The 54,576-nt window shown below is 65.0% G+C and carries 56 protein-coding genes (1 of these 56 only partly in view); 19 read left to right on the top strand and 37 right to left on the bottom strand.

Features of this window, described 5'->3' with window-relative positions; translation table 11 throughout:
• A protein-coding gene (locus G3574_RS22265) for a DUF1304 domain-containing protein (protein ID WP_163967745.1) crosses the window boundary here: on the bottom strand, positions 1-300 show its 5' portion. 63 nt of this gene lie to the left of the window's left edge; only the first 300 of its 363 coding nucleotides appear in the window; its start codon is at positions 298-300; the stop codon falls past the left edge of the window.
• 170 nt (positions 301-470) lie between these two features.
• Here G3574_RS22265 and G3574_RS22260 point away from each other — a divergent pair, with 170 nt between their 5' ends.
• Genes G3574_RS22260 through G3574_RS22255 form a run of 3 tightly spaced genes read left to right on the top strand, consistent with a single transcriptional unit; the run spans position 471 to position 3,011 of the window.
• Positions 471-1,688 (top strand): MFS transporter, encoded by a 1,218-nt coding sequence (locus G3574_RS22260; RefSeq protein WP_163967744.1) that lies wholly within the window; start codon positions 471-473, stop codon positions 1,686-1,688.
• A 22-nt stretch (positions 1,689-1,710) separates the two neighbouring features.
• Positions 1,711-1,836, top strand: a complete 126-nt coding sequence (locus G3574_RS28715) for a hypothetical protein (RefSeq protein WP_268958904.1) — start codon at positions 1,711-1,713, stop codon at positions 1,834-1,836.
• Positions 1,827-3,011 (top strand): pyridoxal phosphate-dependent aminotransferase, encoded by a 1,185-nt coding sequence (locus G3574_RS22255; RefSeq protein WP_163967743.1) that lies wholly within the window; start codon positions 1,827-1,829, stop codon positions 3,009-3,011. Before G3574_RS28715 ends, G3574_RS22255 begins: the two co-directional genes overlap by 10 nt.
• 20 nt (positions 3,012-3,031) lie before the next feature.
• Here G3574_RS22255 and G3574_RS22250 read toward each other — a convergent pair whose 3' ends face one another.
• The gene (locus G3574_RS22250; protein WP_163967742.1) at positions 3,032-3,730 is read right to left on the bottom strand and encodes an SDR family oxidoreductase; all 699 of its coding nucleotides are present in this window, start codon (positions 3,728-3,730) and stop codon (positions 3,032-3,034) included.
• Complete coding sequence (locus G3574_RS22245; RefSeq protein ID WP_235953564.1) at positions 3,727-4,431, bottom strand: alpha/beta fold hydrolase; 705 nt, start codon at positions 4,429-4,431, stop codon at positions 3,727-3,729. The genes G3574_RS22250 and G3574_RS22245 overlap by 4 nt, the downstream gene beginning before the upstream one ends.
• 136 nt (positions 4,432-4,567) lie before the next feature.
• Between G3574_RS22245 and G3574_RS22240 the strand changes: the two genes are divergently transcribed.
• Positions 4,568-4,783 carry a DUF3717 domain-containing protein gene (locus G3574_RS22240; protein ID WP_163967740.1) on the top strand — a complete coding sequence of 72 codons (216 nt, stop codon included), beginning with the start codon at positions 4,568-4,570 and terminating at the stop codon, positions 4,781-4,783.
• A 23-nt stretch (positions 4,784-4,806) separates the two neighbouring features.
• Here the strand turns inward: G3574_RS22240 and G3574_RS22235 are convergent, their stop codons facing one another.
• Complete coding sequence (locus G3574_RS22235) at positions 4,807-6,291, bottom strand: B12-binding domain-containing radical SAM protein (RefSeq protein WP_163967739.1); 1,485 nt, start codon at positions 6,289-6,291, stop codon at positions 4,807-4,809.
• 267 nt (positions 6,292-6,558) lie between these two features.
• Between G3574_RS22235 and G3574_RS22230 the strand changes: the two genes are divergently transcribed.
• Complete coding sequence (locus G3574_RS22230; protein ID WP_163967738.1) at positions 6,559-7,158, top strand: regulator of G-protein signaling domain-containing protein; 600 nt, start codon at positions 6,559-6,561, stop codon at positions 7,156-7,158.
• A 79-nt stretch (positions 7,159-7,237) separates the two neighbouring features.
• Here G3574_RS22230 and G3574_RS22225 read toward each other — a convergent pair whose 3' ends face one another.
• Positions 7,238-8,905, bottom strand: a complete 1,668-nt coding sequence (locus G3574_RS22225) for a long-chain fatty acid--CoA ligase (RefSeq protein WP_163967737.1) — start codon at positions 8,903-8,905, stop codon at positions 7,238-7,240.
• A 183-nt stretch (positions 8,906-9,088) separates the two neighbouring features.
• Here G3574_RS22225 and gstA point away from each other — a divergent pair, with 183 nt between their 5' ends.
• Positions 9,089-9,700, top strand: coding sequence for a glutathione transferase GstA (gene gstA, locus G3574_RS22220; protein ID WP_163967736.1), 612 nt, complete (start codon positions 9,089-9,091; stop codon positions 9,698-9,700).
• A gap of 18 nt (positions 9,701-9,718) precedes the next feature.
• Here the strand turns inward: gstA and G3574_RS22215 are convergent, their stop codons facing one another.
• On the bottom strand, positions 9,719-10,438 hold the full coding sequence (locus G3574_RS22215; RefSeq protein WP_163967735.1) for a TolB-like translocation protein: 720 nt from the start codon (positions 10,436-10,438) through the stop codon (positions 9,719-9,721).
• A 345-nt stretch (positions 10,439-10,783) separates the two neighbouring features.
• Here G3574_RS22215 and G3574_RS22210 point away from each other — a divergent pair, with 345 nt between their 5' ends.
• Positions 10,784-11,488, top strand: coding sequence for a hypothetical protein (locus G3574_RS22210; protein WP_163967734.1), 705 nt, complete (start codon positions 10,784-10,786; stop codon positions 11,486-11,488).
• A 68-nt stretch (positions 11,489-11,556) separates the two neighbouring features.
• Entirely contained in the window at positions 11,557-12,021 is a 465-nt protein-coding gene (locus tag G3574_RS22205) for a CHRD domain-containing protein (RefSeq protein WP_163967733.1), read from the top strand.
• A gap of 22 nt (positions 12,022-12,043) precedes the next feature.
• Here G3574_RS22205 and cysE read toward each other — a convergent pair whose 3' ends face one another.
• Positions 12,044-12,913 (bottom strand): serine O-acetyltransferase, encoded by an 870-nt coding sequence (gene cysE / locus G3574_RS22200; RefSeq protein WP_205609882.1) that lies wholly within the window; start codon positions 12,911-12,913, stop codon positions 12,044-12,046.
• A gap of 254 nt (positions 12,914-13,167) precedes the next feature.
• Between cysE and G3574_RS22195 the strand changes: the two genes are divergently transcribed.
• Positions 13,168-13,632, top strand: coding sequence for a metallophosphoesterase family protein (locus G3574_RS22195; RefSeq protein ID WP_163967732.1), 465 nt, complete (start codon positions 13,168-13,170; stop codon positions 13,630-13,632).
• 39 nt (positions 13,633-13,671) lie between these two features.
• On the opposite strand, the gene G3574_RS22190 is transcribed toward G3574_RS22195, so the two are convergent.
• The 9 genes from G3574_RS22190 to mnmC all read right to left on the bottom strand — a co-directional run bounded on the left by G3574_RS22190 (position 13,672) and on the right by mnmC (position 27,300).
• Positions 13,672-15,318, bottom strand: coding sequence for an NAD(P)/FAD-dependent oxidoreductase (locus G3574_RS22190; protein WP_163967731.1), 1,647 nt, complete (start codon positions 15,316-15,318; stop codon positions 13,672-13,674).
• Between the two features lie 93 nt (positions 15,319-15,411).
• Positions 15,412-15,861 (bottom strand): ferritin-like domain-containing protein, encoded by a 450-nt coding sequence (locus G3574_RS22185; protein WP_163967730.1) that lies wholly within the window; start codon positions 15,859-15,861, stop codon positions 15,412-15,414.
• 155 nt (positions 15,862-16,016) lie between these two features.
• Positions 16,017-16,949 carry a DUF4142 domain-containing protein gene (locus G3574_RS22180; protein ID WP_235953563.1) on the bottom strand — a complete coding sequence of 311 codons (933 nt, stop codon included), beginning with the start codon at positions 16,947-16,949 and terminating at the stop codon, positions 16,017-16,019.
• Between the two features lie 275 nt (positions 16,950-17,224).
• Positions 17,225-18,808 (bottom strand): SpoVR family protein, encoded by a 1,584-nt coding sequence (locus G3574_RS22175; protein WP_163967729.1) that lies wholly within the window; start codon positions 18,806-18,808, stop codon positions 17,225-17,227.
• Entirely contained in the window at positions 18,805-20,070 is a 1,266-nt protein-coding gene (locus tag G3574_RS22170; protein ID WP_163967728.1) for a YeaH/YhbH family protein, read from the bottom strand. The genes G3574_RS22175 and G3574_RS22170 overlap by 4 nt, the downstream gene beginning before the upstream one ends.
• A 273-nt stretch (positions 20,071-20,343) precedes the next feature.
• On the bottom strand, positions 20,344-22,266 hold the full coding sequence (locus G3574_RS22165) for a PrkA family serine protein kinase (RefSeq protein WP_163967727.1): 1,923 nt from the start codon (positions 22,264-22,266) through the stop codon (positions 20,344-20,346).
• 150 nt (positions 22,267-22,416) lie between these two features.
• Complete coding sequence (locus G3574_RS22160) at positions 22,417-22,605, bottom strand: hypothetical protein (RefSeq protein ID WP_163967726.1); 189 nt, start codon at positions 22,603-22,605, stop codon at positions 22,417-22,419.
• 258 nt (positions 22,606-22,863) lie between these two features.
• Positions 22,864-25,245: an AsmA family protein gene (locus tag G3574_RS22155; RefSeq protein ID WP_163967725.1), complete on the bottom strand. Its 2,382-nt coding sequence runs from the start codon at positions 25,243-25,245 to the stop codon at positions 22,864-22,866.
• Positions 25,246-25,392: 147 nt separating this feature from the next.
• Positions 25,393-27,300, bottom strand: coding sequence for a bifunctional tRNA (5-methylaminomethyl-2-thiouridine)(34)-methyltransferase MnmD/FAD-dependent 5-carboxymethylaminomethyl-2-thiouridine(34) oxidoreductase MnmC (mnmC, locus tag G3574_RS22150; protein ID WP_163967724.1), 1,908 nt, complete (start codon positions 27,298-27,300; stop codon positions 25,393-25,395).
• A gap of 143 nt (positions 27,301-27,443) precedes the next feature.
• Between mnmC and G3574_RS22145 the strand changes: the two genes are divergently transcribed.
• The gene (locus G3574_RS22145) at positions 27,444-27,935 is read left to right on the top strand and encodes an SET domain-containing protein (RefSeq protein WP_163967723.1); all 492 of its coding nucleotides are present in this window, start codon (positions 27,444-27,446) and stop codon (positions 27,933-27,935) included.
• 62 nt (positions 27,936-27,997) lie between these two features.
• Here the strand turns inward: G3574_RS22145 and sugE are convergent, their stop codons facing one another.
• The 8 genes from sugE to G3574_RS22105 all read right to left on the bottom strand — a co-directional run bounded on the left by sugE (position 27,998) and on the right by G3574_RS22105 (position 34,029).
• On the bottom strand, positions 27,998-28,312 hold the full coding sequence (gene sugE, locus G3574_RS22140; protein WP_163967722.1) for a quaternary ammonium compound efflux SMR transporter SugE: 315 nt from the start codon (positions 28,310-28,312) through the stop codon (positions 27,998-28,000).
• A 72-nt stretch (positions 28,313-28,384) separates the two neighbouring features.
• A complete protein-coding gene (gene siaD / locus G3574_RS22135; protein ID WP_163967721.1) occupies positions 28,385-29,188 on the bottom strand; it encodes a biofilm regulation diguanylate cyclase SiaD in 804 nt (267 codons plus the stop codon).
• A complete protein-coding gene (gene siaC, locus G3574_RS22130) occupies positions 29,185-29,565 on the bottom strand; it encodes a biofilm regulation phosphoprotein SiaC (RefSeq protein WP_163967720.1) in 381 nt (126 codons plus the stop codon). Before siaC ends, siaD begins: the two co-directional genes overlap by 4 nt.
• A gap of 32 nt (positions 29,566-29,597) precedes the next feature.
• Positions 29,598-30,140, bottom strand: a complete 543-nt coding sequence (siaB, locus tag G3574_RS22125) for a biofilm regulation protein kinase SiaB (RefSeq protein WP_163967719.1) — start codon at positions 30,138-30,140, stop codon at positions 29,598-29,600.
• The gene (gene siaA / locus G3574_RS22120; RefSeq protein ID WP_235953562.1) at positions 30,131-32,179 is read right to left on the bottom strand and encodes a biofilm regulation protein phosphatase SiaA; all 2,049 of its coding nucleotides are present in this window, start codon (positions 32,177-32,179) and stop codon (positions 30,131-30,133) included. Before siaA ends, siaB begins: the two co-directional genes overlap by 10 nt.
• 154 nt (positions 32,180-32,333) lie before the next feature.
• On the bottom strand, positions 32,334-32,666 hold the full coding sequence (locus G3574_RS22115; RefSeq protein ID WP_163967718.1) for an AzlD domain-containing protein: 333 nt from the start codon (positions 32,664-32,666) through the stop codon (positions 32,334-32,336).
• Complete coding sequence (locus G3574_RS22110) at positions 32,663-33,382, bottom strand: AzlC family ABC transporter permease (protein ID WP_163967717.1); 720 nt, start codon at positions 33,380-33,382, stop codon at positions 32,663-32,665. Before G3574_RS22110 ends, G3574_RS22115 begins: the two co-directional genes overlap by 4 nt.
• 17 nt (positions 33,383-33,399) lie before the next feature.
• Positions 33,400-34,029: a pyridoxamine 5'-phosphate oxidase family protein gene (locus G3574_RS22105; RefSeq protein WP_163967716.1), complete on the bottom strand. Its 630-nt coding sequence runs from the start codon at positions 34,027-34,029 to the stop codon at positions 33,400-33,402.
• Positions 34,030-34,276: 247 nt separating this feature from the next.
• Between G3574_RS22105 and G3574_RS22100 the strand changes: the two genes are divergently transcribed.
• Positions 34,277-35,182 carry a DMT family transporter gene (locus tag G3574_RS22100; protein ID WP_163967715.1) on the top strand — a complete coding sequence of 302 codons (906 nt, stop codon included), beginning with the start codon at positions 34,277-34,279 and terminating at the stop codon, positions 35,180-35,182.
• A 275-nt stretch (positions 35,183-35,457) separates the two neighbouring features.
• Here the strand turns inward: G3574_RS22100 and G3574_RS22095 are convergent, their stop codons facing one another.
• The 5 genes from G3574_RS22095 to G3574_RS22075 form a co-directional block, all read right to left on the bottom strand.
• Positions 35,458-36,021: a DNA-3-methyladenine glycosylase I gene (locus G3574_RS22095; RefSeq protein WP_163967714.1), complete on the bottom strand. Its 564-nt coding sequence runs from the start codon at positions 36,019-36,021 to the stop codon at positions 35,458-35,460.
• A 69-nt stretch (positions 36,022-36,090) separates the two neighbouring features.
• Entirely contained in the window at positions 36,091-37,029 is a 939-nt protein-coding gene (locus tag G3574_RS22090; RefSeq protein WP_163967713.1) for an NAD(P)H-hydrate dehydratase, read from the bottom strand.
• Entirely contained in the window at positions 37,026-37,796 is a 771-nt protein-coding gene (locus tag G3574_RS22085; RefSeq protein WP_163967712.1) for a histidine phosphatase family protein, read from the bottom strand. Before G3574_RS22085 ends, G3574_RS22090 begins: the two co-directional genes overlap by 4 nt.
• 48 nt (positions 37,797-37,844) lie before the next feature.
• A complete protein-coding gene (locus G3574_RS22080; protein ID WP_163967711.1) occupies positions 37,845-38,096 on the bottom strand; it encodes a hypothetical protein in 252 nt (83 codons plus the stop codon).
• Positions 38,096-39,274, bottom strand: coding sequence for a dienelactone hydrolase family protein (locus tag G3574_RS22075; RefSeq protein ID WP_163967710.1), 1,179 nt, complete (start codon positions 39,272-39,274; stop codon positions 38,096-38,098). Before G3574_RS22075 ends, G3574_RS22080 begins: the two co-directional genes overlap by 1 nt.
• A 503-nt stretch (positions 39,275-39,777) precedes the next feature.
• Between G3574_RS22075 and G3574_RS22070 the strand changes: the two genes are divergently transcribed.
• Positions 39,778-40,029 (top strand): DUF6139 family protein, encoded by a 252-nt coding sequence (locus G3574_RS22070; RefSeq protein WP_163967709.1) that lies wholly within the window; start codon positions 39,778-39,780, stop codon positions 40,027-40,029.
• Positions 40,030-40,107: 78 nt separating this feature from the next.
• Here the strand turns inward: G3574_RS22070 and G3574_RS22065 are convergent, their stop codons facing one another.
• Positions 40,108-40,920, bottom strand: a complete 813-nt coding sequence (locus tag G3574_RS22065; protein ID WP_163967708.1) for a DUF429 domain-containing protein — start codon at positions 40,918-40,920, stop codon at positions 40,108-40,110.
• Between the two features lie 105 nt (positions 40,921-41,025).
• On the opposite strand from G3574_RS22065, the gene G3574_RS22060 reads away from it, so the two are divergent.
• Positions 41,026-42,423: a phospholipase D-like domain-containing protein gene (locus G3574_RS22060; protein ID WP_163967707.1), complete on the top strand. Its 1,398-nt coding sequence runs from the start codon at positions 41,026-41,028 to the stop codon at positions 42,421-42,423.
• A 148-nt stretch (positions 42,424-42,571) separates the two neighbouring features.
• Positions 42,572-42,979 carry a cupin domain-containing protein gene (locus G3574_RS22055; protein WP_163967706.1) on the top strand — a complete coding sequence of 136 codons (408 nt, stop codon included), beginning with the start codon at positions 42,572-42,574 and terminating at the stop codon, positions 42,977-42,979.
• Between the two features lie 58 nt (positions 42,980-43,037).
• Here G3574_RS22055 and G3574_RS22050 read toward each other — a convergent pair whose 3' ends face one another.
• From G3574_RS22050 to G3574_RS22035, 4 genes are read right to left on the bottom strand one after another with little or no spacing between them, the layout of a single operon-like run.
• Positions 43,038-43,634, bottom strand: a complete 597-nt coding sequence (locus G3574_RS22050) for a CHRD domain-containing protein (protein ID WP_163967705.1) — start codon at positions 43,632-43,634, stop codon at positions 43,038-43,040.
• Between the two features lie 55 nt (positions 43,635-43,689).
• Complete coding sequence (locus tag G3574_RS22045; protein WP_163967704.1) at positions 43,690-44,106, bottom strand: carboxymuconolactone decarboxylase family protein; 417 nt, start codon at positions 44,104-44,106, stop codon at positions 43,690-43,692.
• A 38-nt stretch (positions 44,107-44,144) separates the two neighbouring features.
• The gene (locus G3574_RS22040; protein WP_163967703.1) at positions 44,145-45,449 is read right to left on the bottom strand and encodes a family 1 glycosylhydrolase; all 1,305 of its coding nucleotides are present in this window, start codon (positions 45,447-45,449) and stop codon (positions 44,145-44,147) included.
• A 50-nt stretch (positions 45,450-45,499) separates the two neighbouring features.
• Positions 45,500-46,774, bottom strand: coding sequence for an MFS transporter (locus G3574_RS22035; protein WP_235953561.1), 1,275 nt, complete (start codon positions 46,772-46,774; stop codon positions 45,500-45,502).
• Between the two features lie 60 nt (positions 46,775-46,834).
• Here G3574_RS22035 and G3574_RS22030 point away from each other — a divergent pair, with 60 nt between their 5' ends.
• A complete protein-coding gene (locus G3574_RS22030) occupies positions 46,835-47,434 on the top strand; it encodes a LysE/ArgO family amino acid transporter (RefSeq protein ID WP_163967702.1) in 600 nt (199 codons plus the stop codon).
• Here G3574_RS22030 and nhaR read toward each other — a convergent pair.
• Positions 47,415-48,338, bottom strand: a complete 924-nt coding sequence (gene nhaR, locus G3574_RS22025) for a transcriptional activator NhaR (protein WP_163967701.1) — start codon at positions 48,336-48,338, stop codon at positions 47,415-47,417. The two genes, G3574_RS22030 and nhaR, sit on opposite strands and share 20 nt — an antisense overlap.
• A 140-nt stretch (positions 48,339-48,478) precedes the next feature.
• On the opposite strand from nhaR, the gene G3574_RS22020 reads away from it, so the two are divergent.
• The 4 genes from G3574_RS22020 to G3574_RS22005 all read left to right on the top strand — a co-directional run bounded on the left by G3574_RS22020 (position 48,479) and on the right by G3574_RS22005 (position 52,181).
• Positions 48,479-49,168: a Bax inhibitor-1/YccA family protein gene (locus tag G3574_RS22020; RefSeq protein ID WP_163967700.1), complete on the top strand. Its 690-nt coding sequence runs from the start codon at positions 48,479-48,481 to the stop codon at positions 49,166-49,168.
• A gap of 80 nt (positions 49,169-49,248) precedes the next feature.
• Positions 49,249-49,998 (top strand): TerC family protein, encoded by a 750-nt coding sequence (locus G3574_RS22015; protein WP_163967699.1) that lies wholly within the window; start codon positions 49,249-49,251, stop codon positions 49,996-49,998.
• A gap of 62 nt (positions 49,999-50,060) precedes the next feature.
• Positions 50,061-51,287 (top strand): MFS transporter, encoded by a 1,227-nt coding sequence (locus G3574_RS22010; RefSeq protein WP_163967698.1) that lies wholly within the window; start codon positions 50,061-50,063, stop codon positions 51,285-51,287.
• 63 nt (positions 51,288-51,350) lie between these two features.
• Positions 51,351-52,181, top strand: coding sequence for a helix-turn-helix domain-containing protein (locus G3574_RS22005; protein WP_163967697.1), 831 nt, complete (start codon positions 51,351-51,353; stop codon positions 52,179-52,181).
• A gap of 2 nt (positions 52,182-52,183) precedes the next feature.
• Here the strand turns inward: G3574_RS22005 and G3574_RS22000 are convergent, their stop codons facing one another.
• Together G3574_RS22000 and G3574_RS21995 are read right to left on the bottom strand one after the other, a co-directional pair.
• Positions 52,184-52,387 (bottom strand): hypothetical protein, encoded by a 204-nt coding sequence (locus G3574_RS22000; protein WP_163967696.1) that lies wholly within the window; start codon positions 52,385-52,387, stop codon positions 52,184-52,186.
• A gap of 111 nt (positions 52,388-52,498) precedes the next feature.
• Positions 52,499-54,576 (bottom strand): putative bifunctional diguanylate cyclase/phosphodiesterase (locus tag G3574_RS21995; RefSeq protein ID WP_205609881.1); only part of this gene is annotated, 2,078 nt, incomplete at its 5' end.

Here is a 54,576-nt window from a genome sequence, read left to right as displayed (position 1 = left end):
CCGCTTCTGGACGGTGACCGCGCCCCACACGCCGGCGATCGCCACGCAGGCGAGCCCGAACACCATGAACGCCGTACCGGTGGCCGGCACCGGATGCAGGAAGCCCACCGCCAGCGCCGCCGCGAGGAAACCGTTGTAGCACCCCTGGTTGGACATGGCCGGCGCGAGCACCTCGACCTGCTCGGCGGACAGGCCGAAGACCCGGGCGCCCCGGCTGCGGAACAGCACCGTTTCCAGCAGCACGATGTACACGTGGATCAGCAGGACGGCCGCGGCCAGGATGGTAGCGATGAGCTGCATGGCGTTTCTCCCTTGTTATGCGTTTCGCCACGATAGCGCATCGCATGACGCCTGGAAAGCCTTTGCCGGATGCGCCCGCGTGACTGGCCCGGTTAATCAGGCGGTCCACATGCTTTTTTAACTTCGGCTACACTCGACCTTCCCCCAATGGCACCACTGGAGAAGCCGCCATGCTGACCGCGACCCGCGCCCCTCAACTCAAGACCGTCCTGATCGCCAGCGGCATGGTGCTCACGCTCGCCATGGGCGTGCGCCACGGCTTCGGTTTCTGGCTGCAGCCCATCTCGCAGGCGCATGGCTGGACGCGGGAAACCTATTCGCTGGCCATGGCCCTGCAGAACCTGCTGTGGGGCGTCTTCGGACCCTTCGCCGGCATGGCGGCGGACCGCTACGGCACGGCGCGGGTGGTGATCGTCGGCGCGCTGTTCTACGTTGCCGGCCTGCTGTGGATGGCGCTTGTGAACCAGGCCGGATTGTTCGTGGTCGGTTCGGGCATCCTGATCGGCGCGGCGCTTGCCTGCACGGCCTTCGGCGCCGTCAGCGGCATCATCGGCCGCACCGCGCCGGAGTCCCGGCGTTCCTGGGCCTTCGGCATTTCCTCGGCGGCGAGCTCGCTGGGACAGTTCATGATGATGCCGGTCGAGCAGCAACTCATTTCCGCCGCCGGCTGGCAGCAGGCGCTCTACGTGCTGGCCGCGCTGGTGGGGCTGGTGATGCTGCCGATGGCATTCAACCTGCGCGAGCTTCCCGCCGAAAAGGCAGGCGGACCTCAGCAAAGCATCCTCGAGGCCACGCGCGAGGCCTTCGCCTACCGGCCCTTCCTGCTGCTGGTCGCCGGCTACTTCGTGTGCGGCTTCCAGCTTGTCTTCATCGGTGTGCACATGCCCTCCTACCTGAGGGACAAAGGCATCATGGAGCCGAATGTCGCGGTCATGGCGCTGGCGCTGATCGGCCTCTTCAACATCTTCGGTTCGTACTACGCCGGCAAGCTGGGCGGCTTCCTGCCCAAGCGCTACTTGCTGTCCTCCATCTACCTCGCGCGCACCCTGGTGATCGCGCTGTTCCTGCTGGCGCCGCTGTCGCCCTGGTCGGTCTACTTGTTCTCGGCGGCGATGGGCCTGCTGTGGCTGTCGACGGTGCCCCTGACCAATGGCGTGATCGCCGGCATCTTCGGCGTGAAGTATCTCTCGATGCTGTCGGGCTTCGTGTTTTTCTCGCACCAGGTGGGCAGCTTCATCGGCGTCTGGCTGGGCGGCTACGTCTTCACCCGCCAGGGTAGCTACGATACGGTATGGGGCATCACGCTGGCGCTGGGCATCTTCGCCGCGCTGATCAACCTGCCGATCAATGAAAAGGCGATCGTGCGGGCGCAGCCTGCCGCCGCCTGATCGCCTCCTGGCGCACATGGCCATGGCTCTGTTGAAGCGACTGCTGGCGGCCGCCATCGTGGCGGCGGTGCTCGGCCTGTCCTTCCTGGCTTACCTGCGCCCTTCCTTCGTCGTCGACCTCGCCAACCGCATCATCCTATGCCTTTGAACATATCGTTTCCGGCGTCCGCTCCCGCGGCGCGTCCCGTCGTCCAGCAACTCATCGCCTCGCGCATCCGCGAAGTCGCCAACGCCGGCCTGGGGCTGGAAGGCGTGCTGCCCTTCTGGTTCGGCGAGCCGGACGAGGAAACGCCGTCCTTCATCCGCGACGCTGCCAAGCAGGCGCTCGATGCGGGAGATACCTTCTATACGCACAATTTCGGCATCGCGCCGTTGCGCGAGGCGATCGCCGCCTATGTGTCGCGGCTGCACCGTCCGGTGAGCGTCAACCGGGTGGCGGTCACGTCCTCCGGCGTGTCGGCGCTGATGCTGCTGTCGCAGGTCATCATCAGCCCCGGCGACCGGGTGGTGGCGGTCACGCCCTTGTGGCCGAACCTGCAGGAAATCCCGAAGATCCTGGGCGCGGACGTGGTCACGGTACCGCTGCGCTTCGGCGAGACCTGGGAGCTCGACGTGCAGCAACTGCTGGATGCGCTGACCCCGGGCACCAAGGCGGTGCTGCTGAATTCGCCGAACAACCCGACCGGATGGGTGATCACCCGTGCCCAGCAGGAAATCATTCTCGCGCATTGCCGCCGGCATGGCATCTGGATCCTGTCGGACGACGTGTACGAGCGCCTCGTGTACGAAGGCGAGGACTGCGCGCCGTCCTTCCTCGACCTCGCCGAGCCGGACGACCTGCTGGTCTCTGCCAACAGTTTCTCGAAGTCCTGGCTGATGACCGGCTGGCGCCTCGGCTGGGTGGTCGCCCCGGAGGCCGTGATGGCCGACCTGGGCAAGCTGATCGAATACAACACCTCATGCGCGCCCGGCTTCGTGCAGCGCGCCGGCATCGTTGCGGTCGAACGCGGCGACGAGGTGATCCGCCACACCATCGCTCGTTACCGCGCGGCGCGCGATTTCCTGCACGAGCGGCTCAATTCCCTGCCCGGCGTCACCGCGCCGCGCTCCAAGGGGGCGATGTATCTGTTCTTCCGCGTCGACGGCGCGCAGGACACCCTGGCGCTGTGCAAGCGGCTGGTGACGGAAGCGCGGCTGGGCCTGGCCCCGGGGAGCGCCTTCGGTCCCGAGGGCGAAGGCTACGTGCGCTGGTGCTTCGCCAGTTCGGTGGCACGCCTGGAAGAAGGCGCGTCACGCCTGGAAGCCTTCCTGCGCAAGGGCTAGGGCGGATCTGTCTTTCCAGCTCACACCGAGCGGGTGATGCCGCCATCCACCCGCAGGTTCTGGCCGGTGACGTAGCCCGCGTCCGCCGACAGCAGGAAAGCCACGGTCTTGGCGATCTCGCCGACCGTGGCCTGCCGGCCCATGGGAATCTGCGCCAGCGTCGCCTCGTTCTGGGGAATCGAATCCACGTAGCCCGGCAGCACGTTGTTGATGCGGATGCCGTGCTTTGCAACCTCATCGGCATAGATCTTGGTATAGCTGCCGAGCGCGGCGCGCAGCGTCGCGGAAATCGGGAAGCGCGCCGACGGCTCGAACGCGGCGAAGGTAGAGATGTTCACGATGGCGCCGCCGCCCTGGCCTTGCATGATGGGCGTGACGAGGCGCGTCATGCGCACCACGTTGAGCAACAGCAGGTCGAGCCCGGCGTGCCAGTCGGCATCGCTCAATTCCAGCAGCGGCCCCTTCTTCGGATGCCCGGTATTGTTGACGACGGCATCGATCCGTCCATGCGTGGTCATGGCGAGCTCGACCAGCTTGCGCAGGTCGTCGGCATTGTCGCTGCTGCCTTGCAGGGCGGTAGCGTTCAGCTCGCCGGCAAGGGCGTGGATGTCTTCGGAACGCGACATGAGCACGAGGACGTAACCGCGCGCGGCGAGTTCGCGGGCGCAGCCGGCGCCCATGCCGCGCGAGGCGGCGGTGATGATGGCAACAGGTTTCATGATGCAATGTCCAGGAGCAGTTGGGTCAATGATTCGGGCGAGGTCACCATGGCATCGTGGCCGGCGGCGATTTCGCGCCATTGCCAGCCGGGTTGCCGCCTGGCCCAGTCGCGCACGCCCGCCAGCGGCGGATACCAGGGATCGGTGACGGCAACGTAGGTGCAGGGCAAGCCATTGCCCACCGGATGAACGAGGTCGAGGGTGTCGGTGTAGCCCTTCAGGGGATGCGGTGTGAGACGGCGCGACAGCCATGCCGCCTGCACCGGATCGGTCACGCCGAAGCGGTCGGGCGAGGGAATCGCCATGCGCAGGCCTTCGGCATCGATGGTGCGGCTGCGTTCCCGGCGCACTTCCGGCGACAGGATGCTCATGCCAGACTGACCGGCCGGCACGATCAGCGCATCGAGGTAGACCAGCTGCTTCAGCCGCGCGGCCATGCGGTCGGCCACCAAGGTGGCGACCAGCCCGCCGAAGCTGTGCCCGACCAGCACCACCTCATCCAGTTCCTCGCACTCGATCACGGCGCAGATGTCGTCGGCGAAGGTTTGCAGGCCGGTGCTGGCGTCGAGCAGGTGGGCGCGCTCGCCCAGGCCGGTCAGGGTGGGGGTCCATGCCGCGTGTCCGGCCTGCCTGAGCCGTCCGGCGACGTCACGCCAGCACCAGCCGCCGTGCCAGGCGCCATGCACGAGTAGGAAATTCATGGGCTTGCTCCTTGGAGGGGTAGCCGGCATGATAACAAGCACAGGCACCGCAGGCAGCGCGGTCGCCGTTCCTGGAACAAAGGGTCACGCCGACACCGACTTGGGATCATTTCCCGCCAGCCCTTACAATAGCGCCATGGACATTACTCTCGCCGACCTCGAACAAGCCATCAACTACTGGCGCGCCGCCCGCCCTTCGCAGGGAGAGGAGCGCGCGCTGTCGCCCGAGGTGAACACGCTGGCGACGGTTTACGCCATGATGATCTACCACCAGAGCAAGGCCTTGCCCATCGAGGCGCTGGAGCCGGCGGCGCGCCAGCTGATCGACACCTGGCGCGGCCGGCAACCCTGAAGCGGCCGGCAATCCTCCCGCTTTCATCGCCGTCCGTGCTGCGCCTGCCGCCGGATGGCGCCATCCGATGCCTTCTGCCGCACGTGCAGGCGCGGCGCCTGCGTCGCGTAGTCGCCGTCCAGCGCCGCGTTCACCGCTTCCTCGTCGTGCGTCTGGCGCAGCCATTCGCCGACCAGGGCCGCCAGCTTGTCGAGCGCGATGCGGTGGGTCGCGTCGGTGCGGCGGTATAGCCAGTCGGACAGCGCCATGAAGTTGGCGAAGGGCGCGTCGCCGAGAATGAGCGGCAGCGTGTTGGCGAAGCGGCCGGAGTTGGCCACTAGGTCCCAGTAGCGGGCGAAGCGCACCAGGCGCTGCATGGTGCCGAAGTCGATGCGGTCGGTCGCGAGGATCGCATAGGGCGGGGCGGGATCGAAGACCATGCCGCAGGCCTCGGTATGGCGGATGATCGGCGTGCCGCGCAGGCGCTTGAGGATGCCGAACTGGATTTCATGCGGCCCGAGGCCTACCAGCTTGTCGAAGCCGCGCGCGAAGCTGTCGAGGTCCTCGCCGGGCAAGCCGGCGATCAGGTCGACGTGGAGATGGGCGCGGGAATGCTGGTGCAGCCAGCGGATGTTGTCGGCGGCTTTCTCGTTGTCCTGGCGGCGGCTGACCATGGCCTGGACCTCCGGGTTGAAGCTCTGGATGCCGATCTCGAACTGCAGCGTTCCCTGCGGAAAGCGCATGATCGCCGCCTTCAGCGCCTCGGGCAGGTGGTCGGGCACGACTTCGAAATGGGCATGGACCGGATCGTCGGGATGCGCCTCCAGCTTGTCGAGGAAGAACTGCATGATGCGCAGGCTGGCCTTGACGTTCAGGTTGAAGGTGCGGTCGACGAACTTGAACAGCCGCGCGCCGCGCGCATGCAGGCTTTCCAGCGCGCCGAGGAAGGCGTCGAGGTCGAACGGCCAGGCGGTCTTGTCCAGCGCCGACAGGCAGAACTCGCACTTGAACGGGCAGCCGCGCGAGGCTTCGACATACAGCGTGCGGTGGGCGATGTCGTCGTCGTCGTAGAGGTGATAGGGCAGGACAATGTCCTGCAGCGGCGGCTGCACGCCGGCATGCACCTTCATCAGCGGCTTGGGGCCATGCAGGATCTGGCGGCAAAGCGCGGGAAAGGTGACGTCGCCCCAGCCTGTCACCACGTAATCGGCCAGCCGGGTGATGTCCTGCTCTCCGGTCTCATGCGAGACCTCGGGTCCGCCGAGCACGATCACCACCTCCGGCGCGACGCGCTTGAGCAGGGCCACCAGCCTGGTGGTTTCCTCGACGTTCCAGATATAGACGCCGAAGCCGATGATGCGCGGCTCGTGCGCCAGCAGGCGTTCGGCGAGATCGGCGGGCTTCGCGCCGATGACGAACTCCATCAGCCGGGTGGCCGGCTGCAGGTCGCCCATGTTAGCAAGGAGATAGCGCAGGCCCAGTGAGGCATGGGTGTAGCGGGCATTGAGGGTGGAGAGGAGGATGGTCATGGCGTGGCGCGGGCAAGGCCGCTATTTTACGCTCGTCGCCGCCTTGATCCTGCTCAAGCAGGCGGGACGGCGGCGAAACTCAATGTTTCCATTCGTCACCCAGATTGGTTTCCACCACTCAAGGCAACCAGTTCCACGATGAAGATCTTCAGTTCCGCGCGACACGCGGGTCCCGCCGACATCCCTTCCCTTTCTTCTTGCCAGCCCATCCCGCTCACCGATGACAGTCCCGTGCGGATAGCCATGGCCCCACCGGGCAGCAAATGGATGACGTTCAAGTCCAGGTGCAAGGCGCTGCTGAAGCGCCCAGCGATGCCCGCGCCGGGCGAGCGGGTCGACGCCGGGTCCCGCGAACCGTTCAGCCGCTCGGCCGCCTCGCACCCCTCGCCGCTTTCGCCCGTCACGCCCATTTCGCCCATTTCGCCCAGGGAGCTTTTCACGCCCTCGAGCCGGGAGGAAAGCCGCCAGCTGCTGAAGTTCCTGTCCAAGGACAGCGAATCGGGAATGCACGAATCCGCGCGCTTCCTGCGTGCCGCGTACAAGTACGAAAAAACCCTCACCACCAACGGCGCCAGCGGTGTGCTGCGGTCCTGGGCGGCCAGGAAGGAAGCGAAACGGATCGTCAAGGAATTTATCGAGCCGCGTTCGCCGCATGAAATCAATATCGACGGACCCACCCGGCAAGCCATCATGGATCGCGTGGCGTCCGCTTCGGAAAGCGGCGCGGCCTTGAGCGGCGATGAGTTCGACGGCGCGCGGGACACCGTCGAACGCATGCTGCGCCAGAACCTGCACCAGAGCCCGGAGCGCGTCGCGCGCGTGCTGCAGGGCAGGCAGCTTCAGGTGCCTGCCTCGCCGGTCCGCTGACGGCACGTTGGCGTAACGGGCTATCGCGTCGCGCTTGCGCTCGGCCTTCCGGACGCAAGCGTGCAGGCCGCCTTCAGGATCAGGCGGCAGCCTTTGCCATTTCCTGTTCCTGCAAGGCACGCCACATGACCTTGCCGGTCGCGGACTTGGGCAGGGTATCGACGAACTCGATCACCTTCGGCACCTTGTAGGCTGCCATCTTCTGCTGGGCCCATTGCACGATCTCGTCCGGGGTCGGGTCGGTGCCCGGCCGCTTGACGATGACCGCCTTCACGGTCTCGCCGCGGTAAGGGTCCTTGGCCGCGATGACACAGCATTCCTGCACCGCGGGATGCTGGTACATCATCGACTCCACTTCCGCCGGCCAGACCTTGAAGCCGCTGGCGTTGATCATGCGCTTCAGTCGGTCGGTAAAGAAGAAGAAGCCTTCCTCGTCCACGTAGCCGAGGTCGCCGGAGCGGAAGAAGCGCTTGCCGTCGAGTTCGGCGAAGGATTCCTCGGTCTTCTTCGGATCCTTCCAGTAGCCTTGGAACACCTGCGGGCCATTGATCCAGATCTCGCCGGTTTCGCCGGGCGGCATTTCCTGGAAAGTGACCGGATCGACGACGCGCGAATCGACGTTCAGGTAAGGCATGCCGAGGCATTGCTGCTTCATGCGATTGGGCGGGTTGACGTGCGAGGCCGCCATGGTTTCGGACAAGCCGTAGCCTTCCATGTACTGCTGGCCGGTGAGGTCGAGCAGCTTCTGGGCGATCGCCGCCGGCATGGCCGCGCCCCCGCCCGACACGCGCTTGAGGCCGGAGATGTCGTACTCGGCCAGGCGCGGGTTGGACAGGAAATCGATCATCATGGTCGGGATCAGGGTCCAGGTCGTGACCTTGTAGCGGGTGATGAGCTGGCCGGCCGCGTCGCGGTCCCAGCGCGGCAGGACCACGATCGCGCCGCCGGTGTAGATCATGGCGTTCATCACCGATTGCATGCCGGTGACGTGGAAAAAAGGCAGCACAGCGAGGGTCACGTGGTCGGGCGCCATCGGTCCCGACCAGGTCGGGCTGGCGACCGCGTTGAACATCACCGAACGATGGGTATGGATGCAGCCCTTGGGCTTGCCGGTGGTGCCGGAGGTATAGGGCATGCAGGCCAGGTCGTCGGGGCCGGCCTCGTGAACGCGCGGCGCGTGGCGCTGCGCGATCGCTTCCTTCCAGGGAACGACGCCGTCCTGGGGCGGCACGCCGTACGGCGCGCGCACGAAGTCGGGCACGTTGAGGTCGGTGGCCGCGGTGGCGTAGTCGGAGTAGGCGGCGACGATCGCATGCTTGAGGCCGGTGGTGCCGACCAGCGGCGCCGTGCGGGCGAAGATTTCCTGGGAAACGATGGCAACCGCGGCATCGCTGTCTTCGATGTAATGGCGCAGCTCGTCGGTCATCAGCATCGGGTTGACAGGAACCACCATGGCATCGGCGCGCATGATGGCGTAGTAGGCGATGATGAATTGCGGGCTGTTCTGCATGTTCAGCAGGACCCGGTCGCCGCGCTTGACGCCGCACGCCTGCTGCAGGTAGCCGGCCAGTGCCAGCACCTCCGCATGCAGCTCGGCGTAGGTCAGGACGGTATCGTAGAAAATGATGGCCGGCCGGTTGGGATAACGCAGGGCGGACACCTCGAGATTCACGTAGACGCTGGTATCGGGGGTGCTGATGGCGTAGGGCATGCCCGCCGGCCAGTGGGCGTAATGCAAGGGTTTCATAAGTCTCCTGTGTGGATGCCGTACTGTTCTCTTTGTTATGCCGGTTCATTATAGGCGCGGCCGGTGAATCATGCTTTGCGCGAGTCCCGCATCGCGCGCGAGCGGACGTCGGTGCGCTGCGCTACCATCGCCATCACGGACGCGTCGTCCGTTCATCCCGACCAACAAGAAGGAAGGTGTTGCATGAAGCTGTATTTCTCTCCGGGCGCCTGTTCCCTGTCCGCGCACATCGTGCTGCGCGAAGCCGGCTTCGATTTCGATACAGAGAAAGTCAACCTTGCCGACAAGAAAACCGCCAGCGGCGGCGACTACCGCGCCATCAATCCGAAAGGCTACGTGCCCGCGCTGCAGCTCGACGATGGCCAAATCCTGACCGAGGCCGCGGTCGTCTTGCAGTACCTCGCCGACCGGAAGCCGGAAACCGGACTCGCGCCCGCCGCCGGCACCATGGAACGCTACCGGCTGATGGAAATGCTGAATTTCATTTCCTCGGAATTCCACAAGACCTTCGGCCCGCTGTTCCACTCCAGCTCTCCCCAGGAAACCAAGCAGGGCGCGCGCGACACGCTGACGAACCGGCTGAAGATCGTCGAGCCGATTTTGCAGAAGCAGGAATTCCTGATGGGCAGCCGGTTCACCGTTGCCGATGCTTATCTCTTCACGGTCCTGAGCTGGACGCGGCTGGTGAAGTTCGACCTGGGCCCCTGGCCGGCGGTGCAAGCCTATCTCGGGCGTGTCGCCGAGCGGCCCGCGGTGCAGGCCGCCATGCGCGAGGAAGGACTGATCAAGTCCTGATCCCTGCCCCGGGGCCGATCAGCGGCTGGCCTGGTACTTGACCTTCTTCGCCACGGCGAGGAATTCGCCGTTGGCGCGGTCGATGCGCTCGGGAGTGAGTTTGTTGTCGTCGGTCCAGTGGTAGACCGACCTCCAGGTGTGGGTCGAGGGATTCATCACCTGGAGGATGTACTGTTCGTCCTGCTGCCGCACCCGGGCGCCGATGGTGCCGTCGACATCGGCGATCCATTGGACCACGTCGCCGGGATTGCGGAACACGAGTTCGGCGGCGCCGCTCGCGATGTCGCCGGCATACAGGTCGAACACCGCGTCGTCGCGCCTGTTGCTGGCGAAATAAACCTTGTCGGCCGACAGGGCGCCGGGCACCACCACAGAGCGCGCCCCGCTCCAGGGCGTCAGGTTCAGCGGCTCCTGCTGCGGGCGCTCGCTGTCGAACACCAGGATGTCGGACTGCTTGCCCGACCGTTCGGCCTGCACCACCACGTGCCGGCTGTCCCTGGCCCAATAGGCCGGGCCGTGGACCGCCATCAGTTGCCGCGGCGGCTCGTTGCCCGCCACACGCCCGACGTACAGCGGGCTGCGCACCTCGACCACCCGCCAGATCGCCTTCGACCCGTCCGGCGAGATCATCCGGCTGTCCGGATCGACCTGCTTGCCGAACAACAGCGCGCATCCCGTCAGTAAGCAAGCCAGGCTGGCCAAGCCGGCCAGGGCAAAACGCGAGACGGTACGGTCCATGGTCATCCTTTCCTATCAGGGCGGGCCGGCAAGGCGGCGCGGCGTGCAGCCGCAAGTATAAGACATGCGTGGCGGCAAAAACCATCCATTGCCATGCGCCTTGACCAGATCGTGACCGGAAACGCCGGCGTGCCGCCCGGGGATCCCTTTGATATTTTGCAAAACTCGATGCGGAGCGGGTGGGCATGCGCGCCGCCAGGCCCGACACTGCAAGTTGCGCGCGTCCGAGCGGCGATCCTGCACGATTCCGTGGAAGGCGGAAGCAGGGGCGGACCGGTCGGAAACCCACGGCGCGCCGCATGATTCGACGTTGGCTGCAAACGAAAACGAATAACAGGAGACGACATGAACGGATTGACGCGGAGCGTGGCGGCGCTGGCGGGCGCGATGGCGGGCTTGGCGGGATGCGCCGGCACCGGCGGAGGGCCGGGCGGATTGCCGGCGGGCGCCGCCAACATGAGCTTTTTCGTGACCAGCGCGGGAATCGGCAAGGGCGGCGACCTCGGCGGACTGGAAGGCGCCGACCAGCATTGCCAGTCGCTGGCGCAAGCGGCGGGCGCGGGGCAGCAGACCTGGCACGCCTACCTGAGCACCCAGGGCAAGTCGCTCGACGATCCGAATTTCGTGAACGCGCGCGACCGCATCGGGACGGGCCCCTGGCAGAACGCCAAGGGAGCCGTCATCGCGAAGACCGTCGACGACCTGCACTCCCCGTCCAACAACCTGACGAAGGAAACCGCGCTCGACGAGAAGGGCCAGCCGGTGAACGGCCGCGCCGACAGCCCCAACAAGCATGACATGCTGACCGGCTCGCGTCCGGACGGCACCGCTTTTCCGGGCGCGCCATTCGCCGACATGACCTGCGGCAACTGGACCAAGGGCGGAACCGAAGGCTCGGCCATGACCGGCCACCATGACCGCTCCGGGCCCATCAACGCCCCTTGGGCCACCTCCTGGAATTCCTCGCATCCGACGCGCGGATGCGATCCCGCGGGCGTGCGCAGCACCGGCGGCGACGCCCTGCTGTACTGCTTCGCGGTGAAACGCTGAGCCAGCGTCCCGCTACCGGAAACGCGACCGGAACCCGATTGCTTCATCGACCCCGAAGGAGAACGAACATGCCTGCACATCATGAAAAACACCCGCTCGCATTTGCCGCCGTGGCGGTGCTCACGGCCCTTGCCCTCGGCGGGCTCGGCGGCTGCGGCGCCATGCAAAAGATGGGACTGGGCGGCGACAAGCCGGCCAGCGTGGAACTGACGGGGGCGCAGGAAGTGCCGCCGAATCCCACCAAGGCCAGCGGCCGCAGCACGATCGCCGTTGCCGCCGACCGCACGGTGAGCGGCTCGGTCATCGTGGAAGACATGAACGCGATGGCGGCACACATCCACCAGGGCGCGGCGGGCGCCAACGGCCCGGTGATCGTGCCGCTGACCAAGACCTCCGAAAAGGTGTTCAGCGTGCCCGCCGGCGCGCGCCTGACGGAGTCGCAATACGCCGCCTACAAGGAGGGCAACCTCTACGTCAACGTCCACAGCGCCACCTATCCGGGAGGCGAGGTCCGGGTTCAGATGAAACCCTGAGGCGGCCGGATCGGCCTCGAAGTCAGATGGTCTGATCCATTTCCTGCGACGGACAGCTATCCTCGCGATGGCGGCGGACCACGCGCGCGGGTACGCCGGCCACGGTGCAATGCGGAGGCACCGGCCTGAGCACCACGCTGCCCGCCGCCACCTTGCTCATGGTGCCGACCTCGATGTTGCCGAGGATCTTCGCGCCGGCGCCGATCATCACGCCGCTCCTGATCTTGGGATGGCGGTCGCCGTGCTCCTTGCCGGTGCCGCCCAGGGTCACGTTCTGCAGGAGCGAGACATTGTCTTCGATCACCGTGGTTTCGCCGATCACGATCCCGGTGCCATGGTCGAGCATCACTCCTTCGCCGATGCGGGCAGCCGGGTGGATGTCGACCGCGAAGGCCGCCGAGGCCTGGTTGGCGAGGGCGAAGGCGAGTTCGGTGCGGCTTTCCCGCCATAGCGCGTGGGCCACGCGGTGCACCTGCAAGGCCTGGTAGCCCTTGAGGTTAAGGATGACGTGCAGGTGGTCGGGGCAGGCGGGATCGCGGTCCTTCACCGCGGCCAGGTCGGCGGTTGCACGATGCAGGGCGGTCGCGTCTTCCTCGAGCACGGACTGCATCAGGTCGCGCAGCGCCGGTTCCGGCAGGTCGTCACTGGCCAGGCGGCGCGCCAGCACGGCGGCGAGCATCGCGGCCGGTTCGGCATGCGGAAGGATGAGTTGCTGCAGGCGCCGGGCCAGCATGGGTTCGCGGCGCGCCACGGCAAGCGCCGTCTCGCGCATGCGCTCCCAGATGCTATCCTCGAGCAGGCTTTCCATGACCGGCTCCGCGTGCCGCGCCGCATCCAGGGCGGCGGAATGGCGGGTCATGGACGCCGCGAGATGATGATCGATGCTGCTCATGTTTTCTCCCTCGGGCAAGGGCCCAAAGCAAAATGGCCGCAGGCATGTGCGCTGCGGCCATCGGAATTTGTCGAATGCGTGCTGCTACCCGGCAAGCCCCACAGGCCGCCAGCGGCAACAAATGCGTTTTACGGAAACAACAGCGCGCGTCATGGGTCCAATCTCGCCGGGTCTGATTCACGAAGGAACCGGAATAAGCTTATGCGTTTTTCACGGTTGATTCATTTAACCACATTTCAGGAAGGCCGGCAGGCATGACCTTGATCGGATTGATTTCGGATACGCACGGGCTGGTGCGGCCGGAAGCCAGGGTGGCATTGACGGGCGTGGACCGCATCATCCATGCCGGGGACATCTGCAACGAGGAAGTCCTGGAAGAACTGGAAAGGATCGCCCCGGTGCTCGCGGTGCGCGGCAACAACGACCGGGGCACATGGACCGAGATCCTGCAGGAAACCGAAACCGTGGACATCGACGGCGTGCGCATCCACGTCGTGCACGATCTGGCGCAGATGGAAATCGATCCGCGCGCCGAGCGCGTGGACGTGGTGATCTCGGGACATTCCCACCGCCCGCTGATGAAGATGGAGGGGACGGTGCTCTACGTGAATCCCGGCAGCGCCGGCCCGCGCCGCTTCAAGCTGCCGATTTCCGTGGCTTACCTTGAAGTGGACGAGGGCAGGGCGAAGGCGCGCCTGAAGACGCTGGAAGTCGACTGATCCCCCGGGCGGATCAGGCGGGGGTCATGGCGCGGCCGGTCAGTAATCCTGGGGCAGCGACACCCCGCCGCCTTTCGCATCGTTGTCCCGTCCGACCATGGACAAGGCCACGGCCTCGGCCACGCGGATGCCGTCCACCGCCGCCGACAGGATGCCGCCGGCATACCCCGCGCCCTCGCCCGCCGGGAACAGTCCCTTGACGTTCATGCTCTGGTAGTTGTCCTGGCGCTTGATGCGTATCGGGGACGAGGTGCGGGTCTCCACGCCGGTGAGCACCGCATCGTGCATGGCGAAGCCCTTGATCTGCTTGTCGAAGGCGGGCAGCGCCTCGCGGATCGCCTCGATGGCGTAGTCCGGCAAGGCGGTGGCCAGGTCGGTCAGGTGCACGCCCGGCTTGTACGAAGGCTGCACCGCGCCCAGTTCCGTCGACGGCCGGCCGGCGATGAAATCGCCCACCAGCTGGCCGGGCGCGTCATAGGTGCTTCCGCCCAGCACGTAGGCGCGCGATTCCAGTTCGCGCTGGAAATCGATGCCGGCCAGCGGATGGCCGGGATAGTCCGCCGGCGAGATGCCCACCACGATGCCGCTGTTGGCATTGCGCTCGTTGCGCGAGTACTGGCTCATGCCGTTGGTGACCACGCGGCCCGCTTCGGAAGTGGCGGCCACCACCGTGCCGCCGGGGCACATGCAGAAGCTGTAGACCGTGCGGCCATTGCGGCAATGGTGCACCAGCTTGTAGTCGGCCGCGCCGAGCAGCGGATGGCCGGCGAACCTGCCGAAGCGGGCCCGGTCGACCATGGACTGCGGATGTTCCGCGCGGAAACCGATCGAGAAGGGCTTGGCCTCGACGTAGACGCCGCGGTCGTAGAGCATCTGGAAGGTGTCGCGCGCGCTGTGTCCGACCGCCAGCACCACGTGGTCGGTGGCGATGCGTTCGCCGTTTTCGAGCATCACGCCGCGTACCTGCCCGCCGTCGATCTCGAGGTCCGTCACCTTGCTCTTGAAGCGGAATTCGCCGCCGAGCGATTCGATGGTGTCGCGCATGGCTTCCACCATCTTCACCAGGCGGAAGGTGCCGATGTGCGGCTTGCTGACGTAGAGGATTTCCTCGGGCGCATGCGCCTTGACGAATTCGGTGAGCACCTTGCGGCCGTAGTGCTTCGGGTCCTTGATGCCGCTGTGCAGCTTGCCGTCGGAGAAGGTGCCGGCGCCGCCTTCGCCGAACTGCACGTTGGATTCCGGATCGAGCTCGCCCTTGCGCCACAAGTCCCAGGTGTCCTTGGTGCGTTCGCGCACGACCTTGCCGCGTTCGAGGATGATGGGGCGGAATCCGCTCTGGGCCAGGATCAGGGCGGCGAAGATCCCGCAGGGGCCGAGGCCGATCACAACCGGCCGCGTGGGCTGGGCGGGCTGCGCCTGGGCGACGAACTTGTAGCTGGTGTCCGGCGACGGGCCGACATGGGGCTGGCCTTGCATGCGCATCAGCACTTCCGCCTCGTTGCGGACCTGCGCGTCGATGGTATAGACCAGCGTGATGGCGCTGCGCCGGCGCGCATCGTAGCCGCGCCGGAAAATGGTGAAGGAAAGCAGGTCCTCGGGCGCGATCTTGAGCCGGGAAAGGATGGCGCCCGTCAGGTCGGCTTCGGGATGATCGAGCGGGAGGATGATATTCGTGAGTCGCAACATCAGCGTGGCGGAAGAAACTGGCAATGACGCGGGAAAGCGCAGGAAGACCGCTATTCTACCCGACTCGCCCGCGCCGCTCCGCCGCGCCGGGGCTCATGATATGCGTGACTGGTCGAGCAGGCTGCGGACGTGGTCGTGGTTCTGGAGCACGCCCTGATACTGTTTTTCGACGACACCGCGCACATCGACCGGAAGATTCCTTTCCAGCGCCCGGCGATAGCTGGCGACGGCGACGGTCTCTCCCCGCGCGCACTCCTTCAGGATCGATGCATCGCTGCCGCCCAGGAGGGTCGCCTTGATGTCCACCCAGCGCCGGTGGATGGCGCCGCCCAGGCCGCTGCCCTTTTCCGGGTCGCCGCCATAGTTGCGCACGAGGTTCTGCAATTCCGCCGCCGCCGCCGCGCAGCTTTGCGCCCGGTTGGAAAAGAAGGACTTGAGGGACGTGTCGCCGATGTTTTCCGCGCAGGTGCGGAATCCCTCTTCGCCGTCCTTGGTGGTTTCGATCAGGTCGTTCAAGGTGTGGATGACTTCATCGTGATCCATGGCTGCTCCTGTGCATGTCTGCTGTCGTCAGAGACGCAAATCCCCGCTGCAGCCGGCGGGCTGCCGCGGGGAATCGGTCGTTCGCCGTCCGTCGGCCGGTCATGCTGGCCGTACCGAGCGTACCGTGCGTGCTCCGGGGCGCAAGCCCCGAGGCCTTACTTGCTGGTGCTGCTGGACGAACCGGTGCCGGTGGTGTTGGTGCCGGTATCGGTTGCGGTGCCTGGCTTGTCGCCGGTGCCGGTGGACGGTGCGCGGCTTGCCGCGGCGCTGCCGGAGGTGGCGCTATTGCCGGACGTGTCGGAAGGGCCGGCGCCCACCGCCGGCGTCTTGCCCGTCGTGCCGCCGGTGCCCGAGGCCGAGCTGCCCGAGGTCGAGCCGCTGGAGCCGGACATGCTGCCGGTCGACTTGCCGCTGGTCACGTCCTGGGCGAGCTGGAGGTGCTGGTCGACCACCGGCATGGTCTTGGTGGCCAATGCCTTCAGGTCGGGATCGCTCGCGCGGCTTTCGATGCGCGCCAGCAGCTGGTGGGTATTCTTGTGGTCGCGCAGGCCGCCCTGGGCGAGGTATTTCTGGTCGAATTTTTCCGCGGAGAGGGCCGACATCATCTTCACCGCCGCCTTGTGCTTGGTGTCCGGCGTGGTCGGCAGCTTCACGCCCTTGGCGTCTGCCAGGGCCTGCAGGTCCTGGCTTGCCTTGGTATGGTCATCGATCATCTTCTGCGCGAACTGCTTGACCTGGTCGTTGCTCGACTTGCTCTGCGCCAGCTTGGCGGCCTCGATCTCGGAAATGTTGGCATAGGCGAGGTCGCGCATCATCTTGGCGTCGGCACGGCTGACCTTGCCGGATGCGCTCTTGCCCGCGGCCTTTCCTGCGGACTTGCCTTGGGCGCCGCTGGGCGTGGCGACGCTGCTGGTTTCGTTCTGGCCGGTGGGGCTCATTTCGCCGGACTTGTTCGCCGGAGTCATGCCCGCAGCATCCTTCGAGGTGCTGCCGGCCTGGGTGGATTGAGCATAAACGCCGGTGGCGCCGAACATTGCGGCAATGACTGCAACACCAAGCATGCGTTGCAACATGGAAGCTTTGGACATGAACGTTCTCCTTGTTAGTCAATATCGGGTCCCGCCCGGCCACTTGGCCAAGGCACGTAACATAAGTGCAACGCAATGCCCGTGCCAGAGCGCCGGAACGCGGCGCCCCCGGGGAGAACGGTGAAGGAAAAGCTTGATGGCGGCGGATCGCCTTGGAAGAGACTACAGGCCAGCGGAAAAAATTACAGGCAAGCCTTGCCGGAGCGGAAGCATGAAAAAAACGGCGCCGCGGCCTGGGCCGGGGTGCCGTTCTGGCGGGCTCGTTCAGCGTCGCGTCATTGCGCGCGCTTCTCGCACTTGCACTCCGTCTTGTGCAGCACGTTGCCCTGGGGATCGACCGTTTCCATCAGCACGTCGAAGCCCCAGAGGCGCGCCACGTGCCTGAGGACCTCGTCGGTCTGGTTGCTCAGCGGACGGCGCAGGTACTGCGTATGGCGCAGCGTCAGCGAACGATGGCCATGGGTGTCAACGGACCAGACCTGGATGTTCGGTTCGCGGTTGCCGAGGTTGTACTGTCCGGCCAGCTGCTCGCGGATGTAGCGGTAACCCGCTTCGTCATGGATGGCCGAAATCTCCAGCTTGTCTTTCTTGTCGTCATCCAGCACGGAGAAGAAGTGGAAGTCCCGGATCAGCTTGGGCGACAGGTACTGCGAGATGAAGCTTTCATCCTTGAAGTTGCGCATCGCGAAGTCGAGCGTCTTCTTCCAGTCGCTGCCGGCCATGTCCGGGAACCAGTGGCGGTCTTCCTCGGTGGGGTTTTCGCAGATGCGGCGGATGTCGCGCATCATCGCGAAGCCCAGGGCATACGGATTGATGCCGTTGAAATACTTGCTCGTCACCGGCGGCTGGTACACCACGTTGGTATGGCTCTGCAGAAATTCCATCATGAAGCCATTGCCCACCACGCCCTCGTCATACAGCTGGTTGAGGATGGTGTAGTGCCAGAACGTCGCCCAGCCTTCGTTCATGACCTGGGTCTGGCGCTGCGGATAGAAGTACTGCGAGATCTTGCGCACGATGCGGACGATCTCGCGCTCCCAGGGCTGCAGCAGCGGTGCGTACTTCTCGATGAAGTAGAGCAGGTTTTCCTGCGGCTCCGCCGGAAAGCGCCTGGGCGCCTGCTCGGCCACCACCTCGGCCTTGCGCGGCAGGGTGCGCCACAGGTCGTTGACCTGGGACTGCAGGTAGCGCTCGCGCTCCTCCTGGCGTTCACGCTCTTCCGCCATCGACAGCCTGGCGGGACGCTTGTAGCGGTCCACGCCATAGTTCTGCAGCGCATGGCAAGAGTCGAGCAGCAGTTCCACCGCCTCGATGCCATAGCGCTGTTCGCATTCCGCGATGTAGTTCTTGGCGAACACCATGTAGTCGATGATTGCCTCGGCATCGGTCCAGGTGCGGAACAGGTAATTGCCCTTGAAGAAGGAGTTGTGGCCATAGGAAGCGTGCGCGATCACCAGCGCCTGCATCGTCAGGCTGTTTTCTTCCATCAGGTAGGCGATGCAGGGATCGGAGTTGATCACGATCTCGTAGGCCAGGCCCATGTGGCCGCGCTTGTAGCTCTTCTCGGTGGCGAGGAAGTGCTTGCCGAAGGACCAGTGCGCATACGACACCGGCATGCCGACGGAAGCGTAGGCGTCCATCATCTGCTCGGCGGTGATGACCTCGAGCTGGTTCGGGTAGGTGTCCAGCCCGAAGCCCTCGGCCACGCGGCGGATTTCCTCGTGGATCTGCTCGATCAGCTCGAAGGTCCATTCCGACTGGTCGGGCAGGCGGAATGGCTTGGCGGCCTTCTTGCGCGAACCGCCGCTCTTGCGCGGCGCCTTTTCTTTCTTCGGAACGATGTCGGTGATGGTCGTCATTTCGTTTGCTTCTTGAACAGTTCGCGGAACACCGGATAAATGTCGGCCGGCGACTCGATCTTCTGCATCGCAAAGTGCGGATGGACGGCGGGAATCTGTGTGTACTCGTACCACAGGTTCTGCGGCTCGCCGTCGGTGATTTCCACGTAGGAGTAGTACTGCACCAGCGGCATGATCTTGTTGATCAGCAGCTCGCGGCAGGTGACAGAATCGTTGTCCCAGTTGTCGCCGTCGGACGCCTGCGCCACATACACGTTCCAGTCGCTGCTCGCATAGCGTTCGGCGATGATCTTGTGCAGCAGATGCAGTGCCGAAGACACCACCGTGCCGCCCGACTCCCGCGAGTTGAAGAAATCGTTTTCCTCGACTTCGGTGGCCTGCGTATGGTGGCGGATGAACACGACCGAAATCTTTTCGTAGGCGCGCTCGAGGAACAGGTAGAGCAGGATGAAGAAGCGCTTGGCGGCATCCTTCTTCGCCTGGTCCATGGAACCGGACACGTCCATCACGCAGAACATCACCGCCTGGCTGGACGGCTTCGGCACCTTGATGCGGTTGGCGTAGCGCAGGTCGATCGGATCGAGGAAGGGAATCGCGTGGATGCGCGTGCGCAGGTGATGGATCTCCTTGCGCAGCGCGAGCAGGCGGTGGTCATCCTCGAACGCGGTCTTCTGCAGTTCTTCCAGCTCGGCCTCGGCCTCGCGCAGGCGTTTGCGCGACTTGGCACCCACCGCGATGCGGCGGCCGATGGCGCCGCGCATGGAACGCAGGACGTGGATGTTGGTCGGCGTGCCGGAGATGGTGTAGCCGGCGCGCTGCTGCTTGAACTCGACCAGGGATGTCAGTTGCGTCTTGACCAGGTTGGGCAGCTCGAGGTCCTCGAAGAAGTAGTTCATGAACTCTTCGCGCGTCAGCTCGAAGGCGAAGTCGTCCTCGCTGGTCTCCTCGCTGTTGCTGGCCTTGCCCTTGCCCTGACCCTGCCCGCCCTTCGGCCGCTGGATCTGGTCGCCCTTCTGGTATTCGCGGTTGCCCGGACGGACCACTTCCCACACGCCGCCTTGTGCATGGCCGAACGTGGGTTCGTTGATGTCCTTCACGGGGATGGATACTTTTTCGCCTTTCTCGATGTCGGTGATCGAGCGGCCCTTGATGGCGCGTGCCACCGCTTCCTTGATCTGCCCTTTGTAGCGGCGCAGAAAGCGTTCGCGGTTGCCAGCAGACTTGTTCTTGCCTTGCAGGCGCCGGTCGATGAGGTGAGCCAAAATGCCTCCTGCTGGATTTTCAGATAAGTCCCCTCCCGGTGAGTGGGAGGGTTCTACCTTGCTCCCCCCTGACAGGGGGAGCGTTTCGAACTTGGTCCCCTCCCCTTCAAGGGGAGGGTCAGGGTGGGGCTGGGTTTCCGGCGCGTTCAAAGAACAGCATGCAGGTCGCTGGTGAAAGCAATGGCGTTCTTTGCTCGCGACCGAAACCCATCCCCACTCCCCGCCCTTCCCTTGAAGGGGAGGGGGCATGATGAGCGCTTGCGCGCTGGCGCTTTAGGAGGACTTCCTCACGCGCAGGTACCACTCGCAGAGCAAACGCACCTGCTTGGCGGTGTATCCCTTCGCCACCATGCGCGACACGAACTCCTGGTGCTTGTTCGCATCGTCGGCGCTTGCCTTGGCGTTGAAGGAAATCACTGGCAGCAGTTCCTCGGTGTTCGAGAACATCTTTTTCTCGATCACCGTGCGCAGCTTCTCGTAGCTGGTCCACACCGGATTCTTGCCATTGTTCTGCGCGCGGGCGCGCAGCACGAAGTTGACGATCTCGTTGCGGAAGTCCTTCGGATTCGAGATGCCTGCCGGCTTCTCGATCTTTTCCAGCTCGGCGTTAAGCGATTCGCGGTCGAAGCTCTCGCCTGTGTCCGGATCGCGGAATTCCTGGTCCTGGATCCAGAAGTCGGCGAAGGTCACGTAGCGGTCGAAGATGTTCTGGCCATACTCGGAATAGCTCTCGAGGTAAGCCGTCTGGATCTCCTTGCCGATGAACTCCACGTAGCGCTGGGCCAGATATTCCTTGATGAAGGACATGTACTTCTGTTCGGTCTCCGGCGGGAACTGCTCGCGCTCGATCTGCTGCTCGAGCACGTAGAGCAGGTGCACCGGATTGGCCGCCACCTCGGTGGTGTCGAAGTTGAACACGCGGGAAAGGATCTTGTACGCGAAGCGGGTCGACAGGCCGTTCATGCCTTCGTCCACGCCGGCGTAGTCCGTGTACTCCTGGCGCGACTTGGCCTTGGGGTCGGTGTCCTTCAGGTTCTCGCCGTCATACACCTGCATCTTGGAGAAGACGCTGGAGTTCTCCGGTTCCTTCAGGCGCGACAGCACCGCGAACTGCGCCATCATCTTCAACGTTCCTGGGGCGCAGGGCGCGTTGCCCAGCGACGAGGAGCGGATGAGCTTGTCGTAGATCTTGGTTTCTTCGGATACGCGCAGGCAGTAAGGCACCTTCACGATGTAGATACGGTCGAGGAATGCCTCGTTGTTCTTGTTGTTGCGGAAGGCTTTCCACTCCGATTCGTTGGAGTGCGCCAGGACGACGCCGTCGAAGGGAATCGCGCCGAAGCCTTCGGTGCCCTTGTAGTTGCCTTCCTGCGTTGCGGTCAGCAGCGGATGCAGCACCTTGATCGGCGCCTTGAACATCTCGACGAATTCCATCAGGCCCTGGTTGGACAGGCACAGGCCGCCGGAATAGCTGTAGGCGTCCGGATCGTCCTGGGAAAAGTCTTCCAGCTTACGGATGTCGACCTTGCCGACCAGGGAAGAAATGTCCTGGTTGTTTTCGTCGCCCGGCTCGGTCTTGGAAATCGCAACCTGCTTGAGCACGGAGGGATAGCGCTTGACCACGCGGAACTGGTTGATGTCGCCGTTGAATTCCTGCAGGCGCTTCACCGCCCACGGGCTGGGGATGGTCTTGAGGTAACGGCGGGGAATGCCGAAGTCCTCTTCGAGGATGGCGCCGTCTTCATCCGCGTCGAACAGGCCGAGCGGCGATTCATTCACCGGCGAGCCTTTGATGCAGTAGAAGGGAACGCGCTCCATCAGGGCCTTGAGCTTCTCGGCGATGGAGGACTTGCCGCCGCCGACGGGGCCGAGGAGATAAAGAACCTGCTTGCGTTCTTCGAGGCCTTGGGCAGCGTGACGGAAATAGGAAACAACCTGCTCGATGACTTCCTCCATTCCGTAGAACTCGCGGAACGCAGGATAAATTTTGATAACCTTGTTGGCGAAGATACGCGAGAGCCGCGGATCGTGACGCGTGTCCACCAGCTCAGGCTCGCCGATCGCTTCCAGCATGCGTTCGGCGGCGCTCGCATAGGCGAGTCGGTCGCGCTTGCACAATTCCAGATATTCTTGCAGGGAGTATTCCTCTTCCCGAGTCCGCTCATACCGTGATGCGTAGTTGTCAAAGATCTTCATGGGGTTTCCTTTGTAAATCTACCGGTCATTTGGGTGTCGGATACAGATTGAATTTCCACTCCGCAATTTCATAATACGCGCACTTTTCTGGAGTCGATAGGAAATTCTTCGCTTTTTTTTGTAAGCGGAACGAGTTAGGAAAAACGCTTTTCAAGTGGTCTTTTCAAAGCGATATTTCGGGGCTGTTTTTTTGCGTGGCGCGATCGATTGCGCAAAACTTTTTTGCGTCATCGTGGTCAGTACCGCTCCGAAAACGTGCAGTAAGGACAAGGGTGTTTTGCGAAAACGCGACATGGGCGCGCGAGCTGAAGCGAGAATCGCCGGCGTGAATTTCTGCATGCGAGATGTTCGCTGCGCGACACGCTCAAACGGAAGAAATGAATAACAAAATTAGCGCTGTTTTAATGATTGCGAGGTCAACGTGACAACGCGTTCAGGCGATATGCAGTGATGGGGAAAATCTTGATGCGGATGGGGATGGTTTGCGTCGTTGGATGAGGATGCGCAAGCGTGCAATGCTGTCATTCCCGTGTGGGCAAGAATGACAGGCGGCAGGAATGACGACGGTAACCGCTCACGCCAACGAAACCTCCCCGCTTACCTCCCAAACAATCCCTTCAACTTGTCCTGAATCTGTTCCTGCACCTTGCCCTTCTGCTCATCGATGGCCTTCTGCGCCCTGGAGCGGACCTCTTCCTTTTTCTCATCCACCTTCTGCCGCGCGAGCTCGCTTGCCAAGCCGGCAAAGTCGATGTGCCACTGGATGGAGGAAAACGGCCCCGACAGTTTCACCGGCACCGTCAGCCCCTTGAGCGCCTCGAGCTCTGGGCCGCCCTGCCCCTGCAGCGAACTCACCACCGTCGCCTTGACCAGGTAGTCCAGCTTGTCGGCGCCAAGGTCGATGTCTCCCGCGCCGCCGATCCGCAGCAAGGGAGACTTCACCGACAGGTCGTCGTTATGCGCAATACCGTTCGCGATGCGGACGCTGGCCGACAGATCGCTGAAGTCGGTTTTCTCGTTTTCGGAAGAGACTCCGCTCTGCGGCGCCTCGCCGCCGCGGATGACGCCGATCTTTGCCTTGGCGTCGCGGATCACCTTCGCGAGGTTGATGCCGCGCACCGCGCCATCCTTGAGCTCGACGCGGGCGGAGCCATCCAGCGCGCGCTTGATCTGGGCCGTGGTGGCGCCGCTTCCGCGCACGTCGAGCTGGACGTTGCCCCTGCCATCAAGCATGTTCTTGCCGGTGAAATCCTTCAGAAGCGGGCCGACGTCGATGCCGGACAATGCCTGCCGCATGCTGACCCGCGCGGGCGTCGTCGCGGCGACCGATGCCTCGCCGGCCAGCCGCCCGCCATACAGTTCGGCGGCGATCGGGCCGAGCCGGGCTTCGCCGCCGGCAGAATGCAGTTGCGCGCTCAGGTTGGTGCCGCGCAGGTTGCGCACCTTGAATGCGCCCACGCGCAGGCTGCCTTCCGCATGCAGGGACTTCAATGCCGAGACATCGATCGGCTTGTCGGCGGCCGCATCGGCCTGCGGCTTGGCGGGCTGCGGCGCATCGGCCGGCGGGCGCGACTGGTAGCGGTCGAGGTCGAGCTTGTCGATGCCGATGTCGAAGCGGAACGCCGGCGGCGAAAACGCCGTCATGCCGATCTTTGCGTCGAAGGCGCTGTCGTCGAGCGTGCCGGTGAACGCCGAGGCAAGGCTGTGCTTGTCCAGGTTTAAGTTCATGCTGCCCTTGCTTTTCAGGGACAGGCTGCCGCCGTCGGTCGGCAAGGCAAGCTGCAGTGACATCGCGGGCAGGTCGATGACTTGCCGGCCGAGGTCGGCGGCCAGCGAGGTCGTGATGTTGCCCTCCACCGCCTTGCCCGCGTTCTTGCCGGACAGCCTCATCGCAAGCTGCGGTGACGATAACGACAACTTTTCGATGTCGCCTGCCAGCGCGCCGCTGATCTTGGCGCTGACGTCGGTGCCGGCGTCGCGAAGAAACGCATCGAGGGAGAGGGCGGGAATGCGGAAGGCGGCGGGCGTGCCGTCGAAGGAAGGCATGGAGAACGTGGCGCCGAGCTGCCGCTCCTTGCCGCTGCTCTTCACCTGTCCATCGAGCTTTCCGCCTTCCACCTTGCGGTCGGTGACCGCCAGCCTCGGCACTGCCAGCGACAGCTCGAGGGTGCCGTCGGCCTGCCTTGCCGTGCCATTGATCTTGATGTCTTCCAGGGAAAATCGCTTGGCGGCGGGAGCGAGATCGGCATTGCCGCCAAGCTTGAGCGCGAGGTCGCGAAAGTCGAGCAGGGCGCCCTTGATGTCGGCGTCGAGGCCGTTCACGGCATAGCGGCCCGCCGCGAGATCGACCCGGAACCCGGTGTTGAGGCTGATGTCCGCATCGACCTTCGGATGGTCCACCTTGAGCGCCGCGGTCACCTTGAGCTTGCTGGCGGCGCCGTCGGCCAGCCGGCCGGTGTCGAGCGCGAGCCGGTCGATGTCGATCACCCGGTCCTGCTGCCTGTCGTCGTAGCGCAGGCGGGCATTGCTGACGCGCACGCCGTCGATGTCGAAGCGCAGCGCCTGCCCGCCCTTTTCGTCCTTGGAAAGAAGATCGTCGATGCTGGTGGTGCCATCCTTGAACCGCTTCACGCTGACGCGCAGGCCATCGACCTGCACGTGGTCGACGACCAGCTGGCGGCGCAGCAGAGGAAACAGCGCGAGCGATACCTTGGCATGGTCGACGGCGGCGAATTCACCTGCCCCGCCATGTTCGGAGAGGCTGAGCTTGCCGAGGTCGGCGCCCAGCTTGGGGAAGAAGCTCAGCTTGATGTCGCCTGGAATGACGAGGGTGCGCTGCTTCTTTTCCTGCACCTGGCGGATGATCAGCGGCTTGTAGTCGTTGGGGTCGAAGGTGGCCGAGATGACGGCCGCCGCGCCGATGAGCAAGATGGCCAGCGCCGCCACGGCCACCAGCGCGATTTTGAGAATCTTCTTCATGCCGTCTCCTGGTTGCAGGATCTGACACGCATGACGGCGTTACATTCCCTCCGGCCTTGCCCCATCCCCGCCTCCGGCATCGCGTTGACTTAGGGATAGCATAAACCGAAGCGGGCCGGCGTGCCTCGCCGCAAGCACAAATAACGGTCAGGTCGGGTCCGCGCGGCGGAATGCCTTCAATGCGAACCTTCCCGGATCCAGCGCCGCCGCGAGTTCCGCCTCGACCGGCAGGGGCTCGCCTTCCAGCAGGGACGCCAGCAGTTCCGCCGCCAGCGGCGCCCAGATCAGGCCGCGCGACGCATAGCCGAGCAAGCCGTAGGCGCCGGGCAGGCGGGGAACGTCGCGCAGGCGGCTGCCCGTGATCCTTGCCTCGAAGTCGGGAAGGGCGCCGGCGAGGGGAAGGCGGTCCGGCGCCACGGAACGGAATCCGACCTTTCCGGCCAGCGGCAGCGTTGCCGGAAGCGCGGCCTGCGGCAGCAGCTGGGACAGCTTCTCGAGGTTGCCATGCTGGCTGTCGTTGCGCAGCCGGGGATCGGCATCGAGGTCGTAGCTGGCTCCCACGCAACACATGCCCGCGCTGGGCGGCGTGACGTAGCCATCGCCGCAGACCACCATCGGCAACGGCGGCAGGAACCGGGCCGGCACGTGCGTCACCTGTCCGCGCACCGCTTGCAGGGGCAGCCCGCGGGTCTGCGCCAGCGTGCCGGCGAGCGCGCCGTTCGCGATCACCAGCACCGGGGCGGCGGCAAGGATTTCCCCTCTGGCATCCAGCGCCTCCCAGCCCGCCCCCGTATGCCGGAGCGCCGCCACGTCCGCGCCGAAAAAAGCTTCCAGCCGCGCGCCGCAGGCGCCCAGCAAGGCCTGGCAGAAGCTGGCGGGACGCAGCCAGCCGCCCTGCGGAAAGAGCCAGCCGCCGGATGAGCCGGCATGGCCGGTGGCCAGCGCCACGTCGCCGGGCGTCATCCAGCGCGCGAAGTCTTCCGGATACCCTCCTTCCGCGAGGGTCGCGCGCTGGATGCCGGCGTGGTCCGCGTCGCGCGCAAGCTGCAGCACGCCGCAGGCAGCGCCATCGAAGGCGATTCCGGCGCCGCCGACCTGGCCGGCGAGCCTCAGCGCGAACAGGTAGGCGGCGCGCGCCAGCCGGGATGGCAGGTTATCGTCGCGCGACAACAGCGGCATGACGATGCCGGCGAGGTTGCCCGACGCCTCCGTCGCGGGCGCCGGCTGGCGTTCGAGCAGCGTCACGCGCCAGCCGCGCGCGGCGAGGCGCTCGCACGCGGCGCTGCCGGCGATGCCCGCGCCGATCACCATGGCATGGCGCTCGGCGGGACGCGCGACCGGCGGAACGGACCAGCGCGGCGCATAGACGGCCGCGAGCATGTGGCGCTTGCGGCCGAAACCCGGGCGCTTCTCGCAGGCGAAGCCGCCCTGGGCAAGCGCCCGGCGCACTGCGCCGGCCACGGTATAGGTTGCCAGGGTGGCGTCGGAGGCGGCCACCCGGTTCAGGCGCGCGAGGCGCACCGGATCCCACATCCCGGGGTTCTTGCGGGGCGCGAAGCCATCGAGATAAAAGGCATCGGCGCGCGCCTCGACCTGCGGCAGGCAATCGGCAATGTCGCCGAACGCGAGTGTAAGCACGACGCGCCCCTCGTCGAGCAGCAGCCGGTGGAAGCCGGGGGTCAAGGGCGGCCAGGCGCCGCGCAGCGCGGCGGACAGCGAGGCCAGTTCCGGCCACATGCCGTGCAGCACGGCCAGCTCGGGCTCTTTGAAAGGATGCTTTTCGATGGCAAGGTAATGCAGCCGGGCGCAGCGGCGCGGATCATCGCGCCATGCCTGCCAGGTGGCGAGGAAATTCACGCCCATGCCGAAACCGGTCTCGAGGATGGTGAAGCGCTCGCGATCCTGCCAGCGTCCCGGCAGCCCGTTCCCGCCGAGGAAGACATGCCGCGCCTGCCCCAGGCCGCCATCGGCCGAGTGGTAGATGTCATCGTAGGCGGGCGCGCGCGGCACGCCGCCGGTGAACGACAGGCTTGCTGGTGTCAGGGGACGGGTCATGGAGGATCGGGCATCGGGCAAATCATTCGCCGATGCGCCAGCGTGAACGAGCATTGCATTTTATCGAATCGGGAATGACTCTTCCGGCCAATAAATTGAGATAATTCCGCATTCCCACCGAACGCCTGCCGAACGCACGCCACATGACCACAGCTCAGAAACCCGAAGCGCCCCGCCGAAGCGGCAAGATCATCGTCCAGGACTCGCCGGTGCATGGCAAGGGCGTCTTCGCGGCCCGCGACATCGCCGAAGGCAGCCGCATCGTCGAGTACAAGGGCGAGATCATCAGCTCGCGCGAAGCGGAACGCCGGGAAAACCTCAAGCCGGCCGACTGCTTCCATACCTTCTTCTTCAGCCTGGAGGACGGCAAGATCATCGATGGCGGCCGCCTCGGCAACAGCGCACGCTGGATCAACCACTCCTGCGAGCCGAACTGCGAAGCGCGCGAGGAAGACGGCCGGGTGTACATCTACGCGCTGCGCGACCTGCGCGAGGGCGAGGAACTGAACTACGACTATGGCCTGATCCTGGAACAGCGCCACACCCCGGCCATCAAGAAAGCCTACGAGTGCCGCTGCGGCGCGAAGACCTGCCGGCACACGCTGCTGGCGCCGAAGAAGCGCAAGGCGGCCTGACGGGATTCCCGCCCGCGCGGAAATGACAGCGGATGAGGCGGTAATGGTTTCGCCTTCGATCGTCAGCTCAAGAACTTCAGGCCCGCGATGCCGCACACGATGAGGGCAATGCAGGCGACGCGCGGCAGGGACATCGGCTCTCCCAGCAACACCGCGCCCAGGATGACGGTGCCAACGGTGCCGATGCCCGTCCACACCGCATAAGCCGTTCCCGCCGGCAGGGTTTTCATTGCCAGCCCGAGCAGGACCACGCTGAACAGCATGGCGATGGCGGTGAGCACGGAAGGAATCAGGCGGGTGAAGCCTTCGGTGTATTTCAGGCCGACGGCCCAGCCGACCTCGCAGAGGCCGGCGATGAAAAGCAGGATCCAGGACATGGTGATAAGCGGAAAAAGTGCCGCCCGCGTGCAACGGCGACGGCGCGCATCGACCGGTCCGGCATTGCCCGATCAGGCAGCGGCAATGTCCAGGCGGTTGCGGCCGGCACGCTTGGCGGCGTAAAGCGCCATGTCGGCGCGATTGAGAAAATCGGAAATGGATTCGCCGCGCGCATGCTCGGCAATGCCGAAGCTGGCGGTGATGCCGATCTGGCGTTCGCCATACAACACCTTGAGCGCGTTGATGGCGGCACGGATGCGTTCAATGACGGCGGCGGCCTCGACCGCATCGATCTCCGGCATGATGACGAGAAATTCCTCGCCGCCCCAGCGTCCGCAGACGTCGTACTCGCGAATCCCCGACTCGATGACCCGCGCGACTTCGATCAGCACCTTGTCTCCGGCATCGTGGCCATACTGGTCGTTCACCGCCTTGAAGCGGTCGACGTCCACCATCACCAGCGTGAACGGACGCTCCAGCCGGTCGGCCCGCGCGGTTTCCGCCTTGAGGCTTTCCATCAGCAGGCGCCGGTTGCCGATCCCGGTCAGCGCGTCCTTGGTCGAGGCTTCCTTGAGCGCCTCGTTGAGGTCGCGCATCATCGCCTGGTAACGATCGGATATCCTGGACAGCCGTTCGAGCTGCCGGATCTGCTTGCGGTAGCGCTCGGCCAGCGTCAGCTTTTCCTGCTGGCTGATGCTCTGGTAACGATCGGATATCCGGGTCACGCGTTCGATCTGCGTCAAGGCGTCGCGGAACTCGTCGTACAGGTCGCCCAGCGCCTGGCGCAGCGGATGGCCCGCATGCGCCGCGTCGGCCAGCAGGCGCTCGACGCGCTGTTCCAGGGCTTCCGCCAAGGGTTCTTCGGTCGGCTTCATTGCACGCGGCTCGTGATGGTGAAGGGGAAGGAGCAATCTTCCTTGAACTCTTCCGCCAGCTCGGCGACCCGCTCATTCTGCTCGTCGTAGAACCAGTTGACCGAGACCTGCCTGCCCTTGCCATGCGCGCCTTCGAGCAGGTCGAAGATATCCATCATGGCCTTGACGCTGCTGGTGTTGAGGTAAAGCAGCGACAGGCGAAGCTCCAGCGGCCGGCCGGATGCCGCGAGGTAGCGCTCCACCCAGTCCAGCACGGGGGAAAAGAGTTCGAAGGAGTTCTCCGGATACGAGTCTCCGCTCATTTCCAGCACGCCGGCGGCCGCGTCGCCATGGATGGCGGGGGTGGAAGTCGAACCGTCAATCTGCAAGTTGTTCATGTGTTTTCCTTCTGATCCGAACGGGCGCCAGGCTACAGCACGACGCGCAACGAAAAGAACGCGCGGCCGTCGCTCAGCGGACGCAGCGAGCAGGCCAGCGGCTCGGAAGCCTTGCGGGCGATGTCGATCAGGCCCAGCCCGGCGCCGCTTGAAGTGGCGGCATCGCGCGGCCGGCGCAGCTGTTCCTTGTATTCCGCCTTGAGGGCGGCCTTGTCCTTGCTGGCGATCTCCGCCACGCGCTCGGCGAGGGCATGGCCGTCCGCCATGTCGATCATGTTTGCCGCCGACACGACATAGCGGCCGGCTCCGTCACGGGAAATGACGACGGTGGCGGACACGTCGCTGTCGTTCCATCCCTTGCTGGCGGCATAGTGCCGGATGTTCTGCGTCATTTCGATGTAGGCGCCGAAGACATCCATCGACGAGGTCGGCGTGGCATGCTCGCGCTGCAGGTAGTTGCGCAGCGCCAGGCCGATTTCCTCGATCAGGCTCCTGGTGAGCGGCCCGTTGAAGCACAGCAGGATGCGCTGCGCATTATAGGTCTGCTGCAAGGAAAAAAGATCCATCAGTTCCATGGGTGTCCTTGTTGTCTGGCGAAACGGAATGCGATGACGGTGATGTCATCCCGCTGCGGATGATCGCCCTGGTACTCCGCTAGTGTAGAAGCAAATGCGCCGGGCTGCCGCTGCAGCGGCAGGGTGGCATGCCGGCGCAGCATCGCGACGAAGCGGCTGTTGCCGAAGCCGAAGCCCTTGTCGCCGCCCGCCTGGTCGAGGATGCCGTCGGTGGCGAGATAGAAGGTGCGCTCCGGCGTCAGGTCGACCATTTCGTTTACGAACTGCGCGCTCTCGCGTTCGCCGAGCGAGCGGCGCGTGCCCGCGACCGTGCCGGAATCGCCGCCATCGCCCCAGTGCAGCGAAATGCCGGCGCCGGCAAAGACCACCTTGCGGGCATCGCGGTCGACGTGCGCCAGGCCGGCATCCATCATGGTCACGATGTCGCGCTGGCGGCCGTCCACCTGCAGCATGGTGTTGAAGACGTGGCCGGCGCGGCGCAGGATGCCGGCCGGGTCGCCTGCGCCGATCTCTTCGATCGCCTGGTCGACGGCGGCCCGCGCCAGCATGGTCATGAACGCGCCCGGCACGCCGTGCCCGGCGCAATCGAAGACGCCGATCAGGCAGCCGCCCGCGACCTCGCGGTAGACATAGAAGTCGCCGCCGACCGTGTCACGCGGCCGCCACAGCACGAAATGATCTTCGCCGAATGCCGCCTCGAGCTGGCGGTCGGGCAGGATGGCGCGCTGGATGAGGCTGGCATAGGCGATGGAATCCTGGATCTTCTTGTGGGCGGCAGCCATCTCCTTGTTGGCATGCACCAGCTCCCGCGTGCGCTCGCGCACCGTGTCTTCCAGTTCGGCGGTATGCCGCCTCACCTTGTCGGCCATGACCCGGAACGCGCCGGTCAGGGCGCCGAGCTCGTCGCGCCGGCCGGCGGGCAGAGTGATCGAATAGTTGCCGTTGGCGATCTCCTGGGCGGAGTGCTTGAGCTTGAACAGGGGCCGCATCACCAGCCGGTTGAGCGCGTAGACATAGGCAGCCATGATGATGCCGATCAGGGCCAGGCCGGCCAGCACCACCCATTTCAGCAGGCTGGAATCGATCAGGTTGGCGGCATCAAGGTCGACCGCGGTGAGCGTGTACCACTTCAGTTCCGGAATGTAGGAAACGGCGACCAGCTGCTCGCGGTCCGCCATGCGCGCGGAAAACAGCTCGGCGCTGCCCGGGTTGCGGTAGGCGGCATCCATCGCCGCGCGTGCGTCGTCGGCGTCATGGGCGCGCTGCAGCAGGCCGAACAGCGAGGTGTCGGCGCCGGTGGCCTGGGTGCCGGAATTGAAGGCGATGCGCTTGTTGTCCGGGTGCGCCTGGATGGCGCCGTTGCGGTCGATGATCATCGGCGTGACCCCCTCTTCGGCGGTCACGATGAAGCGGTGCAGGAATTCCGACAGGTCGAGTCCCGTGCCGGCGAGGCCGAGCCGGCGGTCGCCGTCCAGGACCTGCACGTTGAACCAGACCTTGGTCAGCCCGAGCTTGGTGTCGGGATCGACATTGATGTTGAACGCCTGGCTGCTTCGCATGCTGTTGAAGAACCAGGCATCGTTGGGGTCGTCGGCCTTGAGCTGGTAGCGCGGCTGTGCGCTGAACGGAGCGCGGGTATCGTTGAAATAATAATTCCGGCTGCCGGCCGCGATCAGGAAATAGGAATGATCGGTGAAATCCTGGCGGAAGCTTTCCGCTTCGCGCAGCGCCCTCGCGCCGGCGACCGGATCCTGGTCGGTTTCCATCCACTGGCGTATCGCTTCCGAGCGGGCCAGGCGCAGCGACAGGGCGAGCTCGCGCATGACGGGCGCGACCATCCTCTCGCGATTGAGAAGAGTGAAGTTGCGCGTGTAGGCAGCGCCGAGATGGGAGCGGACGGACTGCAGCGCCTTCCAGCCGATCAGGGCGGCGAGCGCGAGCACGAGCAAGGATGTGCCGACCAGGGCGATGACAGATTTTTCGCGCAGGCCGAGCGCCCGCCGCATGGGTCCTCCGATTTTCGATGCGATTGCAGGCATTCATCCCGCCTGCCATGTACCAGGGGACACTAACATCGCCGCAGGGAAATTTTGCCAGCGCTTGCCGGCGCGCGCAAATGAAATCGGCTGGCCGGCCGGCATCTGCGCATCCGGCCATTGCCGGAAATGACGATTTTGAAGGCGGCTTCGCAGGTCAGCCCGCGATCCAGGCCTGCCATGCGAAGAAAACGGACAACCCGACGACGATGGTCAGCAGCTGGCGGCGGGTGACCGCGGCCGCCAGGATGGCGATCGTTGCCGCGACGAGCTGCGGATTCCGCCAGTGGAATTCCATGCCGCCGCCGCGGGGCGCGAGCACCATGGGCACGATGATCGCCGTGAGCACCGTGACCGGAATGAACCCGAGCGCCTGCCGAAGCAGGGGCGGAAAGTTGATGCGCCCGCCGAGGATGAAGATCGCCGCCTTGATGATGAAGGTGACGATCGCCATGCCGAGGATGACCAGCGTGCCGTTGGTCCCGCTCATGTGCGCGCTCCGGCGGCTTGCGCCTGCCGCGCCCGTTCCAGCAGCATGCCGGCGGCGACGCCGGCCAGCACCGCGGCCATGAGTCCGAGCTTGTAGGGCAGCCCGCGCAGCAGCCAGGCGCAGGCGCCGGCCGCCAGCGCCGCGCCGAGATGCGGCATGCGGTCGAGCTGGGGCACGACGATGCCGATGAAGGTGGCGACCATCGCGAAGTCGAGGCCGAGGTGCTGCAGCTGCGGGAAGGCGGCGCCGAACAGCAGGCCCGCCAGCGTCCAGGCCTGCCAGTTGAGATACATGCCCAGGCCCGAGCCGAGGAAGTACCAGTGGCCATCGGGCGACCGGGGATGCGACCGGTAATGGGCATTCATCACGGCGAAGGTTTCATCGGTCATGAGGAAGCCGAGGCTCCAGCGCCAGGCTGCCGGCAGGCCGGCCACATGGGGCAGGAGCGCCGCGCCGTACAAGGCATGCCGCAGATTGACGATGAAGGTCGTCAGCCAGATGACCAGCAGGCTGGTCTGGCCGGCGATCAGGCCGACTGCGATGAACTGGCTGGAGCCGGCGAACACCGTCATCGACATCATCTGGCCTTGCCAGGGCGCCAGCGGTCCGGCGCCGGCCAGGGTGCCGAAGATCATGCCGAAGGGCGCGGCGCCGATCATCATCGGCAGGGTGTCGCGCGCGCCGGCGAGCAGGCTGGATAGGCGCGAGGAAGACATGGGCGTCACTCGAACTTTCAATACAGCGACGCGGATACACGCGCCGGCAATTCACGATCATAGGCCGCGCCATCGATGCGGGCGTTGCTGATGTCGGACAGCAGCTTGCCGGGCGTCGGCAGGCTGGCGCGGTCGACATGCCGCTCCGGATCCCAGAGCCCGGAACGCACGATGGCGCGCGAGCATTGGAAGTAGACCGCGTCCACCGTGATGACCAGTGCGACCTTAGGCTCCTTGCCATCGATCGCAAGCCCGGCAAGCAGCGCCGGATCGGCGCTGATGCGCGCGCGGCCGTTGACGCGCAGGGTCTCTCCCATTCCGGGAATGAGAAACAGCAGGGCGCATTGCGGATTGACGACCAGGTTGCGCAGGCTGTCGATGCGGTTGTTGCCGCGCCGCTCGGGCAGGATGATGGTCTTTTCATCCAGCACCTTCACCACGCTGCGCGGATCGCCGCGCGGCGAGCAGTCGGCGCCCTGCGGTCCCGACGTGGCGAGCGCGGCGAAGGGCGATGCCTCGATCAGCCGGCGGTAATTGTCGTCGAGCCGGTCCAGCTCCTTGACCAGGGAATTCTCGGCGACCGGCGCAAACAGCGCGGCAAGCGCGGCTTCGTCGGCAATGTCGAACTGCGGGCGGGGAACATGCATGGGGCGGTCCTCGGGATGTTTTTATGCCAGGTCCCATTGTTGCAGAATTTCGCGGGGCATGATGATTCGCGGCGTGGCGCATGCGCGTGGAACGGCCCGGCGCCGGGCGGCAACGCGGGGCGATGTGAATCTGGCTCACAGCGCATGTCAATAAATGTCGCTAGGGACGCAGGGTGGCGAAGACTACAATGCGGTAAGCCTAGCCGCGCCGGGAGCCCGGCGCGCTCCATTCCTTCATCATCCTTCCATGTCCAACGCCAACCTGTTCCGCCTGCTGGTGCTCAGCGCCATCTGGGGCACCAGCTTCATGCTCATGCGCATCGCTTCGCCGGTGCTTGGTCCCATGCTGACCACGCTGGGCCGCGCCGGCCTTGGCGCGATCGCGCTTTATCTGTTCGCGCGCGCCCGGGGCGTGGATTTCCAGCTGCGGCGGAACGCCAAGACCTACCTCGTCATCGGCCTGTTCAACACCGCGATTCCCTTCGTGCTGTTCGCGTGGTCGGCGCTTTACATCCCGTCCTCCTACATGGCAACGATGAATTCGCTGGCGCCGGTATTCACTGGCGTCTTCGGCTACCTGATGCTCAAGGAAAAACTGACCGCGGTGCGGCTCGGCGCGTTCATCCTCGGGATGGTCGGGGTGGCGGTGCTGGTCGGCGTCGGACCGACGGCGGTGACGACGCAGACCGTGCTGGGCGTGCTGGCCGCGATGGGCGCGGCGGTCTGCTACGGATACGCCGCCACCTACACCCGCATGCACGCTTCCGGCATCCCGCCGCTTGCCAGCGCCGCCGGCAGCCAGATCAGCGCTTCGCTCGCCATCCTGCCCTTCGCCCTGCCGGACCTGCCCCATGCCATGCAAACCGCCACCCTGCACGCCTGGCTCGCGGTCGCTTTCCTCGGACTCGTGTGCACGGGCGTGGCCTACGCCATGTTCTTTCACCTGATCGCCACCGAAGGCGCCAGCAAGGCGATCACCGTCACCTTCCTGGTGCCGGCAACGGCTTCCTTGTGGGCATGGCTGCTGCTGGGCGAACCGGTGACGCCCGGAACGGTGGCGGGTATCGCCACGGTGCTGCTCGCCACGGCGATCGCCGTGGGACTGGCCGAGAAGGCCCTGCTGCTGTTGCGCCGGGGCGCGCGGTCGGCGTAGCGGACAAGGGGAAAAAGGGAGCGAAGAAATGCCGCGCCTTCGCTCCAAGCCTCAGGAGACACTGAGGAGAGACTGCAGTTACCACACGGTGCTGCATTGGTGAATGACCGTGCAGACTGTAGCAGTCCTCCTGCCGGAGAAAATCCGGAAAGCAGGCAGCCTCGTCTAAGAACATTTAGTCGCGAAGCGCTTGTCATCGCCGATCGGCATTCCGCCAGGACATTCCCTCCATTTCATCCCTTCCCTCGCGTCTTCTCCCGCCAGCGCTTGCCGGCTCACGCAAGCGAAGCATGGCGGAAGCAGTCCGCCCTATGGTCGTTGACCATGCCGATCGCCTGCATGTAGGCGTAAATGATCGTGGAGCCGACGAACTTGAAGCCGCGCCGGGACAGCTCCTTCGAAATGCGGTCCGACAAGGGAGTCGTTGCCGGCGCCGCGCCGCTCCAGCGATTCTGCATCGGCTTGCCATCCACGTAGGCCCAGAGGAAGGGCGCCAGGCCGCCTTCCCGTTCCCGGAGTTCCAGGTAGGCGCGGGCATTGGTGATGGCCGCGTTGATCTTGAGGCGGTTGCGGATGATGCCCGGATTGGCGAGCAGTTCGGCGATCTTGGCGTCGTCGTAGCGCGCAATGCGCTCCGGATCCCAGCCGTCGAAGGCGAGGCGATAGTTCTCGCGCTTGTTGAGCACGGTTTCCCAGCTCAGTCCCGCTTGCGCGCCTTCGAGGTTCAGCATCTCGAAGAGCTTGCGCTCGTCGTGGCAGGGAACGCCCCATTCGTGGTCATGATAGGAAAGGTAAAGCGGATTGGCCGGATTGGCCCAGGCGCAGCGGACTAGGGACATGGGACAGGACGATGGAGGTGGTCGACAGCGCCATTGTATGCAAGTCGCCGCGCCCCTGCCCCATCGTTTTTAACCGAGCAGTTCCTGCATCAGTCCGGGCACTTCGTCGACCAGTTCGCCCGCCATGTAGCCGATCTTTCCCACTTTCCCGGCCAGCCGCTCGCCGGCCCGGGCATGCAGCGCCACGCCCCATGCGCACGCCTGCTCGAGGGGCGCGCCGCGCGCGGCAAGTCCGAGGATGATGCCCGCGAGCACGTCGCCGGACCCGGACATCGCCAGTCCCGCGTTTCCGCCTTCGAAGCGCCACGTCCTGCCATCGGGCGCGGCGATGTACGTGGGAACGCCCTTGAGCGCGACCATGGCATTCCAGCGCCGCGCCGCCTGGCGCGCGCAGTCGAGCGCATTGCCCGTCACGGATTCCTTGTCGGTCGCGGTGAGATGCGCCATTTCGCCGGCATGTGGCGTCAGCAGCACCGGCGACGAGAAGCTGGGAATGAAACGCTGCTGCACGCCGGAATGCGCATCCACCGCCTGCAACTGCCGGCGCACGACGTTCATGGCCGACGCGTCGAGGATGAGGCTGGCCTCCGCCAGCTTGGGCAGCAATGCCATCACAAGCGCGCAGGTCGCGGCATCGTCCTGCATGCCCGGTCCGATCAGGACCGCGCCATGGTGCGACAGCAGCGGAGCAAGCTTGTCGGCCGCCGGCAGCGCGATGCCGCCAGCCGGCGTTTCAGGCAGGGCGATGACGCGGGTTTCCGGCACCGCCTGCGCGATGAGCGGAACGATGCTCTCTCCGGCGGCAACCGTGACCTTGCCGGCGCCGGCGCGGAAGGCCGCCCTTGCCGCGATAATCGCGGCCCCCGGAATTTCCGGCGAGCCGGCGATCAGCAGCGCCCTGCCGCGGTCTTCCTTGTCCCCGTCGTCGGCGGGCATGGGCAGCGGCCACGCGCGCAGCGCAAGTTCGTCGAGCTCCGCGAGTGAATCGAAGGGCGACTCCATGCTCATGATTTCGGCGCGGCGGGAACGTCCGGCTCGACGGTCACCGGCGTGCCGGCGTCGCGCAGCGGAGCGACGAAGTTGACGAGCCGCGGCACGAGCTTGCCATGGCGTCCGCGCGCGAGGTCGAACTCATAGGAAGTGACCGAACAGTTTGGCACGTCGTTCTGGCGGTCAATGTCGAGGATGTGTTGTTCGTCCATGCGCTCAAGCAGATAGCGAAAGCAATTGACGATGACCTGGTGCCCGACGATCAATACCCTTTCCTTGCGGTATTCGCGGCAGATGGTGTCGATCACGCTTCGCAGGCGCAGGATGACGTCGCACCAGCTTTCCCCGCCGGGAGGCCGGAAATAGAACTTGCCGACGTGCGAGCGTTGCTCGTGCAGTTCAGGATACTTCTGGATGATGCCGACCTTCGTCAGCCGGTCGAGGATGCCGAATTCCTTCTCGCGCAGGCGCTCGTCGGTGACGAAGGTGATATCGTCGAGGTCGATGCCGGCGGCATTGAGCGCGATCTCCGCGGTCGAGCGCGCCCGTGCGTAAGAGGAGCAGAGCACCACGCCGGGACGTTGCTCGCCGGGCATCTGGCCGAACCAGTTGCCCAGCGCTTCCGCCTGCATGCGTCCGAGCGGCGACAATGGAACGTCGATGTCGCGCGTGGCGATATCGATGAGCGGATGGCCGGCGGCTTCGGCGGCATCGCGCGCGACGTTGCCCGCACTCTGCCCGTGCCGCACGATCCAGATCATGTCAGGCCATTTTTGTTCTGCCATCGTCTTCCCCTTGCATGAAGGGAAAGACAAGATGGCATGCGCGAAGTTCTATCGGATGTTGAAGCGGGTGCGGGCCCAGCGCAGCAAGGCGATGACGATGATTACGCCGAGCAAGTCGGCCAGCGCGGTCCGCGCGTTGACCTCGAAGCCCGCCAGCCCCTTCAGGCCGGTGACGATCATCCAGGCGCTCATGGCGGACAGGGCCACCTGGCTGACGGGGCCGGAATAGCCGCGGGTGAAGGTGGCCAGCAAGCTGGTCTTTTCCGGTTCAGGCGGCTTGCCGGCGGGCTTGTCCATCATCAGGGACCGGTAAGGGCCTGGGCGCTGGGAGCGACCGGCGCGGCGGCGGTGGTCACGGGCTGGTTGTCCGCCCACACCACATTGTTGTCGACCGCATACAGCTTGCAGGGCTGCGAGCTGTTCTTCTGGCATTCCGCGAGCACCTGCTCGACCGGATCGTCGCCATCCTCGGCCCAGCTCCATGCGCCGGTCGGCGACACGGCGAAGGCGCGCGGGAAGGGCTTGCTCAGGAAGACCTTGTATTGCTCCCGTCCGCGGTCGCGCAGATAGGGCACGGCGCCGATGTTCTCGATCGAGGCAAACTCGGTCTTCGGAATCTTGATTTCATCCGACAGGGCAATGACCGGCTCCGTGGGCATGCCGACTTCCCGCAGGAACTTCTCTGTCTCGGGCCACCAGATCTTGACGCCGTCGCGGCTGCCGCTCATGCCGTGCGCGTCCTTCTTGAATGCGCCGAACGCCACAAGCTTGGCGTGGCCGCCGGCCTGGTTGTACGCGTCATACATGCGCGAGGCGAGCTCGGGGCTGAAGTGCTGGTCGTTCGCTCCATAGAACCAGAGGCTGGGCAATGCGGTCCTGCCGCCGAAATTGGCGAAGGCCTTGACCAGCGAGGCTTCCCAGCGGCAGTCGCCGCCATGCATGCGCAGGCCGCCCGCGAAGTTGATCAGTCCGCGCACGCCCGGAAAGTTGCGCGTGCCGAACGCCAGCGCGGTCAGGCCGCCATAGGACTGGCCGGCGACGACGATGCGGTCCTTGTCGACCCATGTCTGGCCGCGCAGGTATTCGAGGGTGCCCTGCAGGTCGTCCGCCTGCATCTGGCCGTGGGCGGTCATGTTGCAGCCCGGATCGGTATAGTCGCCGGTGGACTTCGAAAAGCCCTTGCGCATCGGGATGACGACCGCATAGCCGCGGCGCACGAACTCGCGGCTCAGCACGACGAAGCGGTCGCGGCCTTGCGCGCGCGGGTTGCCCAGCGCCTTGCCGTGGTTCATGATCACCAGCGGGAAGGGACCTTCGCCGGGGGGCTTGAAGATGGTGGTTTCCAGGTCGACGCTCTCGCCGCCGGAGACGACGGGGATCATGACGACTTGTTCGTTCAGGGCTGCATCCAGCGTCACGGCGGGCGCGGGTGCGGAATGGGTTAACAAGATGACGGTGAGCGAGATCAGTCCGATCATCGCCGGAAGGGTCCAGCTCTTTTTCGCGTCACGTTTCTGAAGTAATCGATGAAACATACTTTTTCACACACGACGAATTGGCACACGGTCGCCTAGGCGCCCTCCTGCTTCGCATGCATGTCGGGTGAAGCGCATGGCGCGCAATCCGAATGGCCTGTAGGCGAAGCGTTGTCCGCGTCATTGCCAGAAAACAAATCGTTTCTTGACGCATCTCAACATTGCCCATTCTAAATACTGGATTTCCGACGTTCAATACTCAATCATGCAACTCGTAAAGATTTGTTTCAGCGAATGTGCGAAAGCGGAAACATTCGTTGCAGCAAGGTCAACCGAATTGAGGAAAGACTTGAAAAAGTCGTAAGAACTGCGCTGATTTCAGCGGTCAAAGGGAGGGGAAAGCGGTGCGGCAAGGAGTGGCATGTCGGTCGCCCGTTTCCCGGGTCCGCAACCTTTGCCATGCCATTCAGTCAATGACAGACTGCGCTTTTTTAAAGGATGGAAACATGAAAGTCGACGTGTACAAACGCCCTGACCAGGGAGGTCATTACTCCTACCTCGCCGTGCCCGAGGGCCGCCCCATTCCCAACGAGGCAACGAACATCGATTGGGAAACGGCCGAGCACAACGTGGATCTGGATGAAGACAACGAGTCCGTGCAGGGCCTCGATGCGCGCGATGCGCTGGAGCAGATCAAGGACAAGGGGTATGCGATTTCCAGCGTGCAGGACAAGATCCGCATCGGACCCAACGTCTGAACGCCACGCACTGAAATGAAAGGAGGCGGTTGCCTCCATGCGTCCATCGTCGGGAGGTCGTCCTGACGATGGCTGGAATCATTCCTCGAACGGCGCCGCCGCGGTCCAGCCTTCCACCGGATCCATCACGGGCGGCATGCCGAAGCGCGGCTGCCGCGCGGCCCATGCGGCCGCGACCGCGCACAGCACCGCATCCAGCCAGTCGGCGGTGCCATCATCGATCAGCGTCTTGCCCAATGCCGGTGCACATTGCAGCCGGATCCCGAGCGGATGCCTGCCCTCCTTCAACGCCTTCACGATCTGCTCGCGCGCTGCCCGACGTTCGGGCGTCTGCTTCGCGCGCTCGTCGCTCTTGTACGAAGCGCGCGTCACCGCACGGGCGATCATTCCCGGATAGCCTTCGAGCGCGATGCGCTGCGGATCGCCTTCATGCAAGCCGTACACTGTCACGCCGGCGGCAAGCAGGCGCCGGGCGCCTTCATGGAACATATACGCCACCGGCGGATTGACCCATTTCATCGACGGGCTCGAGCCCGCCGGACCATCGGTCGCGCGGTGCGCGAACTTGTTGCCGACCGGCCGCGCGTCGCAGAAGGCCTTGAAGGTGTCGCGCAGCTCGGCGCGGCTCAGGGTGGCGCAATGCTCGACCAGCGGCGCCCAGCGCAGCGGCCAGCCAAGATGTTCGACCAGTTCCCGCGACAGGCCGAAGGGAAAGTCGAAGGCGCCCAGCCAGGGCCCGGGCTCGGCCAGCCATGCCTCGAAGGAGTTCCAGCCGGAATGTTCCTCCAATCGATCGACGCGCAGCAGCGCGCCGTCGAGGCGTCCGTGCGCGACCGTGATCGGCTTGGCCTTGCGGGGAGTTGAAGTGAAATCGACGCCGACAATTCGCATGCCTCAAGTGTAGTGCAATCAGGCCACATCCTTGCGGAATGGTTTTGCCGGAAAACCACTCGAAGGGCGTGAACCCTCATTGAACCCTTACTTTCCGGAGCGGCGATGCGTTCCCTGCGGCACACCCTTTTCATCATGGCGCTGGCATTTCTCGGCGGATGCGCCAGCCTGCCAGACGTTGCCTACCTGCGTGACCGCCATCTCGCCCCGAGGCAAGAACCAACCATCGTTGCCGCCGGCGGCGCGCTTTCCACCACGCGCAGCCAGGCGATCATCGACCGGCTCGGCAACAAGGCCGACGCGGCGGAATTCCTCAGCCGGCACGTCGCGGCGGAGCAGGCGATTGCCGGCAAGCCGCTCGTTGCCGGCAACAAGGTGATCCTGCTGGACGACGGGCCGATCACCATGCGCGCCATGATGAGCGCGATCCGCGCGGCCAAGGACCACGTCAACCTCGAGACCTACATCTTCGAGGCGGACGAAGTGGGACGCGCGCTGGCGGACCTGCTGATCCAGAAGCGCGCGAGCGGCGTGCAGGTCAACCTGATCTACGACAGCGTCGGCACGCTCGACACGCCCAAGGAATTCTTCGAGCGCTTGCGCGCGGCCGGCATCAACACGCTGGAGTTCAATCCGGTGAATCCGCTGCGCGCCACGGGTGACTGGGACATCAACCAGCGCGATCACCGTAAGCTGCTGGTGGTCGACGGCAAGGTCGCCTTCACCGGGGGCGTCAACATCAGCAAGGTCTATGGCAAGAGCTCCATCCTCGGCAGCCGCCACGCGGAGCCGCCGCCCAAGGATCCCAAGGAGGCCGCCTGGCGGGACACGCACATGCAGATCGAAGGTCCGGTCGTGGCCGAGTTCCAGAAGCTTTTCCTGGATACCTGGCAACGCAAGACCGGCAACGCGCTCGTCGGCGCCCAATACTTTCCGCCGCTCAAGCAGGAAGGCAACGCCCTGGTGCGGGCACTGGGCAGCACCGCCGACGACATGGACTTCACCATCTACAAAACCTATATCTCGGCGTTCGCCAATGCCAACAAGAGCATCCACCTGACCACGGCCTACTTCGTGCCGGACCGCCAGGTCGTGCAGGCCATGATCGATGCCGCCAGGCGCGGCGTGGACGTGGAGATCATCTTTCCCAGCCTGACCGACGTCGACCTGATCCTGTACGCGGGCCGTTCCTTCTATGAAGAACTGCTCCAGGGCGGCGTGCGGATATATGAACGCAAGGCGGCGGTCCTGCATGCCAAGACTGCGGTGATCGACGGCGTCTGGTCGACCATCGGATCGACCAACCTCGACATTCGCAGCTTCCTGCACAACGATGAAATCAATGCGGTGGTGCTGGGCGCCGACTTCGCGGACAAGATGGAAGCGCTCTTCCAGCGGGACATCCGAGATTCGAACGAAGTCAGCCTGGAGCAGTGGCGCCGGCGCGGCATGGGCGAACGCATGCGCGAATGGGCGGTGCGGTTCCTGGACTACTGGCTTTGACGGCTATCGGCTTTCACGCGCAGGCCAGGTGGATTCGTTCCGGCAATCTGTGATGTAATGGCAACGTCCGCCTTGCAGGCAGGAGGTGGCCGGAAACATCGCGCGCGACAGCGATCCCGTCATTCAACGATAGAGACAAAGGACAACCATGACCCGTACCAGGCAGCTTTCCGTTTCACTGTTTTGCATCCTCGGCCTGGCCGCTTCCGCCGGCGCCCATGCCCAGGCCAGCGGCCTCAAGCGCGAGATGGTGCAGAAGGCCGACATGTCCATTCCTAACCACGAAGCGGTGGTGGCGCGCGTCGAGGTGGCGCCCGGCGCGACGGCTGGCCGCCATAGCCATCCGGGCGACGAGATCAGCTACGTGCTCGAGGGAGAGACCGAACTGCTGATCGACGGGGAGCCGCCGCGCACGGTGAAGGCCGGCGAAGCGTTCGTCATTCCGGCGGGCAAGGTGCATGACGCGCGCAACAGCGGAACCGTGCCGGCCAAGCTGATCGGCGTGTACGCGGTCGAGAAGGGCAAGCCCCTGGCCACGCCCGCTGCCCCCAAGTAAGTCGTTTCCCGCGCCGGCGCATTCGACCTTGCCCCGGCGTGCTCTCCCGGCAGCTCCCCTAGAAGCCTAGACCGATACCGATGCCGATGCCCGACCGCGGCTCGGTGTCGCCGAACAGGATGTCGTCGATCTGCTGGCGCTGCTGTTCGATCAGCGGAACCAGGTTGCGGAACTGGAAGATGGCCTGGGCCTGCTGGTCGTTCGGAATTTGCAGCTGTAGCTGCCCGCGCAGTTCGCCATTCGGGTTGGCGGCGGTATGCACGTCCAGGTAAAAATTACCGTTGCGAAGCGCCGCGTACTGCTCGCCGCTCAAGGTAGCGCGGGCGATCCACACGCCGCTCGGGTCCTGCGCGAGCGGGATGGTCACCGGGCCGTTCACCCCGGCCGCGCCGGAATGCACATGCACGCTGGTGCCGGCGGCGCCATTGATGACGGCGCTGGCCAGCAGGCCGCGCCTGTCCACGTCCACCGTGACAAGGCCGACGCCGCTGGCGATGGAAGCGACGGGCGGCACCTGCTGGGCGCCGATCAGCGTCGCGGTGTACGCCTCGGGAAAATCATCATGCCCGCCGCCGCAGGCGACAAGCATCACGGCAACAAGGGCGGGAAGGGCGCGGCGCCGCGCCCGTGCGATGAGAGACTGGATCGTCACCATGTCATGCACCATCCTTTCGCAAAAGACGATGCATGCTTCGTGCCAGTCAGGTCGGTCAGGTCTTCGGTTCGATGACTTCCTGGGCGACACGGAAGGCATCGACCGCAAGCGGCATGCCGCAGTAGACCGAAGCCTGCAGCAGGACTTCCCGGATTTCCTCGGGCGTGGCGCCGTTGTTGAGCGCGCCGCGGACGTGGCCCTTGAGCTCGTGGGCGCGCCCCAGGGCGGTCAGCATCGCCACCGTGACGAGGCTGCGGGTCTTCAGCTCCAGGACACCGCGCTGCCAAACCGTGCCCCATGCATTGCGGGTGATGTATTCCTGGAGCGGCATCGTGAATTCGGTTGCATTGCCGAAGGCGGCATTGACGAACGCTTCCCCCATGACCTGCGTGCGCATCTTCAGGCCGTCCTGGAATTGCTGGTCATCGCCGAACTGGCTCTGCTGCCCTTGCTGCTGTCGTTCCTCGCTCATGTGCGCCCCTTCGTGAAATCCGGATGTAAAGCCAGATGTTACTCGGTATTGTGGGGCGCCGAGGTATCCGCCTTGCGGGTGACGTAAGCCTGCGCGCGCTGCCGGCGGGCCCAGTCATGGCCATGCTCGCTCGGCATCACGACGGGCACCTGCAGGCACACGCTCTGCGTCGGCAGGACCTGGCCCCAGTCCTGGATCAGCTTGCGGTAGGCCTCGCCCACCGGGCGGATCCTGCGGTCGAGGTCATATAGTCCCAGCGGATTCACGTGGCCATTGTCTTCGCGCAGGGCGCTGTCCCAATCCACCTGGTCGGTCAGCGAATACCAGGTGAAGCCGACGATGGGCACGCCGTCATTGCGCACGCGCAGGACGTTCGCCCATTGCTTGCGCAGCCAGGTCACCGCCTCGTCGCCGTTCGTTCCCTGCATCAGGTTGGTCTCGGTATGCATCACCGGGAGCCGGTAACGTTCATGGTATTGGCGGGTGATGACGGCATAGCCGAAGATTTCGCCTGAAGCCCGGGTCGTGCCGTCGTCGGAGACGAGGTGTTCGTTGGTCATGTAATAGTCGTTGCCCATGATGCAGTGATGCTTGAGATTGTTTTTCATGAAGAAACGGTACTCGTCCCGGGTCATGCCGTTGTCCATGAGATATTCGTACATTTCCGAATCCACGCGCCGGCCATAGTTCAGGTCCAGCGACAGGAAACGCCGCGCATTGGCAAGTTCCGCCGGCCGGATCGCCGCCGGATTTTCGGCATGGAAGTATTCCGACGACTCGCTCTGGATGAACAAGGCATCGGGCCGCTCCTGCAGGATGCATTTCATGGCCAGCACGTTTGCCTTGACCAGGTGCTTGAGCGCCGTGACGAAGGCGCGATCACTCTGCAGCTGTTCGTTCCACCAGCCGTACAGCGCGGAGAACACCGCGCAGATGAACATCTCGTTCACCGGCGTGTAGAGCTGGACCCAGGGAAAGCGATGCGCGAACGCCCGCGCGTAGGCGGCGAACAGTTCGGGGAAGTCGGGGTTCTGGAAATTGCCCATCCAGTCGGGCACGCCGAAATGGCAGAGGTCGACGATGGGCACGATGTCGCGGCGTTCGAGCTCGCAAAAGGTTTCGTCGGCGAACGACCAGTCATGGCGGTCCGGCCCCAGGAAGGTGCTGTGCAGGGGCGGACCGTAGCGCAGGAAATTGATGCCGAGCTCCTGCACCAGGTCGAAGTCGGTGCGCCAATGCCGGTAGTGGCCGCACTTTTCCATTTCATCGACGCGATGCGTGCCATTGCGTATCGTCGGAATGCTGTTTTCGATGCCGGTTGCGAAGATGAATCCGGGTGTCATGGGAAACTTCCTCCTGTTTCCCGTGATGGACATTGCGCGTCAGGGGAAGTTTATGTAGACCGCAGTTCCGGCATGGCGGCCTGCCCGCGGATGGCGCTGAGGAAACACATCAGGGAAGCGGCGGACACCGCCAGCAGCCCCGCCAGCAGGACTGTCGTTCCCGGATGCGCGGCGATGATGCTCGCCGCCACGATGGGCCCGGCTGCCTTGGCAAGCAGGGACGGGCCAGCCAGCGCGCCGGAAATCGCGCCATAGTTTTCCCGGCCGAACAAGGCTTGCGGCACCGTCCCGCGGACGATGGTGAGCACGCCGTTGCTGACGCCGTAAAGCACGCAGAAGATGGCGACCGCATACTGGCGCTCGCCGGCGAACAGCAGGGCCATCAGGGCAAGGGGCAGGAAGGAGAAGGTCAGGATGCCCACCGTCTGGGGCCGGAAGCGGTTCGCCACGCTCATCTCGGCCATGCGTCCGGCAACCTGCATCGGGCCGATCAGCGACGCCATCAGCACCGCGCCAGCGGCGGCATGGCCGAAGCGCTGCAGCAGCGCGATCAGGTGGACCGACAGGGCGGAAAAGATGAACATGTTGGTGGCGAAGGCGAAGGCCAGCTTCCAGAACACCGGATGGCGCACCGCTTCGCGCAGGGTAAAGTTGCGCGCCTGTTCCATGCGCGCGTCAGGCGGCGGAACCGGCGCCCGCCGGCCGGCCGGCAGCAGGAGATGCATCGGCGCGCACAGCAGCGCCTGCACGGCGGCATAGATGAGGAAGGTATCGCGCCAGCCGACCCGGCCGCTGAGCCAGAGCGTGAGCGGCCAGGAGACCGTGCTGGCCAGTCCGCCGAACAGGGTAAGCACCGAGATTGCCTTGCGCGATTGCAGGTGAAACTCGCGGTTGATGGTGGCGAAGGCGGCTTCGTACAGCACCATGGCCATGGCGACGCCGATCAGTGTCCAGGCGGCGATGTACGCGCCGAGGGAATGCACGTTCGCCAGCAGGCCGAGTCCAGCGGCGGCGAGCAGCGAGCCGCAGGCCATGACCATCCGGCCGCCGAAGCGGTCGAGCAGGATGCCGACCGGCGTCGATGCCAGTCCCGCCACGAGCAGGCTCCACGAATAGACGCCGAACACGGTTTCGCCGCGCCAGCCGAGCTCCCGCTGGATGTCGGGGGCGACCACCGCGAACGCGTAGTAAAGGGAACCCCAGGCAGAGATCTGCGTGAAGGCGAGCAGGCGGATGATGTTCCAGGGTTCCTTGAATTGCATGATGTCGGCAAGCGAGGCGTCGGCATCGCCGGGATGGCGAAGCGGTTCCACCACAGTGTACATGGTGTAGCCGGACCGCCCGGCGACAGGCACAATGCTGCTTTTCGCAAATTCGGACAAGGCATGCTTGCGCATTACCTCAAGGGCTTCGGCATGGGCCTCGGCCTCATCATCGCCATCGGCGCCCAGAACGCGCATGTCCTGCGCATGGGACTGCAACGCCAGCATGTCTTGCTGACGGTGGCGACATGCATCGCCTGCGAAATCATGCTCATCAGCGCGGGCGTGGCGGGCATCGGCACCCTCATCGAGCGCAATCCGGCGCTGCTGGCGCTCGCGCGCTGGGGCGGCGCCGCTTTCCTCGCCTGGTATGGCCTGCGCTCCTGGCGCTCGGCCTTGTCGCCGCACGAACTCAAGGCGGCGGCCGCATCGGCGATGGGCACGGGCAAGGCGCTGACCACCGTGCTGGCGGTGACCCTCTTGAACCCGCACTGCTACCTCGACACCGTGGTCCTGCTTGGCGCGGTGGGAGGCCAGCAGGGCGCTGGCAAATGGTGGTTCGCGGCCGGCGCGATGACGGCGGCGGTAGCCTGGTTCACCACGCTCGGCTTCGGCGCGCGCCTGCTGTCGCCGTGGTTCGCGCGCCCGCTTTCCTGGCGGGTGCTCGATGGGCTGATCGGCGTCGTGATGTTCGCGCTCGCGATCAGCCTGCTGGCTGGCTGACCGCCATGTCGCGGCCGTGGATGGCGGCAAGGATCGCCTCGACGGCGGGATGCTTGATGCGCCGCTCGTTCGAGATCGCGTAGAACTGTTCGCGCACGCCGTCGAGCTTGCCCACCTCGACCGCGCCGAACTGTTCGCCGACGTCCTTCGCCAGCGCGGAAGGCGCCGGAAACAGGCCCACGCCATGGCGTCCGAAGGTATTCAGGAGGGCGTTGTCGTCGAATTCGCCGACGACGTCGGGGCGCACGTCCTTGCTTTCGAACCAGTGGTCCAGCCTGCCGCGGATGGCGTTGCCGCGGGTAGGCAGCAGCACCGGCGCCTGGTGCACGCTTGCGGGAAAGCCTTCCCGGTAGCGCTCGGCCAGCGGCGGCACGCCGAATAATGAAATCTCGCTTTCTCCGAGCAGGTGGCTGAATACCCGCAAGGTCGTGCCGGAAGGAACCGGCCGGTCGGTCAGGACCACGTCCAGCTTGTGGACCGAGAGGTTGCCGAGCAGGGATTCGAAATCGTCTTCATGCACGATGAGCTTGACGCGCTGGCCGAGTTGCAAGGCGGCATCCAGGAGCCGGGATGCGATCAGCTTGGGCAGCGAATCCGACAGGCCGACCGCGAGCCGCATGGTCTTGCCGGCATCGGTTTCCGCCAGCACATCCTGCATCTGCTCGCCCAGCAGGAAAATCTGGTCGGCGTAGCCGAGGGCGAGGCGGCCGGCTTCGGTCAGCACCAGCCTGCGCCCCTGCGGCGCAAGCAGCGCCTTGCCAAGGAATTGTTCCAACAGGCCGAGCTGGGTACTGATGGTCTGCACGGCAACATCGAGGCGCTCGGCGGCCCGGGTCAGGCTGCCCTCCTTCGCCACTACCCAGAAGTAATACAGGTGCCGGTAATTCAGTGCGGAAGTCTTCATGGTTCGGTTTTTTCGAAATGAACGTCCTATTATCTTCGCTTTTTCCTTAAGCGTCAGATCCCTATCATGTTGCTTGTCGCGCGGATCCGGCCTGGCTGGCCGGCCTTGTCCGGCGCGTCCTTTTTCGAGAGGGATCCACCATGAATGATCGTTTCACATCGATGCGAAACACGGCGTTGCGCTCGCAGACCGCAACGACGGTGATCGACGGCGCGGCGCACCGCGTGCTGCGCAACACTTACCTGCTGCTGGCGATGACGCTCGGCTTTTCCGCCCTGATGGCGGGCGCCGCGGCGGCGCTCCGGTTGCCGCATCCGGGCATCCTGATCACGCTGGCGGGCTTCTACGGCCTGCTCTTCCTGGTCACGAAATACCGCGACCGCGGCCTGGGCATCGCCTTTACCTTCGCCCTGACCGGCTTCATGGGCTATACCCTGGGCCCGATCCTGACGCATTACCTCAACATGCCCCATGGCACGCAGACGGTGATGCTGGCCCTCGGCGGCACGGCGGCGGTGTTTCTCGGCATGTCGGCCTATGGCCTGATGACCAGGCGAGACCTGGGATTCATGAGCAGCTTCCTCGGCATCGGCGTGCTGGTGGCTTTCCTCGCCGGCCTCGGCGCGATCTTCTTCCAGATCCCCGCCCTGTCGCTGGCCGTGTCCGCGGTGTTCGTGCTGCTGATGTCGGGCATGATCCTGTTCGAGACCAACAACATCGTGCGCGGCGGCGAAACGAACTACGTGATGGCAACCGTCAGCCTGTTCGTTTCCATCTTCAACCTGTTCACCAGCCTGCTGCATCTGCTGGGCTTCGCCGGCCGTGACTGATCCGGCCTGACTCCCAAGGGCGCCGCGAAACCGGCGCCCTTGTTTTTTGACGAGCACGAACACCAACCGGGGCATTCCTCATGCTAGAACTTCTCACCAATCCGCAGGCCTGGATGGCGCTGCTTACCCTCACCGCGCTGGAGCTGGTGCTGGGCATCGACAACATCATCTTCATTTCCATCCTGGTGGACAAGCTGCCGCGCCACCAGCAGGAGTTCGCGCGCCGGCTGGGCCTGTTCCTGGCGATGTTCATGCGCATCGGACTGCTGCTCGTCCTGTCGTGGATCGTTGGCCTGACCGCGCCCCTGTTCAACGTCCTGGGCCAGGAAATTTCCGGACGCGACATGGTGCTGATCGGCGGCGGCCTGTTCCTGCTCTGGAAGAGCGTGGGGGAAATCCACCAGGCCTTCGAAGGCGCGGAGGGCATGGTGACGCAGCGCGCGCACCTCGGCTTCGCCGCCGCCATCGCGCAGATCATGCTCATCGACCTCGTGTTTTCCCTCGACTCCATCATTACCGCGGTCGGCATGGTGGACCAGGTGCCGGTCATGATCGCCGCGGTCGTCGCGTCGGTGGGCCTGATGATGTGCTTCGCGCGCCCCATCGGCAATTTCGTCTCGGCGCATCCGACCATCAAGATGCTTGCCCTGTCCTTCCTGGTGGTGGTGGCGGTGGTGCTGATCGCCGAAGGTTTCGGCCACCACGTTCCGAAGGGTTACATCTATAGCGCGATGGCGTTCTCGGTGGTGGTGGAGATGCTGAACATCCGCCTGCACCGGCGCGACGCCGGCCCGGCGAAGCATCATGCCCCGGAGCATTCCGGGACCTGACGCGGAAAACGGGCGGGGCGGCAGTCTGATAAGATCGGACCCGCCCTGCCGCATTTTCCGTCATGACCAATCCCCTCTCCACATTCCGCTCCTTCCGCTTCTTCTTTTTCAGCCGCATGGCGACGACCATGGCCAACCAGATGATGATGGTGGTGGTCGCGTGGCAGATGTACGACCTGACGCACAGCGCGTATGACCTCGGCACGGTCGGGCTGGCGCAGTTCCTGCCCTCCCTGGCACTGGCGCTGGTGGTGGGACAGGTCGCGGACCACTTCGACCGGCGGCGCGTGCTGGCCTGGTGCCTCGCGGGGCAATTGCTGATCGCGGCCATCCTCATCGCCGGCACCTTCGGCGGCTGGCTCAACCGCGAAGCCATCCTCTTGTGTTCGGTCGGGCTTGGCGCCGCCAAGGCGTTCCAGCTGCCGACCCAGCAGGCCCTCGGGCCGCTCCTGGTTCCGCCCATCGTGCTGCCGCGAGCGCTCGCCATCAGTTCCGCCGGGTCGCAGTTCGCGATCATCGTCGGCCCGGCGCTCGGCGGCTTCCTATATGTCGCCGGCGCCGGTGCGGTTTATGCGACGAGCGCCGTGCTGTTCGGCGCGGCGATCGCCTTCGTGCTCGCGGTAAAACTGGAACAGGCCCCCGACCGGCCACAGCGGCGCGAGGCCGTCACCATGCAAAGCCTGTTCGCCGGCATCTCCTTCATCTGGCATCGCAAGGAGGTGCTGGGTGCCATCTCGCTCGACCTGTTCGCGGTGCTCCTGGGCGGCGCGACCGCCCTGCTGCCGATCTTTGCCAAGGACATCCTGCATGTCGGCCCGTGGGGGCTTGGGCTGTTGCGTTCCGCGCCGGCGGTGGGCGCGCTCGCTATCTCGCTCTACCTCACACGGCATCCGATCCAGCGCCATGTCGGCCGTGTCATGTTCGGCTCCGTGGCAGCCTATGGCGTGGCGACGCTGGTATTCGGCCTGTCGACTTCCTTCACCGTGTCGCTGATCGCACTGGGCTTGTCCGGGGCGTTCGACATGGTGAGCGTGGTGATCCGGCAATCGCTGGTGCAGCTGGACACGCCGAACGACATGCGGGGCCGCGTCAGCGCGGTGAATTCGATCTTCATCGGCGCATCTAACCAGCTTGGCGAATTCGAGTCGGGCGTGACGGCGGGCTGGTTCGGCACGGTGCCATCGGTCATCATCGGCAGCGCGGGAACGCTGCTGGTGGTGGCGGCGTGGATGAAGCTGTTTCCGCAGCTGACGCGGCGCGAACGCCTGACCGCGGACCCGCCGCCCTGATCCAGGCAACGATGACCTCGCAGGTAATGGCTGACCGGCGCAAGGCTGCGCTACCATCCATGCATGACGACGACACTTTCCTTTCCGGCCGCTTCAGGCCGCTCGGCGGGAGATTACCTGCGCGAATGGCGGCAGCGCCGCCGCATGAGCCAGCTCGACCTTGCGCTGGAGGCCGAGATTTCCACCCGACACCTCAGTTTCATGGAAACGGGCCGCGCGACGCCCAGCCGGGAAATGGTGCTGCGCCTCTCGGAGCGGCTGGACGTGCCGCTGCGGGAGCGCAATGCCTGGCTGATGGCGGCGGGATACGCGCCGATGTATTCCGAGCGCAAGCTGGATGATCCGGTAGCCGGGCCGGCGCGCAAGGCGATGGAACTGGTGCTGGCGGGTCACGAGCCCTACCCTGCGCTCGCGGTCGACCAGCACTGGAACCTGGTGATGCACAACCGGGCCGTTCCCTTCCTGCTGAAGGGCGTGTCCGCGGCGCTGCTCGCGCCTCCGGTCAATGTCTTGCGGCTGGCCCTGCATCCCGAGGGGCTTGCCCCCCGCATCGTGAACTACATGGAATGGCGCGGCCACCTGCTGGCCCGGCTGCGCCAGCAGATCAGCGTCAGCGACGACGCCGTCCTGAAAGACTTGCTCGAAGTACTCGCGGCCTATCCGATGCCGGCAGGCCAGCCAGGCCGCGCGGACCAGGCCCTGCCGGGACACGACGTGCAAGTGGTCGTGCCGCTGCGCTTCGACAGCGAAGCCGGACTGTTGTCGCTGATCAGCACGACGACGGTATTCGGCACGCCGGTGGACGTCACGTTTTCGGAACTGGCGCTGGAATCGTTCTTTCCGGCGGATGCTGCAACCGCCGCCATCCTGAGGCGGGTCGCCGGGGAGGAATGAGCTCAGGCGAGCTTCATCAGGGACACCGCCACGACGGTGGCGAGCAATCCGAAAAACAGTGCGCTTCGTGCAATCACGCGCTGGCGCTTGCTCTCGAACTCCTTGCGAGCCCGCAGCCTGTTCTTGAAATGTTCCTTCTGCGCGCGCGCGCGAACCTGGCGGCGTTCATGAGAACTCATCCTGTAGGGGATGTCGCTTGTGTTCATGCTGTCTCTTCCTTTCCTGGCGGATAGGCGTAATTTGCCTCCTGCACCGGAAAGCGCATTGACAAAGAGCAAACATGATGTGGGGAAAGAGCGTGCGGTCGGCCGACGCGCTCAGAGCAGCTTGTCGAAATCTTCCGCGCAGACGGGCCGCGAGAACAGGTAGCCCTGCGCGTAATCGCAGCCGCTTGCCGCGAGCAGGTCGCGCTGCATCTCGGTCTCGACCCCTTCGGCAATCACCTTCATGCCAAGCTTGTGGGTCATCACGATGATGGCTTCGCAAAGGGCGAGGTCATCGGAGCCAGGCGCGAGGTTCTGCACGAAGGCGCGGTCGATCTTGATGTAATCGATGTCGAATTTCTTCAGGTAGGCAAGCGAGGAATAGCCGGTGCCGAAGTCGTCCAGCGCCACCTGCATGCCGGCATCGCGGAACCGCAGCAGGCTTTCGGTCACCTCGGCACCCTTGTCCATCAGGATGCTCTCCGTGATTTCGACCACGATGTTCTGCCCCGCGATCCCGAGGCCCTGCAGGTGCCGCAGCCAGGCGTGGTGGTCGATTCCGCCGGACTGGAACTGCAGGGGCGAGACGTTCACGCTCACCTGGAAATCCCGTTTTCCAGCCCGGTACCAGCGGGCGGCATCCCGCGCGGCCTGGCGGAACACCCAGTCGCCCAGTTCCGCGATCAGGCCGGTCTGCTCGGCGATCGGAATGAAGGCGGCGGGGCTGACGAGGCCGTGGCGCGGATGCTGCCAGCGCACTAGCGCCTCGGCCTTGTGGATCGCTCCCGTCCGCAATTCGACGATGGGCTGGTAGTGCAGGCAGAACTGGTTCTCGGCCAGCGCCACCCGCAGGTCGTTCACCAGGCGCTTGCGCGCCTGCGCCGCATCCTGCATGGAAGACATGAAGAAGCTGAAGCGGTTGCGGCCTTGCTCCTTGGCGGCATACATCGCCTGGTCGGCATTCTTGAGCAGGGTCGCGCCTTCCTCTCCGTCGTCGGGGTAGAAGGTGATGCCCACGCTGGCCGACAGGTAGATAGGTTCCGCGCCGATGTCGAATGGCTGGCACATGATGTGCAGGATGGCGTGCACCGCGCGCTCGACGTCATGCACGTTGGCGACGTCGCCGATGATGACGCTGAACTCGTCGCCGCCCAGGCGCGCGACGGTGTCGGTCTCGCGCACGCATTGCTGCAGGCGCCGCGCCGCAGCCTGCAGCACCCTGTCGCCCATGCCATGCCCGAGCGTGTCGTTGACTTCCTTGAAGCCGTCGAGGTCGAGGAACAGCAGGGCCACGCCGGCATCGTTGCGCTGCGCCTTCTTGAGCGCCTGCTCGAGACGGTCATGGAACATGCTGCGGTTGGGAAGGCCGGTGAGCGCGTCGAAGTTCGCCTGCCGCCAGATCAGCGCATCGGATTCCTTGCGGCGGGTAATGTCGGAAAACTGGCTGACCCGGCACACGATGCCGCCGTCATCGCCGTGGACGGTGTTGATCGACAGGCTGCGCAGGAATTTCTCGCCGTCGCGGCGGCGGGTCCAAAGCTCCCCCTGCCATTTTCCGGTCGCCAGCACGCTGGCCATCATGTCGTTGAAGGTTTGCGGATCCTCGCGGTCGGAACCGAGGATGGCGATGTCGCGCCCGATGATGTCCTGCGGCGCATAGCCGGTGATTTCGCTGAAGGCGGGATTGACGGTGACGACGAGGCCGCGCTTGTCCACCACGCTCATGGCTTCATGGCTGTTCTGGTAGACGAGGGATGCCATGCGCTGGGCTTCTTCCGCCTGCCTGCGCTTGGTGACGTCGAACACGATGGAAAACAGCAGGGTTCCCATGCGCGATTCGATCGTGGAGGAATGCACCTCGACGTTGCGCACCTGTCCGTCGGCGAGCCGGTGATGGAAGAAGAAGTAGTTCCGCTTTTCCTCGACGGCCTGCTGCATCTCGCTGCGGATCTCTTCCGGACTGTGGGTGTTGATCCGGGTGATGGGCATGTTCCTCAGCTCATCTTCCCGGTAGCCATAGAAGGCGGCCGCCGCGCGGTTGGCATCGATGATGCGTTCGCTCGCGGGGTCGATCAGCAGCATGATGGAACCGTGCCTGCGGAAGAGCCGCTGGAACAGTTCGTCGCTCCCGACGGAGGACGAAAAGCTGATCGGTTCGTCGGCTTTCATTTGCAGAGCATCAAGGTCTGGTC

It is taken from the genome of Noviherbaspirillum galbum, assembly GCF_010974945.1.
Taxonomy (GTDB): Bacteria; Pseudomonadota; Gammaproteobacteria; order Burkholderiales; family Burkholderiaceae_D; genus Noviherbaspirillum; species Noviherbaspirillum galbum.
Note: the sequence above shows the minus strand (reverse complement) of the source record. Positions and strands in the feature narration are given on the sequence as shown.

What these genes read in the sequence shown, in the direction of transcription:
- G3574_RS22215 (WP_163967735.1), bottom strand. Translation starts at nt 10,438, where the DNA reads ATGGACCGTACCGTCTCGCGTTTTGCCCTGGCCGGCTTGGCCAGCCTG.
- G3574_RS22110 (WP_163967717.1), bottom strand. Translation starts at nt 33,382, where the DNA reads ATGTCTTCCTCGCGCCTATCCAGCCTGCTCGCCGGCGCGCGCGACACC.
- G3574_RS22165 (WP_163967727.1), bottom strand. Translation starts at nt 22,266, where the DNA reads ATGAAGATCTTTGACAACTACGCATCACGGTATGAGCGGACTCGGGAA.
- nhaR (WP_163967701.1), bottom strand. Translation starts at nt 48,338, where the DNA reads ATGAAGACTTCCGCACTGAATTACCGGCACCTGTATTACTTCTGGGTA.
- G3574_RS22250 (WP_163967742.1), bottom strand. Translation starts at nt 3,730, where the DNA reads ATGAAACCTGTTGCCATCATCACCGCCGCCTCGCGCGGCATGGGCGCC.
- G3574_RS22045 (WP_163967704.1), bottom strand. Translation starts at nt 44,106, where the DNA reads ATGAGCGAGGAACGACAGCAGCAAGGGCAGCAGAGCCAGTTCGGCGAT.
- G3574_RS22100 (WP_163967715.1), top strand. Translation starts at nt 34,277, where the DNA reads ATGTCCAACGCCAACCTGTTCCGCCTGCTGGTGCTCAGCGCCATCTGG.
- G3574_RS22230 (WP_163967738.1), top strand. Translation starts at nt 6,559, where the DNA reads ATGACGTTCAAGTCCAGGTGCAAGGCGCTGCTGAAGCGCCCAGCGATG.
- G3574_RS22095 (WP_163967714.1), bottom strand. Translation starts at nt 36,021, where the DNA reads ATGTCCCTAGTCCGCTGCGCCTGGGCCAATCCGGCCAATCCGCTTTAC.
- G3574_RS22070 (WP_163967709.1), top strand. Translation starts at nt 39,778, where the DNA reads ATGAAAGTCGACGTGTACAAACGCCCTGACCAGGGAGGTCATTACTCC.
- siaD (WP_163967721.1), bottom strand. Translation starts at nt 29,188, where the DNA reads ATGAAGCCGACCGAAGAACCCTTGGCGGAAGCCCTGGAACAGCGCGTC.
- G3574_RS22195 (WP_163967732.1), top strand. Translation starts at nt 13,168, where the DNA reads ATGACCTTGATCGGATTGATTTCGGATACGCACGGGCTGGTGCGGCCG.
- siaC (WP_163967720.1), bottom strand. Translation starts at nt 29,565, where the DNA reads ATGAACAACTTGCAGATTGACGGTTCGACTTCCACCCCCGCCATCCAT.
- G3574_RS22115 (WP_163967718.1), bottom strand. Translation starts at nt 32,666, where the DNA reads ATGAGCGGGACCAACGGCACGCTGGTCATCCTCGGCATGGCGATCGTC.
- gstA (WP_163967736.1), top strand. Translation starts at nt 9,089, where the DNA reads ATGAAGCTGTATTTCTCTCCGGGCGCCTGTTCCCTGTCCGCGCACATC.
- G3574_RS22065 (WP_163967708.1), bottom strand. Translation starts at nt 40,920, where the DNA reads ATGCGAATTGTCGGCGTCGATTTCACTTCAACTCCCCGCAAGGCCAAG.
- G3574_RS22245 (WP_235953564.1), bottom strand. Translation starts at nt 4,431, where the DNA reads ATGAATTTCCTACTCGTGCATGGCGCCTGGCACGGCGGCTGGTGCTGG.
- G3574_RS22210 (WP_163967734.1), top strand. Translation starts at nt 10,784, where the DNA reads ATGAACGGATTGACGCGGAGCGTGGCGGCGCTGGCGGGCGCGATGGCG.
- cysE (WP_205609882.1), bottom strand. Translation starts at nt 12,913, where the DNA reads ATGAGCAGCATCGATCATCATCTCGCGGCGTCCATGACCCGCCATTCC.
- G3574_RS22060 (WP_163967707.1), top strand. Translation starts at nt 41,026, where the DNA reads ATGCGTTCCCTGCGGCACACCCTTTTCATCATGGCGCTGGCATTTCTC.
- G3574_RS22035 (WP_235953561.1), bottom strand. Translation starts at nt 46,774, where the DNA reads ATGTACACTGTGGTGGAACCGCTTCGCCATCCCGGCGATGCCGACGCC.
- G3574_RS22205 (WP_163967733.1), top strand. Translation starts at nt 11,557, where the DNA reads ATGCCTGCACATCATGAAAAACACCCGCTCGCATTTGCCGCCGTGGCG.
- G3574_RS22235 (WP_163967739.1), bottom strand. Translation starts at nt 6,291, where the DNA reads ATGACCATCCTCCTCTCCACCCTCAATGCCCGCTACACCCATGCCTCA.
- G3574_RS22085 (WP_163967712.1), bottom strand. Translation starts at nt 37,796, where the DNA reads ATGGCAGAACAAAAATGGCCTGACATGATCTGGATCGTGCGGCACGGG.
- G3574_RS22020 (WP_163967700.1), top strand. Translation starts at nt 48,479, where the DNA reads ATGAATGATCGTTTCACATCGATGCGAAACACGGCGTTGCGCTCGCAG.
- G3574_RS22155 (WP_163967725.1), bottom strand. Translation starts at nt 25,245, where the DNA reads ATGAAGAAGATTCTCAAAATCGCGCTGGTGGCCGTGGCGGCGCTGGCC.
- G3574_RS22080 (WP_163967711.1), bottom strand. Translation starts at nt 38,096, where the DNA reads ATGATGGACAAGCCCGCCGGCAAGCCGCCTGAACCGGAAAAGACCAGC.
- G3574_RS22005 (WP_163967697.1), top strand. Translation starts at nt 51,351, where the DNA reads ATGACGACGACACTTTCCTTTCCGGCCGCTTCAGGCCGCTCGGCGGGA.
- G3574_RS28715 (WP_268958904.1), top strand. Translation starts at nt 1,711, where the DNA reads ATGGCTCTGTTGAAGCGACTGCTGGCGGCCGCCATCGTGGCGGCGGTG.
- G3574_RS22260 (WP_163967744.1), top strand. Translation starts at nt 471, where the DNA reads ATGCTGACCGCGACCCGCGCCCCTCAACTCAAGACCGTCCTGATCGCC.
- G3574_RS22190 (WP_163967731.1), bottom strand. Translation starts at nt 15,318, where the DNA reads ATGTTGCGACTCACGAATATCATCCTCCCGCTCGATCATCCCGAAGCC.
- G3574_RS22225 (WP_163967737.1), bottom strand. Translation starts at nt 8,905, where the DNA reads ATGAAACCCTTGCATTACGCCCACTGGCCGGCGGGCATGCCCTACGCC.
- G3574_RS22050 (WP_163967705.1), bottom strand. Translation starts at nt 43,634, where the DNA reads ATGGTGACGATCCAGTCTCTCATCGCACGGGCGCGGCGCCGCGCCCTT.
- G3574_RS22180 (WP_235953563.1), bottom strand. Translation starts at nt 16,949, where the DNA reads ATGTCCAAAGCTTCCATGTTGCAACGCATGCTTGGTGTTGCAGTCATT.
- G3574_RS22145 (WP_163967723.1), top strand. Translation starts at nt 27,444, where the DNA reads ATGACCACAGCTCAGAAACCCGAAGCGCCCCGCCGAAGCGGCAAGATC.
- G3574_RS22030 (WP_163967702.1), top strand. Translation starts at nt 46,835, where the DNA reads ATGCTTGCGCATTACCTCAAGGGCTTCGGCATGGGCCTCGGCCTCATC.
- G3574_RS22075 (WP_163967710.1), bottom strand. Translation starts at nt 39,274, where the DNA reads ATGATCGGACTGATCTCGCTCACCGTCATCTTGTTAACCCATTCCGCA.
- mnmC (WP_163967724.1), bottom strand. Translation starts at nt 27,300, where the DNA reads ATGACCCGTCCCCTGACACCAGCAAGCCTGTCGTTCACCGGCGGCGTG.
- G3574_RS22015 (WP_163967699.1), top strand. Translation starts at nt 49,249, where the DNA reads ATGCTAGAACTTCTCACCAATCCGCAGGCCTGGATGGCGCTGCTTACC.
- G3574_RS22255 (WP_163967743.1), top strand. Translation starts at nt 1,827, where the DNA reads ATGCCTTTGAACATATCGTTTCCGGCGTCCGCTCCCGCGGCGCGTCCC.
- G3574_RS22055 (WP_163967706.1), top strand. Translation starts at nt 42,572, where the DNA reads ATGACCCGTACCAGGCAGCTTTCCGTTTCACTGTTTTGCATCCTCGGC.
- G3574_RS22185 (WP_163967730.1), bottom strand. Translation starts at nt 15,861, where the DNA reads ATGGATCACGATGAAGTCATCCACACCTTGAACGACCTGATCGAAACC.
- G3574_RS22105 (WP_163967716.1), bottom strand. Translation starts at nt 34,029, where the DNA reads ATGCATGTTCCCCGCCCGCAGTTCGACATTGCCGACGAAGCCGCGCTT.
- G3574_RS22040 (WP_163967703.1), bottom strand. Translation starts at nt 45,449, where the DNA reads ATGACACCCGGATTCATCTTCGCAACCGGCATCGAAAACAGCATTCCG.
- siaB (WP_163967719.1), bottom strand. Translation starts at nt 30,140, where the DNA reads ATGGAACTGATGGATCTTTTTTCCTTGCAGCAGACCTATAATGCGCAG.
- G3574_RS22240 (WP_163967740.1), top strand. Translation starts at nt 4,568, where the DNA reads ATGGACATTACTCTCGCCGACCTCGAACAAGCCATCAACTACTGGCGC.
- sugE (WP_163967722.1), bottom strand. Translation starts at nt 28,312, where the DNA reads ATGTCCTGGATCCTGCTTTTCATCGCCGGCCTCTGCGAGGTCGGCTGG.
- G3574_RS22000 (WP_163967696.1), bottom strand. Translation starts at nt 52,387, where the DNA reads ATGAACACAAGCGACATCCCCTACAGGATGAGTTCTCATGAACGCCGC.
- siaA (WP_235953562.1), bottom strand. Translation starts at nt 32,179, where the DNA reads ATGCCTGCAATCGCATCGAAAATCGGAGGACCCATGCGGCGGGCGCTC.
- G3574_RS22010 (WP_163967698.1), top strand. Translation starts at nt 50,061, where the DNA reads ATGACCAATCCCCTCTCCACATTCCGCTCCTTCCGCTTCTTCTTTTTC.
- G3574_RS22090 (WP_163967713.1), bottom strand. Translation starts at nt 37,029, where the DNA reads ATGAGCATGGAGTCGCCCTTCGATTCACTCGCGGAGCTCGACGAACTT.
- G3574_RS22175 (WP_163967729.1), bottom strand. Translation starts at nt 18,808, where the DNA reads ATGACGACCATCACCGACATCGTTCCGAAGAAAGAAAAGGCGCCGCGC.
- G3574_RS22160 (WP_163967726.1), bottom strand. Translation starts at nt 22,605, where the DNA reads ATGCAGAAATTCACGCCGGCGATTCTCGCTTCAGCTCGCGCGCCCATG.